53 protein-coding genes (1 of these 53 running past the window's edge) are annotated in these 57,671 nt (G+C 64.4%); 11 read left to right on the top strand and 42 right to left on the bottom strand.

From position 1 onward, the window contains the following. The 3 genes from GR167_RS19465 to GR167_RS19475 all read right to left on the bottom strand — a co-directional run. Window positions 1-454 (bottom strand): hypothetical protein (locus GR167_RS19465; protein ID WP_160975411.1); only part of this gene is annotated, 454 nt, incomplete at its 3' end. 20 nt (window positions 455-474) lie between these two features. Further along, complete coding sequence (locus GR167_RS19470; protein WP_160975412.1) at window positions 475-2,415, bottom strand: hypothetical protein; 1,941 nt, start codon at window positions 2,413-2,415, stop codon at window positions 475-477. A 115-nt stretch (window positions 2,416-2,530) separates the two neighbouring features. Beyond that, entirely contained in the window at window positions 2,531-3,973 is a 1,443-nt protein-coding gene (locus GR167_RS19475) for a hypothetical protein (RefSeq protein WP_212770049.1), read from the bottom strand. 915 nt (window positions 3,974-4,888) lie between these two features. Here GR167_RS19475 and GR167_RS19480 point away from each other — a divergent pair. Then, window positions 4,889-5,365 carry a helix-turn-helix domain-containing protein gene (locus tag GR167_RS19480; RefSeq protein WP_160975413.1) on the top strand — a complete coding sequence of 159 codons (477 nt, stop codon included), beginning with the start codon at window positions 4,889-4,891 and terminating at the stop codon, window positions 5,363-5,365. Beyond that, complete coding sequence (locus GR167_RS19485) at window positions 5,362-5,862, top strand: hypothetical protein (protein WP_160975414.1); 501 nt, start codon at window positions 5,362-5,364, stop codon at window positions 5,860-5,862. Before GR167_RS19480 ends, GR167_RS19485 begins: the two co-directional genes overlap by 4 nt. 31 nt (window positions 5,863-5,893) lie before the next feature. Here GR167_RS19485 and GR167_RS19490 read toward each other — a convergent pair whose 3' ends face one another. Beyond that, a complete protein-coding gene (locus GR167_RS19490; protein ID WP_160975415.1) occupies window positions 5,894-7,558 on the bottom strand; it encodes an NAD+ synthase in 1,665 nt (554 codons plus the stop codon). Window positions 7,559-7,709: 151 nt separating this feature from the next. Here GR167_RS19490 and GR167_RS19495 point away from each other — a divergent pair, with 151 nt between their 5' ends. Next, on the top strand, window positions 7,710-9,179 hold the full coding sequence (locus GR167_RS19495) for an MORN repeat-containing protein (RefSeq protein WP_160975416.1): 1,470 nt from the start codon (window positions 7,710-7,712) through the stop codon (window positions 9,177-9,179). A gap of 231 nt (window positions 9,180-9,410) precedes the next feature. Here GR167_RS19495 and GR167_RS19500 read toward each other — a convergent pair whose 3' ends face one another. Next, on the bottom strand, window positions 9,411-10,406 hold the full coding sequence (locus tag GR167_RS19500) for an AraC family transcriptional regulator (RefSeq protein ID WP_160975417.1): 996 nt from the start codon (window positions 10,404-10,406) through the stop codon (window positions 9,411-9,413). A 175-nt stretch (window positions 10,407-10,581) separates the two neighbouring features. Here GR167_RS19500 and GR167_RS19505 point away from each other — a divergent pair, with 175 nt between their 5' ends. Next, window positions 10,582-11,040, top strand: coding sequence for a (2Fe-2S)-binding protein (locus GR167_RS19505; RefSeq protein ID WP_160975418.1), 459 nt, complete (start codon window positions 10,582-10,584; stop codon window positions 11,038-11,040). Window position 11,041: 1 nt separating this feature from the next. Next, window positions 11,042-13,276, top strand: a complete 2,235-nt coding sequence (locus tag GR167_RS19510) for a xanthine dehydrogenase family protein molybdopterin-binding subunit (protein WP_160975419.1) — start codon at window positions 11,042-11,044, stop codon at window positions 13,274-13,276. Window positions 13,277-13,297: 21 nt separating this feature from the next. Here GR167_RS19510 and GR167_RS19515 read toward each other — a convergent pair whose 3' ends face one another. The 7 genes from GR167_RS19515 to GR167_RS19545 form a co-directional block, all read right to left on the bottom strand. After that, window positions 13,298-14,116, bottom strand: a complete 819-nt coding sequence (locus GR167_RS19515; protein ID WP_160975420.1) for a siderophore-interacting protein — start codon at window positions 14,114-14,116, stop codon at window positions 13,298-13,300. 161 nt (window positions 14,117-14,277) lie between these two features. After that, the gene (locus tag GR167_RS19520; RefSeq protein WP_160975421.1) at window positions 14,278-16,728 is read right to left on the bottom strand and encodes a GcvT family protein; all 2,451 of its coding nucleotides are present in this window, start codon (window positions 16,726-16,728) and stop codon (window positions 14,278-14,280) included. Between the two features lie 95 nt (window positions 16,729-16,823). Further along, the gene (locus tag GR167_RS19525; protein WP_235916086.1) at window positions 16,824-17,621 is read right to left on the bottom strand and encodes an SDR family NAD(P)-dependent oxidoreductase; all 798 of its coding nucleotides are present in this window, start codon (window positions 17,619-17,621) and stop codon (window positions 16,824-16,826) included. Then, window positions 17,618-18,436, bottom strand: coding sequence for an ABC transporter permease (locus GR167_RS19530; RefSeq protein ID WP_160975422.1), 819 nt, complete (start codon window positions 18,434-18,436; stop codon window positions 17,618-17,620). The genes GR167_RS19525 and GR167_RS19530 overlap by 4 nt, the downstream gene beginning before the upstream one ends. Before the next feature lie 11 nt (window positions 18,437-18,447). Then, a complete protein-coding gene (locus GR167_RS19535) occupies window positions 18,448-19,299 on the bottom strand; it encodes an ABC transporter permease (RefSeq protein ID WP_160975423.1) in 852 nt (283 codons plus the stop codon). Window positions 19,300-19,320: 21 nt separating this feature from the next. Further along, the gene (locus tag GR167_RS19540; RefSeq protein ID WP_160975424.1) at window positions 19,321-20,481 is read right to left on the bottom strand and encodes an ABC transporter substrate-binding protein; all 1,161 of its coding nucleotides are present in this window, start codon (window positions 20,479-20,481) and stop codon (window positions 19,321-19,323) included. Between the two features lie 33 nt (window positions 20,482-20,514). Beyond that, window positions 20,515-21,642, bottom strand: coding sequence for an ABC transporter ATP-binding protein (locus GR167_RS19545; protein WP_160975425.1), 1,128 nt, complete (start codon window positions 21,640-21,642; stop codon window positions 20,515-20,517). Between the two features lie 131 nt (window positions 21,643-21,773). Here GR167_RS19545 and GR167_RS19550 point away from each other — a divergent pair, with 131 nt between their 5' ends. Next, entirely contained in the window at window positions 21,774-22,565 is a 792-nt protein-coding gene (locus tag GR167_RS19550; RefSeq protein WP_160975426.1) for a helix-turn-helix transcriptional regulator, read from the top strand. 45 nt (window positions 22,566-22,610) lie between these two features. Here the strand turns inward: GR167_RS19550 and GR167_RS19555 are convergent, their stop codons facing one another. The 10 genes from GR167_RS19555 to GR167_RS19600 form a co-directional block, all read right to left on the bottom strand. Further along, complete coding sequence (locus tag GR167_RS19555) at window positions 22,611-25,832, bottom strand: efflux RND transporter permease subunit (protein ID WP_160975427.1); 3,222 nt, start codon at window positions 25,830-25,832, stop codon at window positions 22,611-22,613. Then, window positions 25,825-26,793: an efflux RND transporter periplasmic adaptor subunit gene (locus GR167_RS19560; RefSeq protein ID WP_160975428.1), complete on the bottom strand. Its 969-nt coding sequence runs from the start codon at window positions 26,791-26,793 to the stop codon at window positions 25,825-25,827. The genes GR167_RS19555 and GR167_RS19560 overlap by 8 nt, the downstream gene beginning before the upstream one ends. Before the next feature lie 435 nt (window positions 26,794-27,228). Then, the gene (locus GR167_RS19565; RefSeq protein ID WP_370741348.1) at window positions 27,229-28,536 is read right to left on the bottom strand and encodes a TonB-dependent siderophore receptor; all 1,308 of its coding nucleotides are present in this window, start codon (window positions 28,534-28,536) and stop codon (window positions 27,229-27,231) included. A 163-nt stretch (window positions 28,537-28,699) separates the two neighbouring features. Beyond that, the gene (locus GR167_RS19570; RefSeq protein ID WP_160975430.1) at window positions 28,700-29,620 is read right to left on the bottom strand and encodes an energy transducer TonB family protein; all 921 of its coding nucleotides are present in this window, start codon (window positions 29,618-29,620) and stop codon (window positions 28,700-28,702) included. Further along, on the bottom strand, window positions 29,617-30,054 hold the full coding sequence (locus tag GR167_RS19575) for an ExbD/TolR family protein (protein ID WP_160975431.1): 438 nt from the start codon (window positions 30,052-30,054) through the stop codon (window positions 29,617-29,619). The genes GR167_RS19570 and GR167_RS19575 overlap by 4 nt, the downstream gene beginning before the upstream one ends. 4 nt (window positions 30,055-30,058) lie before the next feature. Further along, window positions 30,059-30,433, bottom strand: coding sequence for an ExbD/TolR family protein (locus tag GR167_RS19580; RefSeq protein ID WP_160975432.1), 375 nt, complete (start codon window positions 30,431-30,433; stop codon window positions 30,059-30,061). Between the two features lie 4 nt (window positions 30,434-30,437). Next, window positions 30,438-31,151 (bottom strand): MotA/TolQ/ExbB proton channel family protein, encoded by a 714-nt coding sequence (locus tag GR167_RS19585; RefSeq protein ID WP_160975433.1) that lies wholly within the window; start codon window positions 31,149-31,151, stop codon window positions 30,438-30,440. A 263-nt stretch (window positions 31,152-31,414) separates the two neighbouring features. Continuing rightward, the gene (locus GR167_RS19590; protein WP_160975434.1) at window positions 31,415-31,903 is read right to left on the bottom strand and encodes a flavin reductase family protein; all 489 of its coding nucleotides are present in this window, start codon (window positions 31,901-31,903) and stop codon (window positions 31,415-31,417) included. Window position 31,904: 1 nt separating this feature from the next. Then, window positions 31,905-33,134 (bottom strand): styrene monooxygenase/indole monooxygenase family protein, encoded by a 1,230-nt coding sequence (locus GR167_RS19595; protein ID WP_160975435.1) that lies wholly within the window; start codon window positions 33,132-33,134, stop codon window positions 31,905-31,907. A 55-nt stretch (window positions 33,135-33,189) separates the two neighbouring features. Then, a complete protein-coding gene (locus tag GR167_RS19600) occupies window positions 33,190-33,966 on the bottom strand; it encodes an SDR family oxidoreductase (protein WP_160975436.1) in 777 nt (258 codons plus the stop codon). 143 nt (window positions 33,967-34,109) lie between these two features. Between GR167_RS19600 and GR167_RS19605 the strand changes: the two genes are divergently transcribed. Continuing rightward, a complete protein-coding gene (locus GR167_RS19605) occupies window positions 34,110-35,111 on the top strand; it encodes an AraC family transcriptional regulator (RefSeq protein WP_160975437.1) in 1,002 nt (333 codons plus the stop codon). A 230-nt stretch (window positions 35,112-35,341) separates the two neighbouring features. Here the strand turns inward: GR167_RS19605 and GR167_RS19610 are convergent, their stop codons facing one another. Beyond that, on the bottom strand, window positions 35,342-35,875 hold the full coding sequence (locus tag GR167_RS19610; protein WP_370741347.1) for a winged helix DNA-binding protein: 534 nt from the start codon (window positions 35,873-35,875) through the stop codon (window positions 35,342-35,344). 134 nt (window positions 35,876-36,009) lie between these two features. Between GR167_RS19610 and GR167_RS19615 the strand changes: the two genes are divergently transcribed. After that, entirely contained in the window at window positions 36,010-37,098 is a 1,089-nt protein-coding gene (locus GR167_RS19615) for an LLM class flavin-dependent oxidoreductase (protein ID WP_160975438.1), read from the top strand. A gap of 7 nt (window positions 37,099-37,105) precedes the next feature. Then, window positions 37,106-37,615, top strand: a complete 510-nt coding sequence (locus tag GR167_RS19620) for a flavin reductase family protein (RefSeq protein ID WP_160975439.1) — start codon at window positions 37,106-37,108, stop codon at window positions 37,613-37,615. A 433-nt stretch (window positions 37,616-38,048) separates the two neighbouring features. Here GR167_RS19620 and GR167_RS19625 read toward each other — a convergent pair whose 3' ends face one another. The 19 genes from GR167_RS19625 to GR167_RS19715 all read right to left on the bottom strand — a co-directional run bounded on the left by GR167_RS19625 (window position 38,049) and on the right by GR167_RS19715 (window position 55,596). Further along, window positions 38,049-39,347, bottom strand: a complete 1,299-nt coding sequence (locus GR167_RS19625) for an AfsR/SARP family transcriptional regulator (protein ID WP_212770051.1) — start codon at window positions 39,345-39,347, stop codon at window positions 38,049-38,051. 287 nt (window positions 39,348-39,634) lie between these two features. Then, on the bottom strand, window positions 39,635-40,291 hold the full coding sequence (locus GR167_RS19630) for an OmpW/AlkL family protein (RefSeq protein ID WP_160975441.1): 657 nt from the start codon (window positions 40,289-40,291) through the stop codon (window positions 39,635-39,637). Window positions 40,292-40,323: 32 nt separating this feature from the next. Beyond that, window positions 40,324-40,743 (bottom strand): 2Fe-2S iron-sulfur cluster binding domain-containing protein, encoded by a 420-nt coding sequence (locus tag GR167_RS19635; protein ID WP_160975442.1) that lies wholly within the window; start codon window positions 40,741-40,743, stop codon window positions 40,324-40,326. A gap of 5 nt (window positions 40,744-40,748) precedes the next feature. After that, a complete protein-coding gene (locus GR167_RS19640; RefSeq protein ID WP_212770052.1) occupies window positions 40,749-41,300 on the bottom strand; it encodes a luciferase domain-containing protein in 552 nt (183 codons plus the stop codon). Continuing rightward, window positions 41,284-42,273: a 2Fe-2S iron-sulfur cluster-binding protein gene (locus tag GR167_RS19645; protein ID WP_160975443.1), complete on the bottom strand. Its 990-nt coding sequence runs from the start codon at window positions 42,271-42,273 to the stop codon at window positions 41,284-41,286. The genes GR167_RS19640 and GR167_RS19645 overlap by 17 nt, the downstream gene beginning before the upstream one ends. Window positions 42,274-42,329: 56 nt before the next feature. After that, complete coding sequence (locus GR167_RS19650; protein WP_160975444.1) at window positions 42,330-43,352, bottom strand: ferritin family protein; 1,023 nt, start codon at window positions 43,350-43,352, stop codon at window positions 42,330-42,332. Between the two features lie 33 nt (window positions 43,353-43,385). Further along, window positions 43,386-43,682, bottom strand: coding sequence for an MmoB/DmpM family protein (locus GR167_RS19655; protein WP_160975445.1), 297 nt, complete (start codon window positions 43,680-43,682; stop codon window positions 43,386-43,388). Window positions 43,683-43,692: 10 nt separating this feature from the next. Further along, entirely contained in the window at window positions 43,693-44,064 is a 372-nt protein-coding gene (locus GR167_RS19660) for a monooxygenase system ferredoxin subunit (protein WP_160975446.1), read from the bottom strand. Further along, on the bottom strand, window positions 44,054-44,302 hold the full coding sequence (locus GR167_RS19665) for a toluene-4-monooxygenase system B family protein (RefSeq protein WP_160975447.1): 249 nt from the start codon (window positions 44,300-44,302) through the stop codon (window positions 44,054-44,056). Before GR167_RS19665 ends, GR167_RS19660 begins: the two co-directional genes overlap by 11 nt. Before the next feature lie 93 nt (window positions 44,303-44,395). After that, the gene (locus GR167_RS19670; protein ID WP_160975448.1) at window positions 44,396-45,880 is read right to left on the bottom strand and encodes an aromatic/alkene/methane monooxygenase hydroxylase/oxygenase subunit alpha; all 1,485 of its coding nucleotides are present in this window, start codon (window positions 45,878-45,880) and stop codon (window positions 44,396-44,398) included. Between the two features lie 503 nt (window positions 45,881-46,383). Further along, on the bottom strand, window positions 46,384-47,613 hold the full coding sequence (locus GR167_RS19675; RefSeq protein WP_160975449.1) for an NAD(P)/FAD-dependent oxidoreductase: 1,230 nt from the start codon (window positions 47,611-47,613) through the stop codon (window positions 46,384-46,386). 1 nt (window position 47,614) lies between these two features. Beyond that, the gene (locus GR167_RS19680; RefSeq protein WP_160975450.1) at window positions 47,615-47,929 is read right to left on the bottom strand and encodes a 2Fe-2S iron-sulfur cluster-binding protein; all 315 of its coding nucleotides are present in this window, start codon (window positions 47,927-47,929) and stop codon (window positions 47,615-47,617) included. Window positions 47,930-47,937: 8 nt separating this feature from the next. Further along, a complete protein-coding gene (locus GR167_RS19685; RefSeq protein WP_160975451.1) occupies window positions 47,938-48,699 on the bottom strand; it encodes an SDR family NAD(P)-dependent oxidoreductase in 762 nt (253 codons plus the stop codon). Continuing rightward, window positions 48,692-49,315, bottom strand: coding sequence for an HD domain-containing protein (locus tag GR167_RS19690; protein WP_160975452.1), 624 nt, complete (start codon window positions 49,313-49,315; stop codon window positions 48,692-48,694). Before GR167_RS19690 ends, GR167_RS19685 begins: the two co-directional genes overlap by 8 nt. After that, window positions 49,312-50,751, bottom strand: a complete 1,440-nt coding sequence (locus tag GR167_RS19695; RefSeq protein WP_160975453.1) for an aldehyde dehydrogenase family protein — start codon at window positions 50,749-50,751, stop codon at window positions 49,312-49,314. The genes GR167_RS19690 and GR167_RS19695 overlap by 4 nt, the downstream gene beginning before the upstream one ends. 10 nt (window positions 50,752-50,761) lie before the next feature. After that, a complete protein-coding gene (locus tag GR167_RS19700) occupies window positions 50,762-51,367 on the bottom strand; it encodes an HD domain-containing protein (RefSeq protein WP_160975454.1) in 606 nt (201 codons plus the stop codon). A gap of 66 nt (window positions 51,368-51,433) precedes the next feature. Further along, entirely contained in the window at window positions 51,434-53,245 is a 1,812-nt protein-coding gene (locus GR167_RS19705; RefSeq protein ID WP_160975455.1) for a PEP-utilizing enzyme, read from the bottom strand. 51 nt (window positions 53,246-53,296) lie between these two features. After that, window positions 53,297-54,361, bottom strand: coding sequence for a PEP/pyruvate-binding domain-containing protein (locus tag GR167_RS19710; RefSeq protein ID WP_160975456.1), 1,065 nt, complete (start codon window positions 54,359-54,361; stop codon window positions 53,297-53,299). Next, window positions 54,358-55,596 (bottom strand): cytochrome P450, encoded by a 1,239-nt coding sequence (locus tag GR167_RS19715; RefSeq protein WP_160975457.1) that lies wholly within the window; start codon window positions 55,594-55,596, stop codon window positions 54,358-54,360. The genes GR167_RS19710 and GR167_RS19715 overlap by 4 nt, the downstream gene beginning before the upstream one ends. Window positions 55,597-55,897: 301 nt before the next feature. Between GR167_RS19715 and GR167_RS19720 the strand changes: the two genes are divergently transcribed. Together GR167_RS19720 and GR167_RS19725 are read left to right on the top strand one after the other, a co-directional pair. Next, window positions 55,898-57,048 (top strand): IS3 family transposase gene (locus GR167_RS19720; RefSeq protein WP_160975458.1). Its coding sequence is split into 2 segments (ribosomal slippage): window positions 55,898-56,144 and window positions 56,144-57,048, totalling 1,152 coding nucleotides; the frame shifts between segments, so codons are not numbered across the junction. A gap of 209 nt (window positions 57,049-57,257) precedes the next feature. Further along, a protein-coding gene (locus GR167_RS19725; RefSeq protein WP_160975459.1) for a hypothetical protein crosses the window boundary here: on the top strand, window positions 57,258-57,671 show its start. The gene runs 1,140 nt beyond the window's last position; only the first 414 of its 1,554 coding nucleotides appear in the window; it begins with the start codon at window positions 57,258-57,260; its stop codon lies beyond the right edge, outside the window.

Consider the following 57,671-nt stretch of genomic DNA (forward strand, 5'->3'; position numbering starts at 1 on the left):
CCCCGCCGCCGCCATGACCGCCGCCGCCCCGGCTGGGCGGCACCGCCGCGCCGTCCCGCCCCGGCGTGGCGCGGGTGTTGATCCGGCCTTCCAGCGTCGGCCCGCCCAATCCCTTGATCGCCGGATCGACGCGGGCCTCTTCGCGGTCTTGTTCCGGCGCCTTCGCCTCAGGGGTGGCGACATTGCCTTCGCCGTCCTGATCCACCTCCACCGGGTCCTTCAGCATGAAGGGTGTGCCGGGGATTTTGCCGTCTTCGGCTTCGCGGGCGGCATGGAACGCCTTGAGGATATTGAGCATCCTTTCCTGCCGGTCCGGATCGGGGGCCTGCGCGCCCCGGTCGATCCCCTGCCGCGGCGCCAAGGACGCCGCTGCGCGGGCCTTGAAATGCCGGAATTCGACGGCGCGGTCTTCTTGCCCGGGGCCGAGCGGATCGCTGTCCGTGGTGTCCTTCATTTTCGGTCTCTCCTCCAGTCTCAAGCCAGCATCGTCTGCATCACGTCCAGGTGCGGCGGCCCGTCGTCGGCGGCCAGGGCCGCGGTCGGGTCGTTCAGCGTATCGCCCCCTTGGGTTTCCAGCATCCCGTCGGCCAGGAAGGCGACCGCCTCGCTGGCGAGGGTCGCGTCCGGGTTGGCCGCCAGCATCACGTTGGCGGGCGGTGCGTCGTCGGAAATCAGGTTGGCCTGATACAGGACGGCATCGGAAAACACCGCCCCGTCGGTCATCACATGCGACGGCAGGTTCAGATCGGCCAGCACCGCGACATTCACCGCGGCGTTGTCGCCCGAGCTCACGGCCTGCCCGGCCTCGGCGTCTTCGCCTGCGGGCAGTTCGATCAGATCGCTGTCGGACAGGACATTCACCTGGGTGACTTCGCGGATATTCAGCAGATCGCCGGTGATGTGCAGCACGCTGAACACCTCCTGCGGCGCGAAAAGGCCGCTCAGCAGGACCGAGGACACATCCGGGATATTGCCCTCGATCCCGTCGAACAGATCGCGGAATTCATCGGTCAGGGCGCTGATATGGTCGGAGGCGCTATGGGTGATCGACGCGCTGTTGACCAGCGCGTTGCCGGAGCCCGAAAGCACGGAGTCGCCCGCCTGATCCTGCCACGGGGTCAGAACCTCGTCCTGATCGAGCAGGATATTGATCTGCGACACCGCGTTGGTCGATATGAAATCGCCGTCGACCACGATCAGGTCATAGGCCTGGCCATAGCTGGTCCAGACAGCGCTGTTGATGGCCTGGTTTTCGCCGAGCGAGATATAGCTTTGACTGCCGGACACGGTGACCGAAACCGCGTCTTCGTCGCCGATCCTGTTGAACTGGTGCACCCAGTCGTAATTGATCAGGTCGCCCTCGATCGTCGCCATCGTCACCATGTCGGGCAGGAAGCTCGGGCCGGTCATGGCCGGGGCCTCGCCCACCGTCGGCTGGCCGGAAAACTGCGCCGCGTTGGTCAGCTCGTTGTCGGCTTCGGGCTGTGCCGCCTCGTCGCGCAGGACGTTGATTTGCGAAATCGCGTCGAAGCTGACCACGTCGCCGCCCACCGCGATGACCGGCGCGTCGACGCCGCCGCCGACGCTCACCACTTCGTTCAGGGCAAGGTTGCCGCCGGTGGCGAGCGAAACATGACCCTGCCCCGTGCCGTCGCCTTGAACCTGTTGCAACGGTTCGGGCAGGGCTTCCTGCCAGAGCGGCATGTCCGTCGCCGCCCCCCCGTTCACCGTCCCCCCCGCGACGCCCGCGCCGGTGGCCAGGTGGACTTCGGCCTCCGGCACCGCCGCGCTGGCGCTCGCCGCCCGCGCGACCACCGCGTCGAACACGGCGGCGGCCTTTGCGGCCGCCATGCCGTCCTCGGGGTCGTTGACGAACCCGGCGGGCATCGGCCCCAGCACCTGAAGCTGCGCCGCCTGCCCCTGCAGATCGGCCAGCACCACGCCCTGCGCCTGCACGAAGGCCTGCGCGGTCTCGGCCGGCAGGTCGAGGGTGTCGCGATCGGTCAGCGTGTTGTCCTGTTGGGTAACCCGCATATTCGACCCGGGGGGCGGCGCCTGGACCAGCTGCGGCATGTCGTTGCCGGGGATTTGATAGGGCGCGGCAGAGGGCTGCGCGAGCAGAAGATGCCCGGGACCTGCGACATGGGCATAGCCGGGCCCGTCATAGCCCGCCGGGCCGGTGACGGCGGGACCGACGCCGGGACCCGCGCCCGGATAGGGATCGCCGGCCTGGGGATCGTAGCCCTCGGGCCCGTAGATCACGTCGCGCGAGACGGAGGCATCGTTCAGAGGATCGAGAGATTGTTTCTTATGAAAATACTTGAAGCTGGAATATTCGGTTCGCGACGCCGCAGTTTCACTGGCGAGATGAAAAAGCCCGATGAAATAAGCAATGGATTCTGTGGTCTTGTCCATGAACATGGCCGGCACCACCTGCAAAGATTAGTTTAGGCCCGCGCGGGGAAGCTCCCGCGCGAACCGGTTTTTCAGGGGCTTGTCAGACACAGCTGGCTTGCCCGGACGGGCAGGATCAGCCGTCTTCACCCGTCAGGGTGTAGGTCGAGTCCAGATCGTTACCCACGGTGGTCATGTCGACCGTGTTGCCCAGGACGTTGGCGCCCATGGTGATCGACTGGTTGAACGCGGTGGTGTCCAGAACCGCGTCGGCCGAGGCGTAGGATTCACCCATCACATAGCCGTCGTCGCCGTTGTTCGACCCCCAGACGCCGCCGCTGCCGCCGGCGGCACCGTCGCCACCATAGGCATCGCCCGCGTCACCGCCGTTCACCGACGAGGTCGCCGCGCCCGCCATGGTGGTGCCGCCATAGGCCGCCCCCGCGCCGCCGCCTGCGCCACCTTGCGAGCTGGCCAGACCGCCGGCCCCGGAAGTCGCGCCGCTTGCCGCACCTGCGGCGATCCCGATGCCACCGGCCTGGGCCGAAGACCCGGCCGCCGCGATCGCGGCCGCGGCATCGCCGCCTTCCAGGAAGTCGAGCAGGCCCAGATCGATGCCGCCCTCGGCCGCCAGCGCACCCGCGGCCGCGCCGCTTGCGGCTGCGCCGAGACCGACACCCACGTTCACGCTGGTCGCGTCAGCCGCACCGCTGGCGCCGCCGACCGCGCCGGAACCGCCGCCGGCACCGCCGTCGCCGCCTTCGACATCATCGGATTGCGACCAGCCGCCGAAGGCCGCGCCCAGGGCGTCGCCGCCGGTCGAGTAGGCATCGTCGCCGTCGCCGCCGGAGCCGCCTTCGGAGTTGATGCCCTCATCGGCGTCGGCCGACCCGCCATAGGCGCTGCCGTTCTGGGTGAAACCCGCGCCGTCATTGGAGACGTCCGGATCGGACAGCGTGTCGTTGTCGTTGAGATGGTTGCTCATGACGTTGACGGTGCCGCTATCGTTCCCCGGTCCGTTCAGCGCGTGGTTCAGGATGCCTTCCAGGTTCAGGTCGTCGCCGATGTCATAGTGGATATCGCCGCCATTGGACATCACCACGTCATCGATCGATGCGCCCCCCGACAGGTCGATATCGGCGAAGTCGTCATCGGTGGGCATGTAACCTTCCATGTCCAGACCGATATCAACATTCACGTCGACATCGGTATCGGTCGTGTGGTTGCTGCTGGCCGACGTATTGCTGATGTTGGTGTCGCTGCTGTTGGTCGTGGTGTTGTTATTGTTGTTGTTGGTGTTCGTGTCGGTATCGGTGTTTTCGTCATAGTTCCAGTTGCCGTTGGCGTTGCCGTTACCGTTCAGGCTGGCATTGCCGTTCAGGTTCAGGTTGCCGTTGCCATTGCCGTTCAGGTTCAGGCTTTCCTGGCTCTGGCCTTGTCCCTGGCCCTGGCCTTGCCCCTGACCCTGGCCTTGACCCTGGTCCTGGCTCTGCTCCTGTTCCTGGTCGCCGTTTTCATTGTAGGTGACCGGACTGTTGTTGAAGAAGCCGATCGCGGTTTGGTTGTTCTTGATAGACATCTCTTTGAGTCCTTCTCGTCTGCCCGTCGAGACCGCGACTCATCTCTCATGCGGCCAACCTTCGGGCGGTTGCATCAAGCCGGGCGTCCTGTCCCGACCGTTTTCCCGCACCGACGCGGCGCTTGGGCCATGCCGTTTCGGGGCGCCTGATTGGGCGCAGGTCAAGACTGGCTTCGGGAAGGGGGCAAAGGTAGCTGGCCATAGTATTACAAAACGGCGAATCCCCGAAGGCGTTGATTTCGAATAAAAAACCGGAATACACGGCATGATTCCCTGCAACCGGACGCAATTCGGGAGGCGATTCGATCTACTTTTGATGGAGATTCACAGCCAGACGCCGGCACAGAGCAAAAGGCGAAATGAAAATTTCAAATCAATTTACAGGTGAGTTCAAATTAATAACAAATCCTTACCACCTGAATTCTGCAAGAGCCCCCCCGGCTGCAATGCTATGGCGAATGGGCAAAATGATTAATAAAAAGTAATATTAAATGATGTGGATAATTAGTGTATAGTTTCGTCAGGACAGCCAGATCGATCTTGTTGAAATTGGACAAGCTCCAACCCTCTCAGGACCGCAAGCCATCCTTCAAGAACGGCAAAGAGGGCATCGTCGCTTCAGAAACAAAAATCGAAGAAAACATTCAAAAACATTCATTCATTTTTTAATTCATTTTGATTGTCCGACAGGTCGTTCTGTACCGACACCGGTTACGGAGTGAAAAAATGACGACGCATTACATCGCAATTTATGGCGAAGGCGTAACGCTGACCCAGAGATGTGAAAACATTATAAAAGAAGAGTTTCCGGCTGCCAGCCTGATCCGGCTGAAAAGCATTGGAGACTCTGCAAATGGGAGGATAAAACAACCGATTAGCCTGGCCCTTGTCGAGCAGGAATTGCTTGAAAAAGACATGGCGAAAGATATCGAAACTCTCAAACAGATCGGCGCGAAACGGTTCGCCCTGGCCTATCACAGTAAGGAATTCGCGACCCAATTCTACGACCACATCCGGTCGGACGAAAACCTGGCGGATTTCGGCTTCCTGCCGATGAACCTGCAGCTCGACTGCTGGTTGTCCATGCTGAGGCTGCTGCTGCTGGATCAGGTCTGCGTGCCGCAGGCGCTGCTGGACAGGTCGCAGCCCGCTGACAGCGCAGTGAAAGGTGTCCGGCCCGAAGAGTTCGACAACCTGACCCGGCGCGAACATGAAATCCTGCACCTGGTCGCGCAGGGCAAGCAGAACAAGCTGATCGCCGCCGACCTTTCGGTGTCGGAACACACGGTGAAGCTGCATATGCACCATATCATGCGCAAGCTCGGCGTCAGGAACCGGACCCAGGCCGCCCGGATCTACATCAACGACGCCCGGGAAATGGCAAGGGCATGACCCCCACGGCGATCGACCAGAACTTTTCGCAACTGCTGATGCTGGTCGGTCGCCTCAACTACACCTGGACCAATACCGAAAGCCTGCTGATCCACCTGATCGCGGGGCTTGCGCGGACGGATACCGAAACCGGGCTGATCATCTTCCTGACACTCAACACGACGCGCGCGCGGGTCGAACTGGTCGAACGGCTGGCCAAGAGGGACCACACCGACCCCGAACTGCAGCGCCGCATCCTTGAGGCGATGCGGGCGATGATGCGGCAGTCATCGCTGCGCAACCGCTACAATCACTGCATCTATTCCTTCGACAAGGACCAGGGCACCGCACGCACGATCCTGATGCGGATTTCCGACCGCAAGGACCGGCTCAAGATCGGCCAGACCGCCGAGATCGACGACCAGGCGATCGGGGAAATCGAACAGGCGATCGAGGCGATGCAGGGCGTCAACACCACGATCTGGAAGATCGTGCAGGATTACGGTTTCCCGACCTGACAGGGGTCGGGCAGGCGCCCACCCGGTCCGGTCACGCGCCGCTTTGATCGCGCCAGCGGTTGACGATCGGGTAGCGCCGGTCGAGCCAGAACGCCCGCGGGCTGAGCCTTGTGCCCGGCGCCGACTGGAAACGCTTGTATTCGCTGATATAGAGCAGGTGTTCGATCCGCTTGACCGTGTCGCGGTCGAAACCTGCGCGCACACAATCCTCGACCGAGGCTTCGGCATCGACCAGCAGCATCAGGATCGCGTCCAGCACCTCGTAGGGCGGCAGGCTGTCCTCGTCCTTCTGGTCGGGGCGCAGTTCGGCACTGGGGGGCTTTTCGATGATCGAAACCGGGATCACCTCGCCCGCAGGGCCCTGCATCCAGTCGCGATGGTTGTCGTTGCGCCAGCGGCAGCAGTCGAAAACGCGGGTCTTGTACATGTCCTTGATCGGGTTGTAGCCGCCGTTCATGTCGCCATAGATCGTGGCATAGCCGACCGCGACCTCGGATTTGTTGCCGGTGGTCAGAAGCATTTCGCCGAACTTGTTGGACAAGGCCATCAGCAGCAGCCCGCGCAGGCGCGACTGGATGTTTTCCTCGGTGATGTCCTCGCCCCGGCCCTCGAACAGCGGCGCCAGCGTGTTGGTCACCGCGTCGCGGCTTTCCGTGATCGGCACGTAGTCGTAGCGGCAGCCCAGGTTTTCCGCCAAATCCTTGGCGTCGTCGAGCGAGCCTTGCGAGGTGTATTCCGACGGCAGCATCACGCAGCGCACGTTTTCCGCACCCAGCGCGTCGACCGCGATGGTCGCCACGATGGCACTGTCGATGCCGCCCGACAGGCCCAGCAGCACCTTACCGAAGCCGGTCTTGCCGCAATAGTCGCGCAGGGCGATCACCATGGCGCGGTAATCCTGTTCCATGTCGCCCGGGATATGCGCCTTGGGTCCCTGCTCGATCCGCCAGCTATCGTCGCCGCGCAGCAGGTCGATATGGGCGATGTCTTCGTCGAACAGCGGCATCTGCAGCGCCAGATCCCCGCCCGGGTTCAAAGCGAAAGTGCCGCCGTCGAAGACCTGATCGTCCTGCCCGCCGGCGAGGTTGAGGTAAACCAGCGGCAGGTCGGTTTCGACCACGCGGGCCACCATCAGATTCTGCCGCACTTCCAGCTTGTTGCGGAAATAGGGCGATCCGTTCGGGATCAGCAGGATTTCCGCCCCGGTTTCGGCCAGAGTTTCGGCCACGTCTTCGTACCAGGCGTCTTCGCAGATCGGGCTGCCGATACGCAGGCCGTTCACCACATAAGGGCCGCTGATCGAGCCGCTGTCGAAGATGCGAACCTCGTCGAACACGGTCTCATTGGGCAGGTGATGCTTCAGCACCCTATGCGCCACCTTGCCGCCCTGCAGGATGAAATAGGCGTTATAAAGCTTGCCGTCTTCCACATAGGGCCCGCCGATACCGATCGCGGGGCCGTCGGCGCAGTCCTGCGCCAGCCGGTCCACCTCGTCCATCGCGGCGCGGTGGAAGGCGGGTTTCATCGCCAGGTCCTGGGTGTTGTAGCCGGTGATGAACATTTCCGGGAAAGCCACCATGTCGGCGCCCGCCGCCTTGCCGGTTGCCCAGGCGTCGCGTGCCTTGGCCGCGTTTCCGGCCAGATCGCCCATCGTCGGGTTCAACTGCGCCAGCGTGATGCGAAATCTGTCTGCCAATGTCCCGTTCCCTTGCGGCCTTTCCTCCGATTTACCAGATCGGTGAGCGAGGGAAAGCCGATTTGCGCCGAAACCCGTTGCCCCCTCCGGGGCTGTCCTCTAGTTTCTCAACTGTTTCAACGAGAAACGGGCAGCGCGTCGGGAACGGAACATGACCAAGAAGCGGATCGTATTTGCAACCATCCTGAGCGGCGCGGCACTGCTGGCCGCCCCGGCCTTCGCGCAGCAGGCCGATCAGGTGCTGACCAAGCAATATGACGATGGCGGCGTCTATGAGGGCACCTTCCGCAACGGGCTGCAGCATGGCACCGGCACGTACCGGTTGCCCAACGGATACGAATATACCGGCGCCTGGGTCGATGGCGAAATCAAGGGCAAGGGCGTGGCGCGTTTCCCCAACGGGTCGGTCTATGAGGGCGATTTCGAAAAGGGCAAGCCGCAGGGCTTCGGCAAGATCGTGTTTGCCGATGGCGGCACCTATGAGGGCGAATGGCTGGCCGGCAAGATCACTGGACAGGGCATCGCCGTCTATGCCAACGGCGTGCGCTACGAGGGCGGGTTCCGCAACGCGATGCATCACGGCCGCGGCACGATGCAATCGCCCGGCGGCTATGTCTATGAGGGAGACTGGGTCAACGGCGTCAAGGAGGGCCTTGGCCGGATCACCTATCCCGACGGGGCGGTCTATGACGGCCAGGTCCGGCGCGGCACCCGCGAGGGCCAGGGCACGCTGACCATGCCCGACGGGTTGGTCTACACGGGCCTGTGGAAGGACGGCCAGATCAACGGCAAGGGCAAGCTGACCCAGCCCAATGGCGACGTTTACGAGGGCATGCTGTCCGGCGGCCGCCGCGAGGGCGAGGGCAAGGTCACCTATGCCAATGGCGACACATACGTTGGCGCCTTTGCGGCCGACAAGCGGCATGGGCTGGGCGTGTTCACCGGCGCCGATGGATACCGCTATGAGGGCAACTGGACCGCCGGTCAGATCGAAGGCGAAGGCACCGTGACCTATCCCGACGGGTCGATCTATACCGGCCAGTTCCGTGACGGGCTGGCCGACGGGGCGGGCAAGATCATCTATCCCGACGGCGCCACCTATGAGGGCGACTGGAAGGCCGGGGTGATCGACGGTCAGGGCAACGCCACCTATCCCAACGGGATGAGCTATGAGGGCGGTTTCGCCAACGCGCGCAACGAGGGTTTCGGCATCATGATGCGCGCCGACGGCTATCGCTACGAGGGCAACTGGAAGGACGGCCAGCGCCACGGCGAAGGCGCCGCGACCTATCCCGACGGCACCGTCTACAAGGGCCAGTTCGCTGGCGGCAAGCGCGACGGCAGGGGCACGCTGACCATGACCGGCGGTTTCCGTTACGAGGGCGAATGGAAGGACGGCGAAATCTCGGGCCGTGGCATCGCCACCTATTCCAACGGCGACGTCTACGAGGGCACCTTCCTGAACGGCAAGCGCCAGGGCGCGGGCACGATGCGCTATGCCTCGGGGCAGGAAGCCAGCGGCAATTGGCAGAACGGCGCGTTGCAGGCGGAAGGGACGGCAGCGGAGCCTGAAACGACGCCGGAAGCCACGCCGGAGCCTGAGACGCAGGCGACGGAATAAGATCGAGGTCGGAGACGCCGGGCAGCGCCCAACCGCAGGTGGGCGCTCAACCCTGTGCGATTGGCACCTTATCCCTCCGGCTACATCGAACATTTATATCGCGCGCAAACCTCACCAAAGCGCCCGCCCGGGGGGCGGTCGGGCGCTGCCCGGCGGCGCGGAGCGCCGCTGTTCGGGCGGGGTTTCACACTTGCTGGTCTGTCCTCCGATACCTGGCACCCGCGCGGGCGGTCAGCCCGCGCGCGCCCGGGCCTGCATCGGCGTCATCCCGGTCCAGCCCTGGAAGGCACGATAGAAGGAATTCGGATCGCGATAGGCCAGCAGGTAGGAAATTTCCTCGACGCTCATGTCGCCCTGCGACAGGTAGCGCAGCGACAGTTCCGACCGGGTCGCGTCAAGCAGCGCCTGGAAGGTCTCGCCCTCGGCCTTCAGGTAACGCTGCAGGCTGCGCTTACTCAGGTTCAGCCGGGCGCTGACCGCCTCGACCGAGGCTTCGCCGCCAGGCAGCAGATCGACCAGCGTCGCGCGCACCCGATCAGCGATCGAGGCGGGCGCGTCGCGTTCGGCCAGTTGCCGGCGCAGGTCGACCTCCAGCATCGCCCAGAAATCGTCGTTGCGCGAAATCAGCGGCCGTTCGGCATCCGCCGCACGCAGCACCATCCGCGCCACGCCGCCCGGCTGCGGCGCCACGCCGAAGAAATCGGCGAACCCGTCCTGCGGCCCGCCGTGATCGGGCATCTGGATGGCCAGCGGCACGATCTGTTCGGCGGTGAAACGTCGCGCGCATTCCAGGAAATAGACCAGTTCGAACGCCGCCACCCCCGGCGGCATCGGCGCATCCGGATCGGACGATCCGATACCCAGCGTCACCGTATCGCCCGCCCGCCGCACATCCAGCCGCACCGGTGCGACCAGCGGCTTGAACAGCGCCAGCCGGGTCAGGCCGATCTCGATCGTCGGGCTGCAGGAAAACGCCAGGATCGCGGGCACGAAAGTGGCTTCGGCGAATTGCCGCCCCAGGCTCAGCGCCAGATCGTCCTGCCCGACCTCGTCAAAGGCGGCCTGCCACAGCGCATAGAATTCCCGCGCCGTCACGCCCTTGCCTTCGTGATCGAAGAAATCGGGCGCCAACCCGATGCGCTGCAGCACGCGGGCCTCGTCGATCTTCATCATGGCGCTGAACTGGCGCGCGATCTTGGCGACGGGATAGCGTTTTCTTTGGCTCATCTGCATAAAACCTTCCTCAATACCGGGGCAGGATAGGCAATGGTGCCCGCCGCGATCCAGTTCGCGCCCGCGCCGTGGCGCCTTGGGTTATAACTTTGGCACGATCTGCGAGTTTTACAATCCGCCCGGCGCGCTATCTTGACCCTAAAGGCAGCAACACGCGGGAGGAACGCGGATGAGACTGGTGGTGAACGGAACCTCGCACGAGGTCGATGTCGAGGCAGACATGCCTCTGCTCTGGGTGCTGCGCGACGAAATCGGGCTGACCGGCACCAAATACGGCTGCGGCGTCGCCGCCTGCGGTGCCTGCACGGTGCATGTGGGCGGGGTCGCGGTGCGGTCCTGCCAGATGGCCGTCGGCGATGTGGATGGAGAGATCACCACCATCGAAGGCTTGGGCAATCCGCAAGCGCTGCACGCGGTGCAGGCGGCCTGGGCCGAACACCAGGTGGCGCAATGCGGCTACTGCCAGTCGGGCCAGATCATGCAGGCGGCCGATCTGCTGTCGAACATCCCCGATCCCTCTGATGCCGATATCGACGAGGCGATGTCGGGCAACCTGTGCCGCTGCGGCACCTATCCGCGCATCCGCGCCGCGGTGAAGACCGCCGCCGCCAAGCTGCAGGAGGCGTGACATGAGCCGTGCCGGAAAAATCGCCCGCCGTAGCTTCCTGATCGGGTCGGCCGCCATCCTTGGCGGCGTGGCCTTCGGCGTCTACCGGGTCAAGACGCCCTATGCCAACCCGCTTGAGGACGGGCTGGCCGACGGATCGGCCACCTTCAATCCCTGGGTGCTGATCGATGCCGAAAAGGTCACGCTGATCACGCCCCATGCCGACAAGGGTCAGGGCGTCGCCTCGGCCCAGGCGGCGCTGATCGCGGAGGAGCTGGATATCGACTTCGGCCAGTTCGAGATCGATTTCGGCGCACCGGACAAGGCCTATTGGAACACCGCGATGGGCAGCGAAGGCGCCCCCTTCATGTCCAGCGACGAAAGCTTCATGGCCGAGGCCACGCGCGGCGTGATGGGTGGCGCGATCAAGCTGCTGGGAATGCAGATGACCGGCGGGTCCAGCGCCATGCCCGACAGTTTCGTCAAACTGCGCGAAGCGGGGGCGATGGCGCGCGAGACGCTGAAACTAGCGGCCTCGCAGAAAACCGGCGTGCCGGTGGCGCAGCTGAAGACGGCGGGCGGCGCGGTGCAGCTGCCCGACGGGACGGAGCTGAAATATACCGAATTGGCCGGGATCGCCGCCGGGCTGGACCCGGTGCGCGATGTCGCCTTGCGCGATCCGTCCGAATGGCGGCTGATCGGTCACCCGATGCAGCGGCTGGACATGCTGGCGAAGGTGACTGGCACCCAGAGCTACGGCATCGATTTGCAGATCGACGGCATGGTCCATGCCACGGTGCGGATGAACCCGCGACAGGGCGGCGCGCTCAATGGCTATGACGACAGTGGTGCCAAGGCCATGCCCGGGGTCAAGGCAGTGCTGCCGATCACCGGCGGCGTCGCGGTGGTGGCCGACAACACCTGGCGCGCCTTCCAGGCGGCCGATGCGATTGAAATCGACTGGGGCCCCGCCCCCTACCCCGCCGAACAGGACGATCACTGGGCGGAAGTCGCGGCGTCCTTTACCAAGGATCGGCTCGACAAGACTTGGCGGGACGAAGGCGATGCGGCGGCGGCCACGCAAAACGGGATCGAGGCCGAATACCGCTCGCCCTACGTGGCGCATCAACCGCTGGAGCCGCTGAACGCCATCGTCCGGGTGACCGACGAGGCGGTCGATGTCTGGTCCGGCCAGCAGGTGCCGCGCATGTTGCAGCAGATCGTGGCCAAGGTGACCGGCCACAAGCCGGGTCAGGTGCGGTTCCACAACCAGTTCATCGGCGGCAGTTTCGGCCACCGGCTGGAATTCGAATACCTCAAGCAAACTGCCGAAATCGCCAAGCAGATGCCCGGCACGCCGGTGAAGCTGACCTACAAGCGCGAAGAAGACTTCGCCCACGATTTCCCCCGCCACATTGCCATGGCGCGCGGCAAGGGCGCGGTGGCCGACGGCAAGGTGGTGGCGATGGATCTGGAAATCGCCGCGCCCTCGGTGATGTCGTCGCAGATGGGCCGGGCCGGGGTGCCGGTGCCGGGGCCCGACATGCAGATCGTCGCGGGGGCGTGGAACAATGCCTATGCGCTGCCGAACCTGCGGGTGCGGGGCTACCGGGTGCCGGAACTGGCGCCGGTGTCGTCCTGGCGGTCGGTCGGCGCGGCGGGGGCCGGGTTCTTCTTCGATTCATTCCTCGACGAGCTGATCCATCAGGCCGGGGCCGACCCGATGGAGGAACGCATCCGGCTGATGGGGCACGAGTTGTCGCGCAAGGTGCTGGAAACGGTGGCCGAGATGTCATCCTGGGGCGGCGAACTGGCCCCCGGGAAGGGCCGCGGCGTGGCCTTCGTGGAAAGCTTCGGCGTGCCGACGGCGGAGGTGGTCGAGGTCACCGCGACCGAAGACGGCATCCGCATCGACAAGGTGTGGGTCGCCGCCGAGGTGGGCCAGGTGATCGACCCGGTGAATTTCGAAAACCTGGTGCAGGGCGGCGTCATCTTCGGGCTGGGGCACGCGATGAACAGCCGGATCACTTATGCCGACGGGATGGCGGAACAGGCCAATTACTGGGATGCCGAGGGGATGCGGAATTACCAGTGCCCCGAAATCGTGGTGAAGGCGCTGGAAAACGGGCCCAAGATACGCGGCATCGGCGAACCGCCCGTGCCGCCCGCCGCCCCGGCGCTGGCCAACGCGATCTTCGCGGCGACCGGCAAGCGGCTGCGCGAAATGCCGTTCAACCAGTTTGTCGATTTCGTGTGATCCGGTAGGGGGCAGCGCCCCCTACCCCCAATATCCCGAGGCACGGCAGCGGCTGCGGTCTTCGCCCAGGCTGGTCCTGAAATACTCCCGTATGTCGCGCGCCTCGGATTTCGAGGCGGCGAACCACAGGTAACTGTCGTCGCGCTCGGGCAGCGCCACCGCCCGCACCGCCGCGCTCAGATCGTCGCCCCGGTCGCGGTAGAGCCAGCGCAGCCGGATGCCGGTGCGGTTGACCACCTCGCCTTCGCGCCCCGGCGCCCCGGCCAGGATCAGCGCCTCGCCCTCGGTCTCGGGCGGCAGGGTTTCCAGCATCCGCAGGATCGCCGGTTGCGCGGTTTCATCGCCTGCCAGCAGCATCCACCCGCCCGGGGGAATCCCGCCGCCGACGGGGCCGATCAGGCCGATCCGTTCCCCCACCGGATTGGACAGCGCCCAGTCCGACGTCGGCCCGCCCGCATGGCGGTAGATATCCACGGTGATCCGGTTGCGGTCGGCATCCACCTGGCGGCCGGTATAGACGCGGTGGACCAGCTGGGCGTCATTGTCCGGCCAGAGCGGTTTTCCGCCCTCGCCCCGACGCGGCCAGACCGCCGGGCGGTCGGCGTGGCGCTGGCGCAGCAGGCGGAAATGCAGCGCGCCCTCGGCGAAGCGGGCCAGGTCGTCGCCCTGCAATTCCAGCCGCAGGAAATCCTCGGACAGGATATGCATCGCGGTGACGCGGGCGAAGCTGAGATTGGCGGCCAGATCGCCCGATTGCATGGATTTGCGCAGACCCTTGGCGACGCCCTGCCTGAGGTTCGGGATTTGCGAAAACGGCCTGTCATTCACGAGATGGTTCAACAGATATCCCCCGGTTGGCAAAAGGAAATTCATCTGCTGGATATGCCGACCCTATCGGACGGGCGGCATCGTCTGGCGGCCCGCATCCGGGCGCTTACGTCATAGCAAGCGCCCGGACCGGATGACAATATGCGATTGCCGTCGCCGTCAGCGACCTGTCGTCACGCCTTGGGGCGTTCGGACTTGGGATCGTAAAGCGGGGCGAGGCTTGCCTCGGCCTCGACGATCCGGCCCGCGATGTCGATCTGGTAGGTGGAGCCGAGCAGGTCTTCGGCCTTTTCGCCCGGGGTGCGGCAGGGCACGTAGCCCATGCCGATCGCGCCGCCAAGCGCGTGGCCGTAATTGCCCGAGGTGACGAAGCTGACGATCTTGCCGTCGCGCAGGATCGGTTCGTTATGGAACAGCAGCGGCTCGGGATCTTTCAGCCGGAACTGCAGCAACCGGCGGTTCAGCCCCTCTTCGCGCTTGCGCAGCACCGCGTCGCGGCCGATGAATTCGCCCTTGCCGGTCTTCACCGCGAAACCCAGCCCGGCTTCCAGCACGTGGTCTTCGTCGGTGATGTCATGGCCGAAATGGCGGTATGCCTTTTCGATCCGGCAACTGTCCATCGCGTGCAACCCGCAAAGCTTCAGCCCCAGCGGTTCGCCCGCTTCCATCAGGCTTTCCCAGACATGGGCGGCCTGATCGGAACTGGCATAGATTTCCCAGCCCAGTTCGCCGACATAGGTCACGCGGTGGGCGCGGGCGATCCCCATGCCGATCTCGATCTCGCGCGCCATGCCGAAGGGGTGGGCGTCGTTGGAAAAATCGTTGGGCGACACCTGCGCCAGCACCTCGCGCGCTTTCGGGCCCATCAGCGGCAGCACCACTTCCGACGCGGTCACGTCGAGGATGGTCACCGATGCGTCGCCGACATGGCGGCGCAGCCAGGCCAGATCGCGCTGCAGGGTGGCACCGGGCACCACGAGGAAGAAGGAATCTTCGCCCAGCCGGGTCACGGTCAGATCGCATTCGATGCCGCCGCGCGCGTTCAGCATCTGGGTATAGACGATGCGGCCCGGATCGACATCCATCTGGTTGGCGCAGACATTCTGCAGGAAGGCCAGCGCGTCGCGCCCGTCCACCCGGATCTTGCCGAAGGAGGTCATGTCGAGCATGCCCACCCCTTCCCGCAGCGCCATATGTTCGGCGCGCTGGTTGTCGAACCAGTTCTGCCGCTTCCAGCTGTAGCGGTAGTCGCGTTCCTGGCCGTCATTGGCGAACCAGTTGGCGCGTTCCCACCCGGCGGTTTCGCCGAACACCGCGCCCTTGGCCTTCAGCTGTTCATGCAGCGGCGAGCGGCGCACGCCGCGCGCGGTTTCCGGCTGCCGGTAGGGGAAGTGATCGGCATAAAGCAGGCCCAGCGTTTCGCTGACCCGTTCGCGCAGGTAGCGCCGGTTTTTCTGGAACGGCTGGGCGCGGCGGATATCGACCTCCCAGACGTCAAACGGCGGCTCGCCGTCGTTCATCCATTGCGCCACGGCCATGCCCGCCCCACCCGAGGACACGATGCCGATGGAATTGTACCCGGCGGCGACCCAGTAGCCTTTCAGCTCGGGCGCTTCGCCGAGGTAATATCGGTCGTCGGGGGTGAAGCTTTCGGGGCCGTTGAAGAAGGTGTGGATGCCCGCCTCGGCCAGCATCGGCATCCGGTTGACGCCCATTTCGAGGATCGGTTCGAAATGGTCGAAATCTTCCGGCAGCTGGTCGAAGCAGAAATCTTCGCTGATGCCATTCATGCCCCAGGGCTTGGCACGGGGCTCGAACGCGCCCAGCAGGATCTTGCCCGCATCTTCCTTGTAATAGGCGCATTCATCCGGCACCCGCAGCACCGGCATCTGGGTCAGATCGGGGATGTTTTCGGTCACGATGTAGAAATGTTCGCAGGCATGCAGCGGCAGGGTCACGCCGTTCTGCGCCGCCAGGTCGCGGCCCCACATGCCGCCGCAATTGACCACCATGTCGGCGGCGATATGGCCCTGCGCTTCACCGCTTTGCCAGTTGACGCCGGTCACCCGGCCATTCGCCTCGGTCACGCCAGTGACCTTGACCTGTTCGACGATCTTGGCGCCGCGCGCCCGCGCGCCCTTGGCCAGCGCCAGCGCGATATTGGCCGGGTCCGCCTGGCCGTCCTTGGGCAGATGCACGCCCGCGACCACGCCGTCGGTGTTCAGATGCGGGTAAAGCGCCTTCACCTCGTCGGGGGAAAGTTCGTTCACCTCGACGTCGAAGGCGCGGGCCATGGCGGCCTGGCGCAGGATTTCTTCCTTGCGTTCCTCAGTCAACGCGACGGTGATCGACCCGCATTGGCGGAACCCGGTGGCCAGCCCGGTCTCGGCCTCCAGCCTCGTGTAGAGATCGGCGGAATATTTCGCCAGCCGGGTCATGTTCTGGCTCGCGCGCAATTGCCCGACCAGGCCTGCGGCGTGCCAAGTGGTGCCCGAGGTCAGCTGCTTGCGTTCCAGCAGAACGATATCGGTCCAGCCCAGTTCGGCCAGATGGTAGGCCACGGAACAGCCGGAAATGCCGCCGCCGATGATGACGACGCGGGCTTTGGAGGGAAGGTCAACCATTGGGATCACCCGTATTCCGGCGCAAGGCCGGGTCTGTTGGAGGTTTCAGGACGCGGCGCGCCGGGGCAAGGATCACCCGCCCGGGGCAGAGCTGTCTAGATGCATTCCCCGCCATCGACGACCAGCGCGTGACCGGTCACGAAGGTCGACATGTCCGAGGCCAGGAACACGATGGCGTCGGCGATTTCGCCGGTGGTGCCCCAGCGGCCCATCGGGATGGTGTCGGCGATATAGCTTTCCAGCGCCTTGCGGCCGCCCATCTGCACTTCGAACCCGGCGTTGAACGGGGTATCGACGAAGCCCGGGCACAGCGTGTTGAAACGGATATTGTCGCGGGCGTAATCGGCCGCCATCTGCCGGGTCATCGCCACGGCGGCGTGTTTGGTGGTGGCATAGGCGATCATTTCGCGGTCGTATTGCACGCCGGAATTCGAGGCGGTGATGATGATGCTGCCGCCGCCCTGCTGCTTCATCGGGCCGATGGCGGCGCGGGCGGCGATGAAATGGGCCCGCACGTTCAGATCCCAGCTGGCATCCATGTCCTCGACCAGCACCTGGTCCAGCTTGCCCTCGATCTGGATCCCGGCATGGGAATGCAGGATGTCGAGCCGCCCATGGCGTTCCGCCGTTTGCAGGATCGCCTTTTCCAGCAGTGCGGAATCGGTCACGTCGATGGCCAGCGCCTTGGCCGAATTGCCCGCTTCGGTGATGGCGTCGGCAGTGGCGACGGCCAGCGCGCCGTCGCGGTCGGTCACCACCACATGGGCGCCGCATTGCGCCATGGCGATGGCCCCGGCGCGGCCGATCCCGGACCCGGCGCCGGTGACGAAGGCGACGCGGCCTTCCAGCGAAACCATCTCGGCGGGGGTTTTCACTCTTTCAACAACGGTCATGACTTTCTCTTTTCTCCACGCCGCAGCAGGATCTGCGCGGTAATCAACATGATCAGCGACGCCGCCAGCACCATGGTGCCGATGGCGTTGATTTCGGGCGTCACGCCGCGCCGGATCGACGAGAACACGTAGATCGGCAGCGTGGTTTCGGACCCGGCGACGAAAAAGGCGATGATGAAATCATCGAAACTGAAGGTGAAGCTGAGCAGGAACCCGGCCAGAACGCCCGGCAGGATCATCGGCAGCGTCACCTGCCGGAAGGTGCCCATCGGCGTGGCGTAGAGGTCCGAGGACGCTTCGGTCAGCGACCGGTCCATGCCCGCCAGACGCGCCCGCACGATGATGACGACCAGCGCCATGGTGAACATGGTATGCGCCGCGATCAGCGATCCCATCCCCATATGCAGCTGCGGCGGTTTCGCGCCTTCGGGCCAGATTGCCGCGATGGCCGGGTTGACCAGGTCGAACAGCGTCACCAGCCCGATCAGCGTGGCGATGCCGATGACGATGCCCGGGATCATCACCGCGATATAGATCAGCCCGTCGAACAGGGTGCGCACCGGCCCCTTGATGCCCTGCAGCGCCACCGCCGCCATGGTGCCGAACAGGCTGGCGCAGAGCGCCGAAAAGAACGCCACGGTCAGGCTGGTCTGCAGCGCGTCCATCACGAATGGATTGTTCAGCGCCTTGCCGTACCACTGGGTCGAAAAGCCCTGGAACTGGCTGGCATGGCGGCCGGCGTTGAAGCTGAACACCGCGATCACGCCGATCGGGATATAGAGGAACAGGTAGACGAATATCGAATAGAGCCGCATCTTTCAGTCCCTCACATCAATGACACGTCTTCGCGCTGCGCGCCGAGCTTGCTGATCAGCCGCATGTAGAGCGTCACGCTGATCAGCATGATGATCACCAGCGTCGCCGCCACCGCAGACCCGAAGGCCCAGTTGCGCGATTGCAGGAAGAGATCGACCAGGGCGTTACCGACGAAGAACACCTTGCCGCCGCCCAGCAGAGCGGGGATCAGGTATTCGCCCATCAGCAGGATGAAGACCAGCAGGCTGCCGGTGGCGATGCCGGGCAGCGACAGCGGCAGCGTCACCTGCAGGAAGGTGCGGATGCGCGTCGCGCCGAGATCCGAAGACGCCTCCAACAGCCGCTTGTCGAGCCGATCAAGGCTGACGAAGATCGGGAACACCATCAGCGGCAGGTAGCCGTAGACGATGCCGACCAACACCGCGAAGGGGGTGTTGATCAGGCGCACGCCCTCGATCCCGATCAGTTCCAGAAGCGCGGGGATGCCGCGGCCGCCCAGCAGGAAGATCCAGGCATAGGAACGGATCAGGATCGAAGTCCAGAATGGCACGATGACCAGCACCAGAAGCATGGTTTTCCACTTCGGGCTGGCCAGCACGGCCAGATAATAAGCCAGCGGATAAGCGATCACGAGCGCCGCAAAGGTGCCGATCGGCGCCAGCATCAGGGTATTCTTGAACGCCGCCCACCGCGCGGGAAGGTTGGCGTATTGTTCCAAGGTGAACGCGGGGACATATCCACCGGAAGCCCCGCGTTCGCCGAAGCTGAAAACGAGAACGACCGTCAGCGGCACGATCAGCATGACCAGAAACCAGGTTCCGGCAGGTGCCAGTAGCAGAAGATTGCGGGTGCGTTGCGTCATGTCGTTCTCGTCGTGTTCAGATCAGGCCGATTTGAAGCGGGCCATCAGTTCGGCCCGGTTCGGGTCGGTCAGGGTGGCCGCTGCGCCGAATTCCAGCGCGCTCAGCAATTCCTGCGCCGGGTAGAGGATCGGGTCGTTCAGCAGCTCCGCGGGCAGCAGCGCGTTGGTATGCGCGTCCGCCGACGGATACCCGTGGGCCAGCACTTCCTTGGCGTTGACCTGCGGGTCGAGCAGGAAGTTGATCAGCGCATAGGCGGCATCCATATGCGGCGCGCCTTTCGGGATCGCGTAGTAATCGCTCCACAGCTCGCCGCCTTCCTTGCCGAGAACGAACTCGATTTCCGGCATGTCGGTGTTCATCTGCTTGCCGTCGCCGGTCCAGCACATGGTCAGCCAGGCGTCGCCGTTGCGCATCGCGGGCTGGTAGTCGGACGAGATCGCGAACAGGTGCGGCTTGACTTCCAGCAGCAGCTTTTCGGCATCGGCCAGTTCCGCCGGATCGACCGAGTTGAAGGAATAGCCGAAATATTTCAGCGCGTTGCCGATGGTGGTCAGCTGGTAGTCATGCACCATGGTGCGGCCCGAGAAGCTTTCCTTCGTGATGTCGAAGAACTGCTTCCAGCTGTCCAGCTTCACGCCGTCGGTGTGCTTGCTGTTATAAGCGAGACCGGTGGTGCCCCAGTTCTTCGGCACCGCGTAGAGCGTGCCGTCGACCGAACCGGCCTCTGCGAAGCGCGGGTCATAGGCGGTGGCGTCGTAATTGGGCAGCCGCGAGGTGTCGAGAGGTTCGATCAGGTCCTCGGCCACATAGGTGCTGATGGTGTAGTTGGTGGGAACATAGACGTCCCAGCCGCTGCCGCCAGCCTGCAGCTTGGCCAGCATTTCTTCGTTCGAACCGAAGACGTTGACCTGCACATGGGCGCCGGTGGCTTCGGTGAAGGCATCGAAGTTGGCCGGGTCGTGGTAGTTCGGCCAGGTGGCCAGGATCACCCGGTCGCCGATATCGCCGGCGGCGAAGGCCGGAAGCGGGCGCAGGCCGGGCACGGCGGCGCCCATCACGGCACTGGCCATGCCGAGACCGGTCACGCCAAGAAAGTGACGGCGGCTGACCGACCCCTTCTTGTAGCGGTAAAGTTCTTCCATGAACTTTTTCTTGCTGATTGGTGTGTCGTCGCGTTGCATTTGGATACTCCCTGTGAAGAGTTTTCGTAGGCTTTAGTTATTTTCCAGAACGAGCGCCGCGCCTGCATCCCAGGATGCCTGCAGCACATCGCCCGTATTGAACGGCCCTTCGTTCAATTCCGCGAGCCTGGGCGCCAGCACCAGGAAATCTCCAAGGCTGTCATGGCGCACCAGGTATTCCGTATGTTCGCCCAGGAAGATCCGGTTCAGCACCGTCACCGGCAGGCTGCCATCGCTGGCCTTGGTGCTGAGGCTGATCTGTTCGGGGCGGACGCTGACCGTGACGTCCTGGCCGGGGTGCAGATCGTGCACCGCCTCGCCGGTTACGTCTTGGCCGTTGCCCAGGGTGACGTTCGCGACCGATCCGGACACGTTCGCCACCTTGCCGTCAAAGAAGTTGGTCGACCCCACGAAGCCCGCCACATAGCGGTTGCGCGGCCGGTCGTAGAGGTCCTGCGGCGATCCGATCTGTTCGATCTTGCCCGCCCGCATGATGCAGACCCGGTCGCTCATCGACAGGGCTTCTTCCTGATCGTGGGTGACCAGGATGAAGGTGATTCCAAGACTGCGCTGGATGTTCTGCAGTTCGATCTGCATGTCCTTGCGCAGCTTGCGGTCCAGCGCCGCCAGCGGTTCGTCAAGCAGCAGAAGCTTGGGTTCGTTCACCACCGCGCGGGCCAGGGCGACGCGCTGCTGCTGGCCGCCCGACATTTCCCAGATACGGCGATCCTCGAACCCCTTCAGCTGCACCAGATCCAGCGCCTTGGCGACCTTGTCGGCGATTTCGGCCTTGGACGGGCGCGGGCGGCGTTGCTTCAGCCCGTAGCCGATATTCTGCGCCACGGTCAGGTGCGGGAACAGCGCATAGTGCTGGAACACCATGTTCACCGGCCGCAGATGCGCGTCCAGCTTGTTCACCACGTCGCCGTCGAGCAGCACCTCACCATCGGTCGGCGCCTCGAACCCCGCCAGCATCCGCAGCGCTGTGGTCTTGCCGCAGCCCGAGGGGCCGAGGAAGGACAGGAACTCGCCCTCCTCGATCGCCAGGTTCAGATCGTCCGCCGCCAGAACGTCGCCGAATCGCTTCGACACGGCGCGCAGTTCGGCGATGATTTTCTTGCCGCCGCCTTCGCGGCCCGGGGTATATTCACCCTTGTTCATTTTCTTGATTGTTTCCCTGTTGGGTGGCATATCATCTGTTTTGAAAAAATCGTAAGAAAATCCCGATTCATTGTATATACCACGAATTAGGTAGTCCAAATTTGATAAGCGGGATATTGGGAGGATAAACTGTGACAAATTGGGCCGAGGCGACAGGCGAGCTGATCGCGGCGATCGACACCGACGATTTTGCGTCGAAACTTTCCAATGCTTTTAAAAGGATAGCGCCGTTCGACTATACGGTCGTCTTCGGCTATCTCGGCTCCGCCCGGCCGCTGGACCTGTATGACGACTTCCCGAGCGGCAAGCGCAGGGTCTTCGTCGAGGACTACCAGGAAGGCCCCTATCTTCTCGATCCGTTCTACCTGGCCAGCACGACTCCGGTAGAATCGGGCCTGTACCGGCTGCGCGACCTGGCGCCGGACCGGTTCTATCAGGGCGAATATTTCCGCAACTATTACGTCCAGACCGGGCTGGCCGAGGAAATCGGGTTCTTCATCAACCTGCCCGGCGGCGTGGTCGTGGTGGTGTCGCTGATGCGGGCGGAAAAGGCGTTCACGGCCAAGGAAATCCGCGAATTGCGGGCCTATTGGCCGGTGGTGGAGGCCGCCTGCTGCAAGCATTGGCGCGATCTGGCGACGCAATTCGGCGCCGAGGCTGGCACGACGACGGAAAACGGGTTGTACAAGAGCCTAGAACTGGCGTTCCAGACCTTCGGCAAGGGCGTGCTGACCCCGCGCGAACGCGAAGTGGTCGAATTCACCCTGAAGGGCCATTCCGCCGAAGCCGTCGGCCGCATCCTTGAAATCGCCCCCGGCACGGTGCGGATTCACCGGCGCAACATCTATTCCAAGCTGCAGATCCGGTCGCAGGGCGAATTGTTTTCAGAATTCATCGACACGCTGCTGCAAAGCCCGGCCTGATCCGCGCCGGGCAGCGGGGAATGCCCCCTGCCCGACGCGCTATCGTCAGGTCTTGGCGATGCGATAGATCGCCGGGATCACCAGCACGGTGAAGGCGGTGGAAGACGCCAGCCCGAACAGCAGCGAAATCGCCAGCCCCTGGAAGATCGGGTCGAACAGGATCACCGCCGCCCCGATCATCGCCGCGATGGCGGTCAGCAGGATCGGCTTGAACCGGGTCGCCCCCGCCTCGATCAGGATATCCACGGTGACCTTTTGGTCGGGATCGGCATGGCGGATGAAATCCACCAGCAGGATCGAGTTGCGCACGATGATCCCGGCCAGCGCGATGAAGCCGATCATCGAGGTGGCCGAAAACGGCGCCCCGAACAGCCAGTGGCCCAGCATGATGCCGAGGAAGGTCAGCGGCACCGGCGTCAGGATCACCAGCGGCAGACGGAAGCTGCCGAACTGCGCCACGACGAGGATGTAGATCCCCAGCAGCGCCACGCCGAAGGCCGCGCCCATGTCGCGGAAGGTCACCCAGGTGACTTCCCATTCGCCGTCCCACAGCAGCACCGGCTGATCGGTGGTTTCCGGCTGGCCGTTCATCCGGATCACCGGCTTGTAGCCTTCGGGCCAGTCGATCGCGTCCAGCCGGTTGGCGACTTCCAGCATGCCGTAAAGCGGCGCCTCGAAATCGCCGGCCAGTTCGCCGGTGACCATGATGACGTCATAGCCGTTATGCCGGAACACCGGGAAGGACGCGCGTTCCTCGACGATATCCACCACGTCGCCCAGTTCGACCACGCCGCGTCCGCCCGGCAGGGCGTTGGCGGGCACCGGGGTCGACAGCGCCTCGGCATCCATCACCCGGTCGGATTTGGCCCGCGACATGACGATGGGGATCGGCCGGCGGCCGTCGCCGCGATGCGAATAGCCCACCGTGGTTTCCCCGTTCAGCATGCGCAGCGTATCGAGAGCATCGCTTTCCTGCACCAGGTAGAAATCCATGTCGGTCGGCCGCAGTTCGGCCCGCAACCGGCGCGACCGTTCGCCATAGCTGTCGTCGACATCCACCACGAAGGGGATATCCTCGAACGCCTTGCGCACCTGCGCGGCCACCTCGCGCCGGACCTCGGCGTCGGGACCATAGATTTCCGCCAGCAGGGTGGAAATCACCGGCGGACCGGGCGGCGGTTCGACCACCTTGACCACCGTGCCCTCGGGCACCTCGACCTGATCGGCCAGCCGTTGGCGCAGTTCCAGCGCGATTTCATGGCTCACCCGGTCACGGTCGCCCTTGGGCAGCAGGTTGAGCTGCACATCGCCCTGTTCCGGCAGCCCGCGCAGATAGTAATGCCGCACCAGACCGTTGAAGTTGAACGGCGCCGCCGTCCCGGCATGAAGCTGGGCCGAGATCACCTCGGGCAGGTCCATCGCGACACGCGCCGCCTGCTGCAGCACCGCATCGGTCGCCTCGACGCTGGCGCCTTCGGGCAGGTCGACGACGATGGCCAGTTCCGACTTGTTGTCGAAGGGCAGCAACTTCACCGTCACGTCCTTGGTGTAGAGCGCGGTGAGCGACCCGAAGGACAGCGCAATCACCACCAGCAAGAACAGGCCCGAGCGCCCCTTGCTGGAAATCACCGGCCTTGCGATGGAGGCATAGAACCGCCCCAGACGCCCGCCGGGGAACCCGCCCTCTTCATGATGCAGCGGCGCGCGGCCCGCGATCTTCAGCATCAGCCAAGGCGTGATCATCACCGCCACGAAGAACGAGAAGATCATCGCGGCCGAAGCATTGGCCGGGATCGGCGACATGTAGGGCCCCATCAGCCCCGACACGAACAGCATCGGCAGCAGCGCCACAACCACGGTCAGCGTGGCGACGATGGTGGGGTTGCCCACCTCGGCCACGGCGGCCACGGCGGCTTCCATCCGGCTTTGGCCCTCGCGCTTCATGCCCCAGTGGCGGGCGATGTTTTCGATCACCACGATGGCGTCATCGACAAGGATACCGATGGAGAAGATCAGCGCGAACAGCGACACCCGGTTCAGCGTGTAGCCCATGATATAGGCCGCAAACAGCGTCAGCAGGATGGTGACCGGGATCACGATCGCCACCACGATGGCTTCACGCCAACCGATCGCCAGCAGCACCAGGATCACGATGGACACGGTGGCCAGCGCCAGGTGAAACAGCAGTTCGTTGGCCTTTTCATCCGCCGTTTCGCCGTAATCGCGGGTGATTTCCATTGCCACGCTGTCGGGGATCAGCTCGCCCTGCATTTCCTCCACCCGGTGCAGGATTTCCTCGGCCACGGTCACCGCGTTGGCGCCGGCCCGCTTGGCCACCGCCAGCGTCACCGCCGGTTCGCGGGTGATGGTGCCGTCCTCGGCCCGTTCCAGGGTGGTGACGTATTGTTCCTCCATCCCGGTGACGAAGGAAATATCGGCCACGTCGCGGACATAGACGGTGCGCCCGTCTCGCGCGGTCAGTTCCAGGTTGCCGATTTCGGACGGGGTTTTCAGCGTCTTGCCGATCACCAGCGGGATCTGGTCGCCGCCGTCGCGCAACCGGCCCGCCGGGGCGGCGGAATTGGCGCCCTGCACCTTGCCCGCCAGCTGCTGCAGGGTGATGCCGTGCAGCGCCAGCTTTTCGGGATCGGGCGCGACGCGCAGCACCTCGTCGGTGGCGCCGGTCAGGTAGGTCAGGCCGACGTTTTCGATCTGCGCCAGCTTCACCTCGACCTCGCGGGCGATCCGCGTGAGCTGCGCCGCATCCACCGCGCCCGCGCCGGGGGCGGCGGAAAAGGTCAGCGACACGATGGGCACGTCATTGATGCCGCGCCCGACCACCAGCGGCTGCGGGATGCCGACCGGGATACGATCCATATTGGCAAGGATCTTGTCGCGCACCCGCAGGATCGCGGTATCGGCGGACACGCCGACCACGAAACGCGCGGTCACCATGACCTGATCGTCCCGGGTGTCGGAATAGACATGTTCGACCTGGTCGATGCCCTTGACGATGGTTTCCAGAGGTTCGGTCACCAGCTTGACCGCATCCTCGGCGCGCAGCCCGTCGGCCTGCACGTGGATGTCGACCAAGGGCACCGAGATTTGCGGTTCCTCCTCGCGCGGCAGGCTGATCAGGGCGATCATCCCCACCGCCAGCGAGGCCAGCAGCAGAAGCGGCGTGAGAGGCGAAAGGATGAAGGAGCGCGTCAGGCGCCCGGCAATCCCCAAGGCGCCCGAAGGGGCCTGACCCGACGGTTCACTCATGAGCGTCCACCACTACCTTGTCGCCGGCGGAAAGGCCGGTCAGAATTTCACGCCAGTCGGCACCGTCACGGGTGATCAGCTCGCCGGGCACCACCGCCCGCGACAGCACCCCCTGCGCGGTTTCGACCCGCACCAGGTCGATGCCGCCGACCCGTTCCAGCGCCGCGTCGGGCACCAGCAGCGCCTCGCGCTCGGCCACCGGCAGGCGCACCGGCACCCGCCGACCGACAAACCGGGTATCCAGGCCCTCGACCTCGACATCGGCCTCGACCCGGCCTCCCTGCACCAGCGGGTAGAGCTTGACCAGCTCCCCTTGGCGTCGTTCGCCGTCCTGGCCGATCTCGATCGTGTCGCCTTCGGCCAGCGCCCCGGCGAAACGTTCCGGCACCGCAAGGCGCAGGAACGCGCCGCCGCCGCCGATTTCCGCCAGCGCTTCGCCCGCGTTGACCACCGATCCGCGCGCCACCGGCACGCTCAGCACCACGCCGGTATCGGGCGCCAGCACCGCGCCTTCGGTGATCTGCTGTTCGATCACCAGCCGTTCCGAGGACAGGCTGGAAATCTGACCGTCCAGCACCTGCACCTGGGTGCGCAGCTGATCCATTCTCTGCGAGGTGATCACGCCGCGTTCCAGCAGTTGTTCGCCGCGATCCAGATCGGACTGCGCGGTGGCAAGCTGCGCCCGCGCCGCGTCGAGCTGGGCGTCGATCGAGTCGATCCGGAAGGCCAGCTTGTCATCCTCGATCACCGCGACCCGCGTGCCCGCTTCGACCCGATCGCCTTCGGTCACCAGCAATTCGCTGATGGTGCCGCCGATGCGCGCCCGCGCCGGCACCCGGTCGCGGGTTTCGATCTGTCCGTAGACGGGTTTCCATTCGGTCACGGTCTGCGGCACCACCTCGATCGTTTCGGCGGTAACCGGCGCCGCAAACAGACAGAACAGAACGAAAAATCGTTTCATCAGACTTCCCCTGATAGCCGGTGTGAATTTCGCTGCACGCTAGTGCGCGCCCCGACATATTTCTTTGACATAACGCAAACTTAGGTCGCACCAAATCCGGTCCATATTAACCCCGGATGGCGCTGGCGCCGACGGGTTTCAAGGCCAAAACCGATGCAAACGGATCAGTCCGCTCTCCGCCACCGTCTGCAAGACCGGTGTGGAAAGCAAGGGTTGAAAGCGTCTGATCGGGGAAACGAAGGGCGGGCGGCGGCGGGGATATCGCGCCCGGATCTGCTGTCGCGGGACGCCGTTCGCGGCGGATGAAATGGATTTTTACGAATAAGAAACAGAAGCTTATCCAGGAACAGCAACTGGACTCCGCCCTTCGGATCGCCGCGATGGCGGGTCGACCGGGCCGCGAACGGCCCGGCCGGTCGGGGATACGCCCCGAAATCAGAAGCTGCGGTTCAGTGTCACCGTGATGGTGCGGCCTTCGCCCTTGGAACAGCCGTAGCTGTCATAGCAGTTCCCGTAATAATCCCGATCGAAGAGATTGGTCACGTTGAGATCCAGCGTGAAGTCGGACACCTCATAGCTCACCGCCAGATCGGCCAGGGTATAGGACGGCGTGACGCGCCCGTTGCTTTGGGTGGCGTAGAAGGACGACACGTAACGCAGCCCGCCGCCGATGGTCAGCCCCTCGGCAATCGCCGCGGCGTCGTAATCGAGCCAGATCGCGGCCTGGTGGTTCGGCGACATCGAATTTTCGTTGCCGACGATCGAGGCGTCGGTGGACTTGGTGACTTCGCTGTCCAGATAGCTGTAGCTGAACACGCCCTGCAACACGCTGTTGATCGCCCCGCGCGCTTCAAGCTCCAGCCCGCGAGACCGCACTTCGCCCGCCTGGGTGAAGCTCGACCAGGTCGGGTCGTTCAGGTCGTATTCCTTCACGTTGGTCTTGCGCAGGTCGAAGATCGCGGCGCTCAGCATCAGGGCGCTGTTGGGCTGATAGCGCAGGCCCGCTTCCCATTGCTTGCTTTCCGACGGTTTCAGCGGATCGCCGGCAAGGGTGGTGCCGACATTCTGGATGAAGCCTTCGGTATAGCTGGCATAGGGGGTCAACCCGTTGGCGAAGTCATGCGTCAGCCCGATCATGCCGGTGGTGGCATCGTTTTCCTGCCACTGGGTGCCGCCGCCGGACAGGTCTTCAACCTCGATTTCGAACCAGCTGTGGCGCAACCCGCCGGTCAACGTGGTGCCGTTGGCGAATTTCACATGGTCCTGAACGTACAGCCCCTTTTCGGTATAGGTCGAGCGGGTCATCGACGACAGCGCCGGGTCGGCGACCGCGAAATCGAGGCTCGGGTCGGCATAGGGCACCGTGTAGATCGTGTAGTCGAGATACTGCGTCACGTCTGAGCGGCTGCGCTGGTAATCGGCCCCGATAATGAGGCTGTTATCGGCGCTGCCGATCACGCTTTTCCATTCCAGGGTATTGTCGATCCCCAGCGTTTTCGCATCTTCGTCGTTGCGGAAGGCATAATAGTTCAGCCCGGTCGCATCGGCCCAGCCGAAATCGAGCTGCGCGTAATCCGTCGTCTGATGGGCATAGCGCAGGCGCTGATTGAAGGTCAGGTCGGGCGTGAATTCATGGGTGAGTTCCCAGCCGACCGATTGCTGTTCGGTGTCGAAATGGTTGTAGGCCGATTGCCGATAGGCAAAGGACCCCGGCAACCCTGCCCGACAGCCACAGGCGGGTATTCCTGGACCACCGGCTGAACGCGCGGCGGCAGAACCAAATCGCGCGCGACATGGACCTGTCCCCGGCGCGCATCCATGCGATCATCCGGCGCACGCAGGAAAAGCTGTCGGAAAAGATGCGCGCCTTTGACTGAGGCGCGGAGCGACCTGCCGCCCCGTCCGGTCAGCGGAATTCGATCGGAAGCCGGAAATTGAAGGTTTTATCCGGCAATCCCTTGGGGGCGGGCCGGAATTTCCGGGCGCGTTTCACCGCCTCGATCGCGGCGGCATCGAGCGCGGAATTGCCGGAACTGCGGATCAGCGACACGCCGCGCAGCGATCCGTCCGCGGCCACCGCAACCGCGACCGTCACTCTGCCCGAACCTGCCCCCCGGGGCGGGCGTTTGGCGCGGTCGATACGGGTGCGGATGGTCGCGCCCCATTGCGCCATCAGCGTCTGGCGCTGCGATTTCGACAGGGTCGCGGCTTGCGCGTTGCGACGCTCGCCCGCCTGTTTTCCGCCGCCCGACCCGGCGGCCTTCTGCTGCACCGACGGAACCGATTGCACGGTTTGCGGCTGCGGTTGCGGCGGGGCCTTTTGCGGCTCGGGTGTCTTGACGGGTTCTGGTTTGGGCTGTGGCTTGGGTTCGGGTTCAGGTTGCGGTTCCGGCACGGGTTCCGGTTCTGGTTGGGGCTCCGGCTTCGGTTCCAATTTCGGCTCCGGTTCGGGTTCCGGCTCGGGCGGCGGCGGCGGGGCGTCGTCGAGCTGCGGCAACTGCGGCAGGTCGGGCGCATTGGCCGCCGGTTGCGGCAACTGCGGCATTTCGGGGCTGGATTGGGTGGCGGCCTCCGCCACCGGCGGCGCCATATCGGCAGCCTCTGGCGCGGCCAGTTCCGGCGGCGGCGCTTCGCTCAGCTCGGGCGGGGTTTCCCACTGTGCGACCATATCGGCATAGGAATCGGGCGCCGCCGCGATGGCGACCAGATCCTCACCGCCATCCCCGGCGGACTGGGCCGAACCGTCCTGTGGGCGCAGGGCGAAGACCGCGAGGTGCAGCGCGACGGCCAGGGTGCCGAACAGGACGATATTGACGACGGCTTTCATTGCTCGGCTTCGATGCTCTCGCGGGTGGCCAGTTGGATTCGTGTCATGTCCCGGGCCGCCAATTGCCGCAACAGCGCCGGCAGCCGCGTCGCGTCAAGCTGCCCGTCGGCGCGGATGATCACCACGGGGCGGCTTTCGGGATCGTCGCACAGGCCCCCGGCGCAGCTTTCCCGCACCGCCTGTTCCAGCGCCTCCAGCGCAGCGTCTTCGCCAAGCGCGTCGCGAAACCCGACCTCGCCCTCGGCGCTGACATACAAGGTGAACGTGCCCTCCGCCGGGGAGACGGAGGAGGAGGCGGGCGGCGCCACCTCGAACGGTTCGGGCGGCGCGATCTGCGCGGTCATCAGGAAAAAGATCAGCAGCAGAAAGACCACGTTGATCATCGGGATCACGTTTTCTTCGCGTTTCCTGCGGCGCTGGCCCGAGATGTCCATCGCCCTACTCCACCAGCACCAGGTTGCTCAGCCCCGCATCGCCAAGCGTGCCCATCACCTCGACCAGCCGCTGCAGCGGCGTGCCTTCGCCCGCGCGCAGGATCACCGTGTCGGTTTTAGCTTCCATCAGCGGCGCGAGTTCGCCCGCCAGGGCCTCTTCGCTAACAGAGATGCCGTTGAGCGTGACCCCTTCCGCCGTGACCTGCACCAGCCGGGGCGGCCCCTGATAGGCGCCGCCCGATCCGGCGGCGGCCAGAGGCAGCTGCATGTCCATGCCGAAGCGCGAGGCCAGCATGAAGAAGACCAGCAGCAGGAACACCACGTCGATCATCGGGGTCAGTGACGGCCTGCGGCGTGGCCGCGGCTCGGACAGGTCCATTGCCTTACTCCGCCGAAAAGCGCCGCGGCGCTGCCGCCTCGGCAGTCGCCAGATGCACCGGTTCGGGGGCGTTGCTGCGCTGGAACACGCGGGTGCCGGCATCTTCCATTTCCAGCCGCAGCCGGTCGATTATGCTTTCGAACCAGGTCAGCGCGATCGAGGCGGGGATCGCCACGGCCATGCCCGCGGCGGTGGTCAGCAGTGCTTCCCAGATGCCGCCCGCCAGCATCGCCGGGTCTGCCCGCGCGCCGGATTCCTGCAGCGCCTGGAAGGCCGAGATCATGCCCAGAACCGTACCCAGCAGCCCCAGCAGCGGCGCGATGGTGGCGATCAGTTCCAGCGGCCGCAGCCCGCCGCCCGCCCGCGCCAGCAGCAGTTTCGCCACCCGCACGGCTTCTTCCTTGCCTGCCTCCCGGTCCAGGTGCGAATGCTGCTCGGCCTCCATCGCCGCGATCACCAGCTTGGCGCGCACGGTGCGCCGCCCCGACAGCAGCGCCTTGGCCTCGCCGTCCTGATGCGCCCGCCACAATTCGAGCGCGCGGTTCACATGCCGCCCGCCGGACCACGCACCGAGCCAGATCAGATCCCAGGTCTTCCACAGGATCAGCGCCACGGTGATGACGGACAGCGCCGCAATGACCCAGATCGACGGGCCGCCCGCGGCAAGGAAATCGGCAGCGGTGGCGACGATGGCCGACAGGTCCGGGAAGCTGTTCATGCGATGGGAATCCTTCGGGAAAGTGTCTTGTTGGCTTGGCTGTTTTGCGCCCGGATAGCAAATGCGGCGAAAACGATCAATTTTTTAAGGCTCTCATTTGCCGCGGCAGGGATGGCCCTGTCTATCACCTCGCCCGCTTCATGCCGATGGTTTCCTTGGCCCAAGCACCCGGCCAATGGTCGCAGTCTCGTCGGACCGGACATTGCCCCCAGACATGCGAAAGGCCCCCGCAACCGGGGGCCTTTCGTTTTTCAATGCGGGTTTCAGGCGACTTCGGCCAGCCGGTGGAACCCCGACCGGGCGTAGATCAGCGCCTCGCCGTCGGCGAAGGCCACGTCTTCCATCCGGCCGATGAACACCATGTGGCTGCCCGCTTCGGTCGCTGTGATCACCTCGCAGGAAATGCTGGCAAGCGCATCGCTCAGCCGAGGCTGCCCGTTCGGGCAAGCGCCCCAGTCCCCGACGGTGAACTTTTCCTCGCCGCTCTGTCCCTTTGCGCCTGCAAACGCCATGGCGACATCGGCATGATCCTGCCCCAGCAGCTGGACCGAAAACCGCCCCGAGCGGGCGATTTCCTTGCAGGTGCCGGTCTTGCGGTTGACGCAGACCAGCAGGCTCGGCGGCGTATCGGACACCGAACAGACGGCGGTGGCGGTGATGCCCCGGCGCAGATCGCCCTGACCGGTGGTGATCAGGGTGACCGCGCCGGGAAACAGGCCCATCGTCTGGCGAAAGGTCTGAAGGTCGATCATCTCAGGCGGCCTGCAGGCTGGTGAGATAATCTTCGGCCGCCGAGGGATCGGCGAACCACGGGAAGAAATCGCGCGGATCGTCGAAGCCGTTGGCGATGCGGCTTGCCAGCCCCGGCAGCACCTGCGCCGATCCCATGATGTTCAACACGAAGGGCGGCGGCGGTAGCAGCATCATGTTGGTCCATTGCACCACCCATTGCGCGTAGTCCCAGAACCGTTCGAACGTCGTGGTCATCCAGGCCTCGTCGAACGCCGCATCGCCCCGCGCCACGATCGCATCGAGATAGACCGCCGCCGCCTTGGCGGCATTGTTGGCGCCCTGCCCGGTGATTGGGTCGTTCAGGCACACCGCATCGCCCAGCCCCATCACCTTGGCGCCCGAGGGCAGCGTGCCCACCGGTTTGCGCACGGTCGGGGGGAAACGCCCGGCAAGGATTCCGTTGTCATCGGTCAGTTCGATAGTGCGGCAGCGGTCGGCTTCCCACGGCACGAAGGTGTCGAGGATCTCTTTCGACTTGGCCAGGTGCTCGGCGGGGGTTTTCACGTCGCGCCAGCAATCCATCGGGCCGTTCGGCACGCCTTCGAACACCATGATTTCGCAGGGGCCGGATTTGGTCAGCGCCGGGAAGACGAAATATTCGCCGACGCCGGGGATCAGGTTGAAATTCACCGCCGAATGGTTTTCGCGCGGGGTCATGCCGTGCACATAGGTCAGCGCCAGCGCCCGCTGCGGCGCATCGAAGGGCGAGCGGGCGGCGTCGCGTTCGAACAGCTTGCCGATATCGCCCTTGCCCGAGGCCACGATCACCAGGTCGGCGGTGCGGGCCTCGGTTTCCAGCATCGGGATATCGGCCAGCGCGATATCGAGCCTGCCGCCGAGCCGTTCGAATTCCGCCAACCAGCGCGGCATCTTCACCCGCTGGTCGACCGACTGCGCCTTGGCGTCGAGCTTTGCCGCCCAGTCCACAGCCTTGCCCGGCCCCTCGGGGTTCGGGACGGAAAAGGAAATCCCTTCGACCGGCGGGCAGTCTTCTTCCCAGTAATTGAGGCCAAGCGCGCGTTCGTGATCGAGCGCCGCGTCGAACTGGCATTGCGACGACAACACCCGCCCCTCGGCGATCTGATCGGGCGTGCGGTCCTGGATGACCTTGACGTCATAGCCCTTCTGCAGAAGCCCGATGCCCAGTTGCAGCCCGGACTGGCCGCCGCCCACGATGGTAATGCGTTTCATTTTTTCTCTCCTGTTGGTGTCTTGCTGGCGGATTTCCCGCCTGATTTTTCTGGTGTCAGTCCATCAGCCGCGGGATCGCCGGGGTCATCCCCTCGGGGCCCATCGCGGTGTAGCCGCCATCGACCCGGATATCGGTGCCGGTGACGAAGCTGGCATTGTCGGAGCACAGGAACATGATCGCCTCGGCGACCTCCTCGGGGTCGCCCACGCGCGGCAGCAGGTGGAAATCGGCGCCCACCTTGTCGGTCTTTTCCCGGTCGCCATTGGTCAGGCTGTCCATGATGTTGGACCAGGTCCAGCCCGGCGACACCGCATTGACCCGGATGCCGTCGGGGGCCAGATCCATCGCCTGGTTGCGGGTCAGCTGCAGGATCGCGGCCTTCGACACCGGGTAGAGCCAGCGGCCGGTCTGCGCCACCCGTGCCGAGATCGATCCGAAATTGACGATCGCGCCCTTGTTCTTCTTCAGCTCCTCGCGCGCCGCCTGCATCAGCATCGCCGATCCGACAAGGTTCACATCCAAAGCTTCCAGCCATTCCGCCCGGGTGCTTTCCGCGCCGTTGTCGAGATAGGTCGCCGCGACGTTCACCAGGAAATCGATCCGCCCGTAAGTATCCTTGGCTTCCTTGACGATCCGCGCGATGTCATCGTCCGAGCGCAGGTCGGCATGGATGAAATGCACCCCGTCACCTTCAAGCTTCGCCCCGTTCTCCGCATCGATATCGGCAACGATCACCTTGGTTCCGCGGGCGCGAAACGCCTCGACTACGGCGACGCCGATTTTGGTGGCTCCGCCGGGAACAATCGCCACTTTGTCTGTCAATCCACGCATTCTGCGCTCCCTGTTTGTCATTTTTCTGTAATGAAAGCTTGCCGAGCGAGGGGGAGAACGGGCTATCCTATTTCCGCAGCCCCTATCCGGTTTGCGCAAATAATTGCTTTAGGCGTGAAGCATGGTGGGAAAGGAGAGCGGAAATGGAGATGTTTCAGACCGCGCAAGGCGGAGACAGCCTGCCCCTGGCGGGGCATCCCCTTTTCCACAGCGCCGACCTGGACGAGGCGCGCGATGCGGTGGCCCAGGTCTATTGCGATCATCATCTGGACGTGATGGGCAAACACGGCTTCGCCGCGCGGCACAACCGGTTGCCGGGCAGCGCGCTATCGATCAACGTCATGACCTATAGTGCAAAAACCATGATCGCCCCGGGCGCGCTGGAACGGTTCTACCTGTTCCAGCTGCCCATTCGCGGCCATGCCTCGATCAGCAATGGCGATGCCCGCTACGTCATCGGCGGTGGGTCCAGCGGCGTTCTCAACCCCGATGCCGACACCTGCATGATCTGGAGCGAAGACTGCGTGCAGGTCATGCTGCAGATCGAGAAACGCGCGCTGATGGAAACCGCCCGTGCGGAGCTTGGATTGCCCTCCGGCACGCCGTTGCGATTCTCCGGGGCGAACGATATGCGCGGCGCCGAGGGGCGATCCTTCCTCGGATTGCTGCACTACGTGATGGCCGAGGCCGAACGCGGCGGCGTCGTTCTGGGCGGCGACACGTTGCTGGGCAAACAACTGGAACGCACCCTGATGGTGGGGCTATTGCAAACCCAGGCGCACGGGCTGCCCGCCGCATGCGGCGAACGCGGCCCGATGCCGCGCAGCGTGCGGCGAGCCGAAGGCTTCATGCGGGAAAACCTGCGCAGCCCGATCATGATCGAAGACATCGCCCGTGCCGCCGGAACCAGTACCCGCGCGCTGCAATCCGCGTTCCGCGACCGTCATGGCCGGTCGCCGATGGCCTTCCTGCGCGAAATGCGGTTGGAACGGGCCTGGGAAGAACTGTCAAACCCGTCACGACACACCAGCGTCACCGAGGTGGCCACCGATCTGGGGTTCTTTCACCTGGGCCGGTTTGCCGAACAGTATCGCAAGAAATTCGGCTGCACCCCGGTCGAAACCCTGCGCGCCGCGCTCGACTGAGGCGGTACGGACGGGATCGCGTAAGGATGCCCGAGCAGGCGGAAACATCGCCTCGGCGAATGGACGTCTTCCAGCCGCCCGGCAGCCGCAAGGATGATTCGTCTATCCGCTGTCTCATCCGTTTTCGCGCCACACTCGGCGAAAGGGTTGCGCCCGGTTCCCGCCAGGATTGCGGCCCCGGCACATTCGGATGCCCCCCGAACCGATGAAATGCCCCCAGCCTATGCCCCTCAGCGCCGATGAGTTGCCGCCACCCGGGCGGCCTCCTCGTAAATCCCGGACAGGATATTGAGCGTGCGCGAAACCTCCTGCATCCGCTCCACGAAATCCGGGATGTCGTCGATCTTCTCGACCAGCAGCCGGCGCCGGATCGAGGCATAGAAATCGGTGATCTCGCGCCCCTTCTCGGTGGCCTCGTAGGTCACGCCCGTCCGGCTGGTCCCCTGCTTCGAAATCAACCCTTCCGACAGCATTTTCCTGAGCGAATACTGGATGTTGGGAATGTCGTCTCGGTTCGTCAGCCGGGCCAGCTCCTTGATCGACTTGGCCCGGTCGTTCATCCGGATGATGTGCAGCAGCGCGTTTTCAGGCCCGCTCATCGTCAGCCCGGACGCGGCGATCAGGCATTCCACCTGCCAGCGCCCGAAGCTTTCGAACGTGCGCATCAGGGAAAATTCCATCTCCGTGGTCGCGATCTCGGGATCGTCGGAGGACAGGTGCCACTTGAAATCCATCTCGCCGCTTTTTGCCGGACCGTCGCTCACCTTCCGCCTCCTTTTTGACCACTTCGGTGCGGGTCCGATGATCGCGTTCAATCTTTCTTGACACAAGCAAGAAAGTTTCTTTAGGTTTTAAATAAAAATTCAATCTAAAACTCTATCCAATGGGAGATAATCACGTGACACAGAACAAGATGCTCAAGAAAGAAGGGTTCAAGCTCGGGACCTTCTCGTCCAACTGCTCCTCCGGCATGACGGTCAGCAAGCTGCCCGAACGCTGGGTAAACAGCTGGGACAACAACCTCAAGCTCGGCAAGATGCTGGACGAGGCCGGCATCGACTTCATGCTGCCCATCGCGCGCTGGATCGGCTATGGCGGCGAAACCGATTTCCATGGCGGGGTGCTTGAAACCATCACCTGGGCCACGGCGCTTCTGGCCAATACCAAGGACATTTCGGTCTTCGCGACCATCCACACCGCCGCCAACCACCCGGCCGTGATCGCCAAGCAGATCGCGACCATGGACCAGATCGGCCAGGGCCGCGCCGGGCTCAACATCGTGGCGGGCTGGAACAAGCCGGAATACGAAGCCCTGGGGCTGACCCTGCCCGAAGACCACGAAACCCGCTACGGCTATGCCCAGGAATGGTTCGACATCGTCCAGAAGCTCTGGGACAGCAAGGAGCATTTCGATTGGGACGGCAAGTACTTCAATCTTAAAGGGATCAAGGGCGACCCCTGGCCGGTCAACGGCGAGGTGCCGATCCTGAACGCCGCCGGGTCCGGGCTGGGCCGCGAATTCGCCACCCAGAACGCCAACTACCTGTTCACCCCGGCGATCGACCTGTCGCGCTCCGTCGACGAAATCAAGGAACTGCGCGAACAGGCCGCGGGCAAGGGCCGCGATGTCGGCGTGCTGACCTTCAGCCACGTGATCTGCCGCCCGACCGAGGAAGAGGCGCAAGCCTATCACGATCACATCATGAGCCAGATCGACTGGGACGCGGTGGACAACCTGGTGAACCTGCAATTCGCCCATGCGCAATCCTTCCCGCATGACCTGCTGGCGCAGATCCGCAACCTGATGGCGCTTGGCCATGGTGGCTTCCCGCTGGTTGGCACACCGCGGCAGGTGGCCGACGGCATCATCAAGCTGCACGAAACCGGCTTTGCCGGCACCACCCTGTCCTTCGTCGATTACGTCGAGGAATTCCCCTATTTCCGCGACGAGGTTCTGCCGCTGCTGGCAGAGGCCGGGATTCGCTGAGATGGGCATGGCCGATCCTACCGAGGCCTTCACCCGCGCAATGCGCCAGCAGATCGGCCATTGCACGGTGATCACCGCCGGCCAGGGGGCGGAACGCTCGGGGCTGGTGGTGACCTCGGGCGTGTCGCTCAGCGCGGAACCGCCGCAGGTACTGTTCTGCCTGAACCGCGACTCCTCGACCTGGCCGCTGATCGACAAGCACCGCTGTTTCGGCTGGTCGTCTCTCGGGGCGGCGCATCAGGACACGGCGGAACGCTTCGCGGGCTTCGGCGGCATCGCCGGGGCGGACCGCTACCAGGGGGCCGAGTGGTTCACCGCCGAAACCGGCGCACCCCTGCTGGTCGGGGCCGCCGTGGCGCTGGATTGCGAAGTGGTCGAAATGATCGACCGCGCCAGCCACTCGATCGTCATCGGGCGGGTCTGCCAGGTTATTGAGACGGCTCAGGCCGGGGCGCTGACCTACTGGAACCGGCGGTTCCAAGCGCTGCCGCAGCAGGGAAGCTTGGCCCACCCCTGAGCGGTCGCGTCGCCGCAGCAGAACACGACCCAATGGGGCGTCCTATCCGGGGCGCCCTTTTTCAACATGAGGGCGTGAAGCACCCACGTGATCAGCACCACCTGAGTGGTCCGGATGATCCCGGACGCCGACGCGTCTGGCAGCCGTCATATTGAGCTTACGGGAGAACTGGCGGCACCCTGGCATTGGGGAGGCCAAAACGACAAAGCCCCCGCTGTTTGCGAGGGCCGGGTCGGAAACGTTGGTTGCGGGGCAGGATTTGGACACTGTTTGATCCCTGCAGGACGCAGACAAGATTAGGGGGCTTGATGCGGGATATTAAGCCCCTCCGTTGCCGGACATCCCCCCCTTTGAGAATTGGCATGATCGCGCTCGTCTGCCTGCGCAAGTGGGGTTCCACTTTCGGCCTGAGCAGCAGGAAGGCAGCGCCCCCCTACGAGGTCAGTGACTTGAAGAGCTTGGCGAGATCCTCGTTGCGCGGGCGGTCATCGAACCGGGAAAGCGACTTTGTATAGAGCGCGTATTGCCGCTCGATGGCTTCGCGGCGGCCTTGCGCGGCGAAGGTCCGCATCGCTTCCTCATGGGCGAATTCCGCCAGCGGGTCGATCTTGAGCGCCTCCTGGCAATGGCTCAGCGCCGCCGAATAATCCGCCCGTCCGCGGCAGATACGCGCGGCGTCGCGCTGCACCTTCAGATACATGTCGCGCAGCCAATAACGGCGGGTCCAGCACCAGTCGCGTTCCTGATCGTCGACATATTCCGACGGGATGTCTTCAAACAGATCGCCGGTATAAAGCCGGTCGGCCGCACGCAGGCAGACCAGCGCCTCGTCAAGGTCGCCCGCCTTGATATGGCTCTGAGACTGCCGGCAAAGCTGCTCGAAGGCCGAGATGTCGAGCCAGCTGCGCTCGGGCGGCACCAGGACATAGCTGGACCCGTCGCGCAAAATATATCCGCCGGCCTTGCCGTGGCGCGCGCCCTCCAGCGCCTGCCGCAGCGACCGCACGGTGTGATAAAGACGGTTGCGCGCCGCCTCGGCGCTTTCGGCATCGGGCCAGAGCAGATCGCCCAGATCGTCCGCCCGCGCGCCCTTGCCGCCCTGCTGCAACAGATAGGCAAACAGGGTCTTGGTCTTCATCGTGGCACCGCCGGGGACCGCCCATTCGACCTGGCTGCCATCGGCCCGGTAAACGCGCAGCCGCCCGAAGCAGCGGATTTTCCAGCGCTCGCGGGTGTTTTCGCCGGGGATTGTCGGTTCCTCGGCGCGCCGGTTCAGCAGCCACATCGGATCGGCCCCTTCGGCGGCGTGGCGATCGGCATTGGGGTTTTCGCGCACCAGGCTCGGGGCGATGCCGCCGAGCCAGAAATTCACCTGCTCGCGCAGCGTGCCCTTGTCGTTCAGCTGTGGCGGCAACCAGTGCGGGTTCGCCATGACGCCTTCGGGCGCCAGCACCGCCGGGTGGCCGCGCAGGGCCGCCAGCAGGTGTTCGTCGATCAGAAGGCTGCGATTATAAAGCGATACGATGTGGCAGCCGCGCATCGCGGCCAGATCCTGCGCCACCGCCATCCAGCCCTCGAAATTGGCCGTGGCCGAGGCCGTCTGCAGCCCCCAGCCCATATCGACGGTCAGGACCGTTCCCTTCGACGTCGCCGCCAGCCTTTCGGCAAGGTCCTTCTCGACCTGAGAAAACGAGATCGGCACCCTCTCGAACCCCAGTTCCTCTGCCGACATCTGCTCTGGCTGCAAACCGTCGATCCTGGCCTTCCGGCCGCTGCGCGTCTGCGCGACCGGCCCCACGTGCAGAATGCCCGTTGCCCCCAGATGCGCCTTCGCCAGACGCACGGAATTGCGTAACAGCTCGCTCTGCTTCGCGCCGAAAAAGGCGACGCTCTGAAAGGGTGAGGTGGGTATTTTTTCTCCTGCCATACAGCATCAAATCAATCAAAGAGGGGCCGCACAAGAAGGATTTCAGGTTTGTGGCCGAATTCGGCCCAGCCGTGAAGGCCGGGCCAATGCGATCAGAAACGACGGGTCCAGCCCGCGTGCAGGATCAGCGGGTTGAGGTCGATCTTCGCCTCGACCGGCGCGCCGCCAAGCGCGACCGCGTTGCCAGTGGCCGTTGTGTTGACGAAAACCTTGTTGGCCGAGAAGAAGAAACCGTCCCGGTCGTCCACCATATAGTCGAACCCGACCCGCAGCACCCCGCCGAAGGCATTGTCGGCCTTCAGGTCGGTAATCCCGCTATCCTCGGTATCGAAGACCATCGTGTAATTGATGCCCGCGCCGACGAAGGGCTGGAATTTTCCTTTTGTCGGGATGTGGTAATTGGCCGCCACGATCAGCGGGCCATAGGTCACCTTGCCCACGGTCACGCCGCTCAGCGGGCCGGTGCCCCGGATCGTCGTGGTCGGGGGAAGACCGCCAATCGCGATGACCGAAAACGTTTCGGAAAACCGGTATCCAAGCCCGACCCCGAGGGTGACATTATCCGACAACGTGGCACTTGCCCCCGCGATCGTGCTGCCGCCCGCCGCGATGCTGGCGCCCTCGTCAAAGCCGACATGCGCCAGCCCCGCCTGAAGATACCAGCCATTTGGCCTGGCCCCGTCGGCTGTGGCAGGGGCGGCCATGGCCAGCCCTGCCGACACAAGGGTCATTGCAACCCGTTTCTGCATTTGTCTTTCCTCCCTTTGTTATAGATTTTGCCTCAGGCCACAGGCTTGGCCGGCTTTGCCCGGCCGCGCCGGAAACCGGCCCGCGCGCCCGGTGGATAGGCGCGGGCAAGCTGGTTCAGGCCGATCCGGTGCTGGGTCATTTCGCGGCGGGTTTCGTGGATGTCCTGCGTCAGGACCAGATCGGAAAGCGGCCGGGCCGAGCACAGCAGCACGAACCCCGCCTGCGCATCCTCGGGGTAATTGGTAAGAGCGGCGGAGCAATCCACCTCGCCCTCGACCAGTTTCGCGGCGCAGGCCAGGCACCAGCCCTGTTCGCAGATCAGCGGGCTTTCGATACCGGCATCCTGCATCGCGTAAAGCAGGAATTCATCCGCAGGCGCGTCAAAGCTAAAGCTGCCGTCGGGCCGGTGCAGGGTCACCCGGAAGCTGCGGCGGGCGGGATCTGTCGCCATGACGTTCACCAGCGGGTGTCAGGCAGGATCAGATCGCCGATCCGCCCCATCGCATAGGAATGTGCGGCGGCGGCGATACGGATGGCCACGGCCAGTTCCCTGCGGTCGCGCGGGGCGTAGACGACAAGGCTCTGCGGCGGCACCGCCCCGGCCATGTAGCGGGCGAAGGGATGCACCGTGGCCCAGCCATGGTTCACCACCTTCTGGGCCCATTCCGGCCGCAGGCTCAGATGCATCGCGCCGCCGGGTTGCAGCACCAGCCAGCACGTGCCGTTGACAAAGGCCTCGGGCTGGCCGCGGGCCAGGTCGTCGATCAGGGCGAAACCGGTGCCGGGCGCGTCGAAGGGCGGCTGACAGGCCGAGACGCCTTCGAATTCCAGGATCGCCTGCACAAGCGCATCGCGCAGCGCCTTTCGGGATGTGTCCCCGGTCTGCAGGCAGGGCCATTTCGGCTCGAACCGGGGGCGGTCACCCTGCCGCTGCGCCAGACGTTTCAGCCCCGGCGGCATCGGCACCCCGGCCCCCGCGCCCGCCGGGCGCTTAACCGAAACTGTCATAATGCACCCGGGTGATCGACACCCCGGCCTCCTTGAGCTGGGCCTTGACGGCGTTGACCATCACCGGCGGCCCGGCGACGTAGAATTCGGTTGCGCCGGGATCGTAATCGGTCGCGGCGATCGCATCGGTGGCGCGGCCGGTCGCCAGCGCCGGATCGCCCCGGTTGTCCTCGACATGCGGCCGGTAACGCGCATTGGGCACCCCCGCCACCGCCTCGGCCAGCTCATCGCCCGCGGCAAGGTCTTCGGGGCGGCGGGCGCAATAGATCACGTCCACCGGGGCCTCGAAATCGACCCCGTCCTGCGCGGCCTGGCGCAGAAGCGCGAGGATCGGCGAGATGCCGGTGCCGCCGGCGACGAAAACCTTGCGCCCGGGGCGCGGATTGAGCGTGCAGGTGCCGAAGGGCGATTCCAGCGCCAGCGTGTCGCCCGGCGCCAGATCGGCAAGCGCGTTCGACCCCGCCCCGCACGGGTAGCGTTTGGAGATGAATTGCAGGGTCCGGTCCCCCGACAGGTTGCACATCGAATAGGCCCGCCGCAGCCCCGGCCCGAGATGCAGGATCGCGTATTGCCCGGGCAGGAAATCGGCCTCCGCCTCGGTGCGGAAGGTGAAGCGTCGGGTTTCCGGCGCCAGCTCCTCCACCGCGATCAGCTCGGCCAGATGGGCCCGGTCGGGCACCGGCAGCGGCGGCGGTGCTGCGGGCGACAGCTGAAGCTCGACGTCGCTCAGCGCCATCGACTGGCAGGCGACGATCCGCCCTCTCCGGGCGTCGCGCGGATTGACCGCGGGGGCGTCGGGGAACAGCAGCTCGGTCTCGCCCGAAACGAGCGTCACCTTGCAACTGCCGCAGCTGCCCCAACCGCATTCATGCGGCAAGGCGACACCGGCGCGGCGGGCGGCTTCGAGCAGCGTTTCCCCGGCACGGGCGGCAAAGCGCGGCCCGTCCGGCACGATGGTGACGGTGAAACTCATCGGATCTGTCCAGTTATTTCGGGGGCCGGCGGGGGGAGATCCGCCGGCCCGGCCTCTCACAGCCCGCAGCCGGCGACCAGCGCGCGCTGCGCCTCGAGCGTGCGGCCGACGATGGCCTCGGCGCTGTCGGCGCCGGGGGCGCGGGCGAAGCCTTCGGCGATGCCGCGCGCGGCCTTTTCGCCCAGCGGCAGCCAGCGCGCCGTAAGATCGCGCAGAAGCGCATCGTTGCCTTCGCCGCGATCCACCGCGTAGCGCACGAAGCCTTCGGTGTTTTCCACCGCATAGACCTCGTCATAGGTTCGGAAGTCGTCGTGCAGCATCGCCAGCAAACCGTCGCCATTGGCATCGGCGATGCGGGCGAATTCGGTGTTGAACAGGTGATCGAAAATCGGCCGCAGCACCAGCTGGCGCGACGCGAAGGCTTCGCCGAAATCATAGGCGCAAAGCTGTTTTTCGACCAGTTCGCGCAGCCCCTGCCAGGTTTCCCCGCCGGTCCAGGTGGCGCGGGTGCGGTCGCTGTCGGCCAGTTCCGGCCGGCCGGTATCCATCGCCATCACCTGGGCCAGATAGGCCTGGCGCTGCACCCGGCGCATTTCGTTGGCCATCTGGAAATAGAACGTGTTGGTCACGAAGGCCGAGGGCGCCATCTGGCCGATATAGACCGAGCTCATCTGCGCGCCATGGCCGGGGAAACGCACCGGCAGGTAATAGTCGCCGATGAAGTCGAGCCAGGCCGGGGCAAGCCCCGCGTAATGGTTCCGGCTTTCGAATTCGTCGATCAGGTTGTCGCAATAGACCTCGCGGTCCTTCTGGTCCTCGACATAGCGGCGATAGGTATAGGCGCGCGTGTCGCGGTAGCCTTCCCAGTCCTCCACCGCCGCGACCAGCGCGGATTGCTCGCGGTTGGTCTTGTAGAAAACGTTGATGGCCCAGTCTTCCGACAATTCGAACGGCGCCGGTTCGTTGCGGAAGTGGTTGTGGAACTTGTAGGTCACGGCTTCGTATTCCGAAGGTACCCGGCGCTCGGTCCACAGGCTCCACGGCTGCTTGCGCTTGCGCGATTTCGTAGTGGCGATCATGTTGTTATTCCTCCCTTGCCCGTACCGGGCGTCTTAGTGCAGGGCCCATTCCCAGCGGTCGTCCATCGTGTTGAGCCGGCCCGAGAAGGACACCAGGCTCGGTTCGAGTTCCGACAGCCGGAACGGCCGGCCGAGCATTTCGACCATGCTGTCCTCGGTGAGCACCATCGCGTGTTCGGTCTGCACCCGGACATAGCCCGAGCGGTCATCGATGATGATCTCGCGGCCCGGGTTGTCCTGTTCGGCCGCACCGATCACCGCGTCGATGATATCGTCGTCCATGCCGCGGATGACCGGCCCGACGAGTTTCTTGCTTTGCTGTTCCGCCATGGGTTCCTCCTCAGGCATCTTCGGCTTCGTGGCGCAGGCGACGCAGGCGGCCATCGGTGGGCACACCGACCAGCACATCGTCGCCGTCGAGTTTGACGTCGTATTGGAACAGCCGGCAGCCGCTCGGGTTGATGCCCTGGCCGGTTTCCATGCTGAATTCCCATTCATGAGCCGGACAGGTGATGGTGCCGGTATCGAAATCGACATCCCCGTCGGCCAGCAGAATTTCCTGATGCGGGCACATGCCCTGGAACGCACGCAGTTCGCCGCCCACCCGGTGCAGGATGATCACCACCTCGCCCTCGATCTCGACGTCGATGAAATCGCCCTCCCACAGGTCGTCGAGCGTGGTTGCCTTCACCCAGTTCAGTTCACTCGACATAGCCGGCCTCGATATAATCCATCACGCCGATGCCGCTGTCGGCGAAGGCCATGTCGGCGGGCAGTTGTTCGTCGTTGAACCAGACCGCCATCGGCGCCTGGCGTTCGGGCACCCGCAGCCCCACCGCGTGATGGGCCACCTTGGCGGCCACCGCCGCCATGTCGTCACCATCATCGACGGGCACGAGCTGGGTCAGGAAATCGCCCCGGAAGGCCGCCATCAAAGGGATCATTGCCATGTTGTCCTCCAAATCGTCTGTTGTCCGGCAGGCGCCCCGCAGCGCGCGGCGGCGCGAGCGCCTGCCAAAGCTGTTCTTGCGTCTTGCGACGGTTTACTCGGCCGCCTGGCGCATCTGGTGCGCCCAGGCGTAGTTGTCGGCATCGTTGCCCGCGACCTCGGGGGTGATGCCCATATATTGCAGCGCGCCTTCCAGGTTCGGCGGCTGGATATGCCCGGCGAGGAAGCGGTCCACCACCGACAGGTGGGTGTCGTAACGCTCGGGCTGGCTTTCCCAGACCCATTGGCAGACCTCGCTACAGAAGGTCAGCTTGCGGCCGTTATGCATAGTGGTGAACGGCTTCTTGCCCACCGCGGTGCCGGTCACCGGCAGCTGGCAGCAGTTGCACACCATCGGCAGGGTTTCGGGATAGGTCTTGTCGATCCGCCCGGCGCGGACGTTTTCGGTGATCACGTCCCAGTATTTGCCGAAACGGTCGTTCCAGCCGGGATACTTCGCTTCCAGCCAGTCGCGTTCGTCGGGCGAAACGCCGGCATCGGGGTTCCACCACACGGTGGGCCGCCAGAACCAGACGCCAAGATGCTGGGCGTGGTGATACCAGTCGAGCTCGGGCAGGAAATGTTCCTCCCAGTACCAGGGCAGGTCCATACCGAGGTCCTTGAACTGGTCGACGAACTGGCGGACGATCCATTCGGTCATGAATTCCTTGAAGCTCATGGTCCGGTGTTCGAGCGGCGTGTAATAATCCATCGAGAAGCCGGTCAGCAGGCCGAAGATGCGCCAGGACCGCCAGAACATCTGATCGACCAGTTTCTGCGCTTCCTTTTCGCGGCCGTTTTCGACCAGGATCTTCAGCGTCGGTTCACCCTGCTGCGAATGGCGCGCCTCGTCGGTCTGGATCGACGAAATCAGCGCCCCGAATTCGATATCGCCCACATGCAACGCGTCGGCCGACATGCCCAGGAACTGCAGGTTGGTGAAACCGGTTTCAAAGGTGAAGGTCAGCTGGATCGCCGTCGACACCGCGTCGTTGGCGGTGAACATGTCGTCGAACAGGCTGCGCGCCGCGATTGCCGCCCATTCATTGGTGTGCACGGTCTTGTGCGCCCAATCCATCTGCGGGTCCTTGTCGGTCAGGCAGTAGGGGAAATAGATCTGGGCCTGACCGTGGCGGCATTCGTCCAGCGTGCCGAAGCTCGCCATGTTGCGCCAGGCGGCGGCGCGGCCAAAGCGCGCCATCCGCGCCTCGCCGATCGAGGCCAGGTATTCGGGCACCGGGATCGCGCCGTAATGCGCCTTCACCGCCGATTTCCAGCCCTCGTCGAGCTTGTCGTACATGTTCGAGCGCGCGATGGTCGAGCGTATCGAATAGATGCCCGCGTCCTTGCCCGCCTGGTTATGGACATATTCCCGATAGGTCAGCTTGTAGGGTTCGTCCCAGCCCCACCACTTTTCGTTCTCGATGCCGAAGCTCTTGGAAAGCGCATCGGGAAAGGCCTCCTCCTCGGGCACATAGGTGAAGGACCAGTTCATGTCCCTCGCGGTGTCATAGTAATCGTGGCGTTGCAGCTTCGGCATGAACAAATCCTCCCAGTTCGCGCCCGGATCGGCCCCTGCTGCGACGTTGATCCGACAGCAGGGAAAAATTGCTATTGGGAGGCGGATTCCACTTGATAAACCGGCCGCGTTTACGCACAAAGCGGCCAGCAGAAGCCCGACCTTGCGCCCCTCCTCCCTTTGGACGCCCTGTCAGATTTCCTCGCGTTTTTCATCGCTTCGAGAATCAGGTTAGTGAGTGCGTCTTTGGTTTTCCTTTGGCCCAAAGAAAACGATTTACTTGTTTTATTTCAAATCACTACGTGCGCCACACAACCCAAACCGCCGCAGACAACACGTCAATTCAAACCGTATTGGATGGCCCGTGGAGAGCGTTCAGATTTCCCGGTGCCTGTCATCCAGGCACCGTTTCGATCCCTCCCCAAACGCAGTTCGGCCGCGCGGCCCCGAGGGGTGCGCGGCCGTGGGAAAACATCCGGGACCATAGGCTGAAAATCCGTGCCGGACGGGGCTGATAGGCCAGATCAGGCGGTCGCGGTCAGATCCTGCCAGGCGGCCTTGATCCGGGCGGCATCGCCGGTGGCCAGCACGTCGCGCGGCGGCGTCACGCCGTCGGTCAGCAACCGACGGGCAAGCATGTGTTCGCCAGCGCTGTTCAGCGTCTCCACCGCCACCAGACGGCCCGCCGCGAGGTGGTAAACCGACTTGAGCCTGCCGTCGGCCCCGTGGGTCGTGATGGCCTCGTCGGCGGCACCGATCAGCCCCGCGATCTGCAGCTTCATTGGCCCGATATCGGACCAGAACCACGGCACCGCGCCATAGGCGGTCGGCTTACCGGCCAGGGTCGCGGCCAGCGCGCGGGCCTGGTCGGTGGCGTTCTGCACCGATTCAAGCCGCATGTGCCGACCGTTGCCCGGCGCGGGGAAACTGGCGCAATCGCCAAGCGCAAAGATATGCGGGTCTGAGGTGGCGAGATGGGCATCGACCACGACGCCGTTTTCCACGGTGAGGTCTGCAGCGCGGGCAAGCCCGTCGACCGGCACCGCGCCGATACCGACGATGACCAGATCGGCCGCCAGAACCTCGGTACCAAGCCGCACCGCCGCCACCCTGCCCTCGCCCTCGATCGCCTCGACCGAAACGCCGGTCAGCACCCGCACGCCCAGCGCTTCGAGCTCATGGGCCACCGCCTGCGCCACCTCGGCGCTGGCGGCGCGGCCAAGCAGCCGCGGGGCGAGTTCGGCCACCGTCACGGCGATGCCGCGCCCGGCCAGCATCGCCGCCGCTTCCAGCCCGATGAAACCGCCGCCGATCACCACCACGCGCGCCACCCCAGGCAGGGCGCCGCGCAGGGCGCGGGCGTCGCTGGCGGTGCGCAGGGTATGAACCCCGGGCAGGTCGTGTCCTGGCAAGGTCAGCCGCCGCGCCTCGGTCCCGGTGGCAAGCACCAGCGCCGCATAGGGCAGCGTGGCGCCATCGGCCAAAGTCACCGTCTTTGCCGCCCGGTCGATGCCAGTCGCGGTCTGGCCGAGATGCAGCCGGATATCCTTGTCGGCAAAGAACACCGGCGCGCGCAGCGGTTGCAGCGGTGCATCTTCGGCCTTCATGAAGGATTTCGACAGCGGCGGCTTGTGATAGGGATGGTCCGGATCGGCCGAGATGAGGTCGATCGTGCCCGCATAGCCCTCGTCCCGCAGGCCGGCCGCAAGCTGCGTGCCGCCATGCCCCGCGCCGATGATCACCACCCCGGCCATATCAGTGCCCCACCACCTGGAACACGGCGCCGTCCAGCGCCGGGGTCACCTCGACCTGGCAGGTCAGGCGGCTGTTGTCCTGCATCGCGTCAGAGGTGAATTCCAGCGTGTCGCGTTCGGTGTCTTCCATTTCGGGCAGGTCCTGCGGCGCGTCGATCACAAGGCAATGGCAGGTGGCGCAGATGCAGGAGCCGCCGCATTCGGCAGAGATGCCGTCGATACCGGCGCCGGTCGCGGCGAGCATCACGCTCTGGCCGTCGGCGGCCTCGATCTCGCGCCGGGTGCCGTTGGGTTCGATGAAGGTGATTTTGGTCATGGCTATCCTCAGATGAATTGGCGGCCGCCGTCGATGATGAGCGTCTGGCCGGTGACGAAACCGGCAAGGTCGGAGGCGAGGTAAAGCGCGCCGCCCACCATGTCGGCGGGTTCGGACGCGCGTTTCAGCGCCCCGCGGCTGACGCCGTAGCTGGCGGCATCCTCCATCAGCCCGAGGCTCGCCTCGGTCAGGGTGAAGCCGGGGGCGATCACGTTGACGCGGATCTTGTCGTCGCCCAGTTCGCGTGCCATCGAACGGGTCATGGCGATCACCGCGCCCTTGGAGGCGACGTAGTGCATCCATTGCGGCGAGCCGGAAAACACGGTGGCCGAGGCGACGTTGACGATCGCCCCGCCGCCCGCCTGACGCATCAGCGGGGTCAGCGCGCGCGACATCTGCCAGACGCCCTTGACGTTCACCGCCATCACCTTGTCGAACACCGCCTCGTCGATATCCTCGAAGGACCGCCGTTCCAGCCCGGCATAGATCGCGGCGTTGTTGACGAGGATGTCGATCCCGCCGAATGCCCCTGCCGCCGCTTCGGCCAGCGCCGTGCAGGACGCGGCCGAGGTCACATCGACGGTAACCGGTTCCGCCACCCCACCCGCGTCGCGGATCATCTGCGCGGTTTCGGCGATGCCGTCGGGGTTGATGTCGGCGACGATCACCCGGGCGCCCGCCTCGGCGAAGCCCAGTGCGAAGCCGCGCCCAAGGCCGCCCGCCGCGCCGGTCACCACCACGCGTTTTCCCTGAAGTCCAAGATCAGTCATCTGACGCCTTTCCCATGTATTTCGCGATTTGCGCCTCGGCCCGGACGGCGGCGCACATGCCTTCGGCAAAGGCCCGCCCGGCCGGGGTCAGCAGATAGGGGTTCGACACTTTTTCGAGCGTCTCGACATGTTCGAGCAGATTGGTGTCGTACCAGCCGCAAATCGTCCGCATCCCATGCGGCGAAGCGCGCCAGCCCTTGTCGGCATCCTTCACCACCGCGTCGTTGATCGAACGCGCCTCTTTTGTGGTGTCGTGGCCGTCGATGATCGCCAGAACCGCCTCGATATCGACGCCCGCGGGGCGGTGACGTTCGAGGATTTCGCGCGCGATGGCGACGCCATGCACCTCGTGATCGCGCACCAGGTCCTTGCGGGTCGGGTTGCGGCCGATGGCCAGCAGCAAAAGGTCGGGGTCGATGCGTTTCCAACCCACGTCATGCAGCAGGATCGCGGGCAGGACCACGCTTTCCTCGGCTTCCGGCGTCTGCTCCAGCAGCATCCGCGCCAGCCCATAGGCGACGATCGTGTGTCCGTCGTTGTTGCGCACGTCGAGATACGGCCGCGCGTCCTGCCAAAGCGGCAGGTCGCGGGGCAGAATGACGTCTTCGCCGGTCATTCCGGCACCTCGTAGCTGAGATACATGGTCTTGTATTCAAGGTAGCTTTCGACGCCGTAGCGGCCCTTTTCGCGGCCCAGCCCGCTTTCCTTCATGCCGCCGAAGGGCACGTAATGGGACGAGCGGTGAATGTCGTTGAGCCAGACCGATCCCGCCTCCAGCCCCTCGGCCAGCGTCAGGCCACGGGCCAGATCGCCGGAGAACACGAAGCCCGCCAGCCCGTAGCGCGAGGCATTGGCCAGCGCCAGCGCCTCGGCCGCACTGTCGACCGGGGCGATGCCCAGCACCGGGCCGAAGGTTTCCTCGGTCATCACAGCCATATCCTGGGTGGCGTCGGCGATGATGGTCGGCGGGAAGTAGAAACCGCCGTCATAGCCCGGGCCGGTCACCCGCGCCCCGCCCAGCAGGATGCGCGCGCCCCTGGCGCGGGCGTCGTCGGATTGCAGCGCGGAATTGGCGAAGATCTTCTCGTTCACCAGCGGGCCCAGGTCGCCGCTGCCGCCCTCGGGCTGCAGCGTCAGCTTGCCGGCCTTTTCGGTGAGCCGGACGAGGAAATCTTCGTAAACCGGGCGTTCGACGAAGACCCGGTTCACGCGGTAACAGAACTGCCCGGTATTGGCGAAACCGTGGCGGGCGATGGCGGTGGTCGCCTTGTCCAGATCGGCATCGGCGCAGACGATGGCAGCCGATTGCCCGCCCAGTTCCAGCGTCAGCCGCTTCAGCGTGCCGGTCGCCGCGGCGGCGATGGCCTTGCCCGCCGCGGTGCCGCCGGTGAAAGCCACCTTGCGCGGCACGGGATGTTCGATCAGCGCCGCGCCGATGCCGCGCCCGTCGCCGGTCACCACGTTGAACACGCCCGCAGGCAGGCCCGCCGCATGGAAAATCTCGGCCAGCATCAGGGTGGACAGCGGGGTATCCTCGGCCGGTTTGGCGACCACGGTGCAGCCGGCGATCAGCGCCGCGCCGAGTTTGAACATCAGAAGCGTGATCGGATAGTTGAACGGGGTGATCGCCACCACCACGCCCACCGGGTCGCGGGTGACGATGGTCTTTTCCCCCGCCCCCTGCCCCAGCGACATCGTGGCCTGCAGCCGCAGCCCCTCTTCGGCATAGACATCCAGCAGGTCGGCGGAGCGGCTGATTTCGCCGATACAGGCGGCCAGCGGCCGTCCGAGTTCGGCGTTCAGCACCTTGCCCACGGCGTCGGCATTGTCGCGCATCGCCTGGGCGAGCTTCTTTTGCAGCGCCACGCGTTCGGCCATCGGCAGGCGCTTCCAGCTTTCCATCGCCCGCGCGGCGCTTGCCACCGCCACGTCGGCGTCGGCGGCATCGCCCAGCGGCACGGTATCGACCACGGCGCCGGTCACCGGCGAAAATATCTCCATCCGCGCGCCGGATTGCCCCGCGCGCCAGCTGCCATCGATGAACATTTCCATTGGGTCTTCCTCAGATCACGTGCAGCATCAGCGCCGCCCGGGTCCCGGCCAGGGTTTCCGCCGCCATCCGGCGCCCGGCCTCGGTCTCAAGCTGGTCTTTCTGCGTCTCCAGCCGGTCGGCATAGCCGTGCGGCGTGGTCTTGAACCACTCGCAGGCAATCGCCACCCCGGTCACCTCGAAGCGCCAGAGCTTGTCGGCATCGCGCACGATCCGGTCGTTCAGGTGGCGCGGATCGGGGCGGGTGTCGTGGCCGTCGACGATTTCGTTCACCGCGGCGATCACCTCTTCGTTCCAGCCGGTGGCGCGCATCGCCTCGGTGCCCAGGCGGACGCTTTCGGCCTCATGCAGGTAGCGCACGTCGGATTGCAGCATATTGGGGCCGGAAAATCCCTTTTCGATGATGTCGTCGTGGTCGATCGAATACCAGCCGATGTCATGCAGCAGGATGGCGAGCGAACAGATATCGCGGTCGGCCTCGGGGTATTCGTCAAGCAGACGCTGCGCCCAGGCAAAGGAAAGCGGGATATGCACGTCGTTCTTGCGCGCCCGCATATAGGGTTCGCAGGCCCGCCAAACCGGGTCGAAGCGGGCAAGATCGGCATGTTTGTCGAGCATCGGGGGTCTCCGGCTGTTTTGGTCGGGGACCACGCCGGAACGCGGCCCCCGGGGGAGTGTTTGGGTTTAGTCGAGAACGGTCACCTTGCCGGTGTTGCCGTCGACGCGGATCATCTGCCCGGTCTGGATCTTCGACGATCCGTTGCCGGTGCCGGTCACCGCAGGAAGACCGTATTCGCGGCAGACGATGGCGGCGTGGCTCATCATCCCGCCGATATCGGTGACGGTCGCCTTGATCTTGCCGAACACCGGCGCCCAGCTCGGAGCGGTGACCGGCGCGACGAGGATTTCGCCGACCTGGATCTCGCTCAGCTGGTCGGGGCTGCGGATCACCCGTGCGATGCCTTCCACCGCGCCGGGGCTGGCCGCCATGCCGGACAGCGCGCCTTCGACCTCATCGGCGCCGATCCAGTTCTGGATCGATTCCGAGGTGATGCCCCAAAGCATGATGGTGAAGGGTTCGGTGATGACCGCGGGCGGGTTGTTCAGCGCCGGTTGCGGCGGCTGGGTGGCCAGCGCGTCGATGATGCCGCGGCGGCGTTCGATCTCCTGCGGCCAGTAGCTTGGCCCGATCCAGTCGCCGCCGGTCGCCCAGGCGTTGCCATAATCGAACAGCGCGTCGCGCACTTCCTGCCGGCTGAGGTAGAACATGCCGTCGTCGGTCGGCCAGAAGCCTTCTTCCTTCAGCATGGTGGAAAGCTCGCGCATCTTGCGCCAGAACACGCTCATCGACCAATGCTCGATGTAGAAATTATGGTTCTCCACATAGGGGAAGACCACCCGGGCGAGGCCCAGCTTGCCCTGGAACGCCTCACGCGACGCTTCGTCCATCATCGCCTCGTATTCCGAGGTGATGCGGTCGCGCTCGGCGATCAGCTCGGCGGTGGGTCGTTCGATGGTCTCGCCCGCCTCGGCGCGCAGGATGTAATCGCGCAGATAGCCCATCGGGATATCGAGGTGATCGATCCAGTATTTGTCGGTCGAATAGAAACCGTTACCCGAGGTGAAGTTGAACCACGGGTCCTTCGCGCCTTCCCAGGCGTCGATCCAGGCCGGACCGTGCGGCAGCTTCGCCACCGCCGCCAGCGCCTCGTCGACGCTGCCGGATTTCAGCGCGTCGCCCACGCCCAGTTCGATCGCCAGGCGGGCGAGCTTCTTCAGCTCGTCATCGGGGCGGAACAGGTCGCTGTCGACGCCTTGCACCATCTTGGCGATGGCCTGATCGGGGATGGTCGGGAATTCGCCCTTCATGAAGCCGAAGAAATCGAGATAGGCCGCATAACCGAGGTTCAGGAACTCGAAGTGATACTGCCAGGTCTTGTAGAGCAGCTGGATCGCCGCGTCGTAATTGCCCATGATGTCGAGATGCGGATCGACGCCGCGGCCTTCGGTGATCCAGTCGATCGGCACCACCTCGGGCAGCTTTTCGAAGCTCAGCGCCTCCATCTCGGCGATGTTGGCCTTCACCTTCTTGTGCCAGTTGTCGAGCAGGCTGTCCCAGTTCTGGAAGTAATGCCCGGCCCGTTCGAGGAATTGCGGAATGCGGCCCTCGATCAGCTCCGGCGCCACCGCGATGGGCGACATGTAGCAATAGCCGTTATGGATGCGGTAATCGACACCGTTGGCCGGCGGCACCAGGTAATGGCGGGTGTTGTACTGCCCCAGGCAGCGCACCGCATATTCCACCGTCACCGCGTCGAACGGTTTGAACGGGTTCGGCCAGTGCTGGCTGTCGCAGAACCAGAATTTGGCATCTTCCTTTTCCCGCAGATTGGGCTGGAAGGTCAGGTAATAAGGGTAAAGGTCTTCCCAGCCCTCGGCGCCAGCGGGCGCCTTGAGGTCATAAGCACTGGGAAACAGCGGCGTTTGCGCGTCCATGTCGGTTTTCCTCCCTGAAGACCGTGTTTCGCTTTTTATTATCTTGAAGGGTCAGCGCGACCCGATCGGGTTGTTCAGCGCGCCGACGATCCCCATCATGCCGAGAGCATAGCTCGCCTTCGGCTTCTCCTTGGGTTTCTGCGACCAGACCGTTTCCGGCCGGGCCTGCAGGGCCAGCAGGTTTTCTCCCTCGGGCAGATCGGCGTCGATCGCCCATTCCACGTCCTGCGGGCATCCGTTCTGGCGTTCGAGTTCCTTGGCCAGGCGGGCAACGGCGAGGATTTCGGCGTCGGACAGGCATTGCGCCTGGCGCCTTGCCTCGTCGACCTCGCGCTCCACCGTGGTGGCGGCCTCGGCGTCGGGCACCAGTTCCAGGTGCTTTTCGGAAATCCGGCGGTCGATCACTTCCATCAGCACCTTTTCCACCCGGTAATTGTCGGGCGTGACGATGCCCGAAACCACCAGTTCGCCCAGCCCGTAAGAGGCGTCGATGACGATCTTGGTGCGGTCGCCGTTGAGCGGATCAAGCGTCATCGCCACCCCGGCGGCGCGGGCGTTGACCATTTTCTGCACCGCGACCGACATCAGCACCTCGATCTGACCGAGCTTGTTGTCGTGGCGGTATTTCATCGCCCGCGCGGTGAACAGCGAGGCCCAGCAATCGCGCACATGTTCGATCACGTCGTCCGACCCCATCACCCACAGATAGGTGTCCTGCTGGCCAGCGAAGCTCGCATCCGGCAGGTCCTCGGCGGTGGCCGAGGAGCGTACCGCGACCGGGGTGCCCTCGCCGATCTCGGCATAACCCGCGCGGATCGCCGCCTCCACTTCCGCGGGCAGGTGATGCGAACGGAAACGGATCTGGATCGCCTGCGCGGCGCGGTCGAGTTCCGCGACGTCGTCGAAGTCCAGCCGGGCAAGATGCGCCTCGATCTCCTCGCGCAGATGGGTCGCGTCGAGCATGGCGAGATAGGCGTCGGTGGTGACCGCGAAACCGGGCGGCACCGACACTCCGGCGCGTGTCATTTCGCCCAGCGAGGCACATTTGCCGCCGACGCGGCCGTGATCGGCCCGGCCAATTTCGCCGAAGCGCAGGGTATAGGCGGTGGTGCTCATGCCTTGGCCCCCCATTCGACGTCGACCTGCGCGGGAACGCGGAAGGAAATGTTGTGCAGATAGGTGATGTTCTGCCCTTCGCTCAGCCGCATGTCGGGGAACCGTTCGGTCAGCTGGCGCAGCATGATGCCGAATTCCAGCTTGGCAAGCTGCGAGCCGAGGCAGAAATGGATGCCATAGCCCATGGACAGGTGGTTGCGGGCGTTGTCGCGACGGATGTCGAAGCTTTCGCCCTGCGCGAACACCGCGTCGTCGCGATTGCCCGAGCCCATGATCAGCAGGATGTCGGTGCCCTCCGGCACTTTGACCCCGCCGATTTCGGTATCCACCTTGGCCTTGCGCCGCCAGGCCACGATCGACGGCGTGTAGCGCAGGATTTCCTCGGTCGCCTTGGGGATCAGCGTCGGGTCGGCGGCGATGGCATCCCAGGCGTCGCGATGGGTCAGCAGGGTGATGATGGCATTGGCCATCAGCGTGGTGGTGGTTTCGTGCCCGGCGAACAGCACCGAATACATCACGCCGGCGATTTCCTCGTCGGTGATCTCGGCGCCCTCGGCCTGCAGCCGCACCAGGTCCGACGGCAGATCGTCGCCGGGGACTTCCTTGCGCGCCGCGACCAGCCCGCGGCAATAGGCCCAGTACTCGACCATCTTGTGGGCATGCGGGATCTGTTCCTCGTCGGACAGATCGCCCCAGGTCAGCAGCGCGCGGCTGGCCGCCCAGTCCTTCACCTTCGGCACATCCGCATCCGGGATGCCCATCAGGGTGAACAACACGAAGGCCGGCACCTCATAGGCGACGTCGCGGAAAAAATCCGCCTTGCCCTTCGGTGCGATCCCGTCAAGCTGGCGCGCCACGATCTTTTCGATCTGCGGCTCGATCGACTTGAACCGGCGCGGCCCGAAGGCGCCCTGCACGATCTTGCGGATACGGGTGTGGTCGGGCGGCACCCGGGCGGACAGGCCCGAATAGGCGGTGAAGCCGCCCTCTTTCATGATGCGCTTGCCCTCGTCGCACATCGGCCGCATCGGCGCCTGGGCGTTTTCCGACGAAAAGGTCTGCCAGTCGTCGAACACCGCCTTGATGTCGGCGTGCCGGGTGACCACGCAATAGCCGGTCGGTTCATGGAAAAATACCGGGCTCTCGGCACGCAACGAGTTCCAGATCGCGTGCGGCGCGTTGAGATCGAACGGATCGAACTCCCTCACGGCATCATAGGCTTCGGCAACGCTCATACGATCTCCTCCTATCGGTGTGCGCTTGTTGGGAATCACCCTAGCAGGCACTCTTTGGTTTTTCTTTGGCTAAAGTTGAGGCCTGTCATTTTGCTTATTTACGGTTCCCCGTAGACCTTTCCCGGATGTGGTGGTGCTTCACCCGTCGATGGTTGACGCCGAACGTGTGATAGCGCATCGCTGCTGAACCGGGGCCTGGGAACGGAGGAGGATGTGAAAGAGGCCCAGGAGGCTTTGAGGGCTGAGGTGCCCCTAGATTTGTAGACGCTTTGCCCCCTAATTTTGAGGCAAGGAGGTCGACATGGGGACAAGCAACTACAGTGACGATTTCAAGCGCGATGCGGTGCATCAGATTACGGTGCGGGGCTATCCGGTTCGAGAGGTCTCGACGCGTTTGGGTGTTAGTACACATTCTCTGTACAAATGGATGAAGCTGTTCGCTGAATCGGCTTCGAAAGCGGGCAGCGTGGATCACAAAGCTGAGAACCGCCGATTGAAGCGCGAACTGGCCCGGGTGACCGAGGAACGGGACATCCTAAAAAAGGCAACGGCGTACTTCGCGCGCGAGTCCAAATGAAGTACGCCTTCATCCGGGCGCATCGCGATGAGTTCGGTGTCCGGGTCATGTGCCGGGTGCTGAAGGTGCATTTCAGCGGATTCTACGCATGGCTTAAGGAACCGTTAAGTCACCGTGCGCAGGAAGATGCGCGCCAGACCGAGCTGATCCGGCAGGCCTGGGCAGACAGCGGTAAGGTCTACGGCTATCGCAAGCTCGCTGATGATCTGCGCGACCAGGGCGAACGGATCTCCGAGAACCGGGTGGCCCGACTGGCGTCCCTGGCCGGGATCGCGGCGCAGATCGGATACAAGCGCCGTCCCGGCCGCTATGGCGGCAAACCGACCATCGTGGCCGAGAACAGGCTGGAGCAGCGGTTTCAAACCTCTACCCCGGATCAGGTCTGGGTGACCGACATCACCTATATCAGAACCCATGAGGGCTGGCTGTATTTCTGCGTCGTGATCGATCTGTTCTCGCGCCGCGTTGTCGGCTGGAACGCCCAGTCCCGCATGACGACCGACTTGGCCTTGCAAGCCCTGCTGATGGCGATCTGGCGACGAAAGCCAAACGGATCGGTCACGGTGCATTCCGATCAGGGTTCGCGATTCACCAGCCGGGAATGGCAGTCTTTTCTGGCGCTGCACAATCTGGAACCCAGCATGAGCCGACGCGGCAACTGCCATGATAACGCCGTTGCTGAGAGCTTCTTTCAACTGCTGAAACGGGAACGGATCAGGCGGCGCACATACTCGACGCGCAACGCCGCAAGACAGGACGTGTTCGAGTACATCGAAATGTTCTACAATCCGAAACGCAAGAACACGAACAACGGCATGCTGTCGCCCGTTGATTTCGAAGAAAGACAGCTCGATCTGAACAAGGCAGGTGTCTAGGAAACTAGGGGCACCTCAGTCCAAATGTCGGCTGCACGGATTGTAAAAAGCCTCTTTCCAGCTGGGGAAGCGCTCGACCGTGAATGGGCACCATGCTTTGGTCACTCACGATATGCAATTTTTGAGTGTCATTCTATTGGCGCATGCGCGCCATAATTTTTCCAAACCAGTCCTCTTTAAGTCGGATCGATTTCAAGAGGACGTTTCCAATGCACCGATTTTTCACGAGGCTTCTTGCTATTGTGGCCTTTGCTTGGGCTGCCCCCGCGATGGCCAACATATCCACGGATTCCGTTCGCGGCGCCCTTGCCAGTGAAAATTTCGCTTATCTGGAAACCGAATTCGACAAGGCATATCAGCAAGCCCTCAAACAGCAGGATTTCGAAGCCCTGCGAGATGTGTACAGGATACTCTTCCTGACCGCCAATGATGCGCGTCTGGACCGCACACAACGATGGTTGGCCGCCTATCCGGACTCCTTCTATGCGGCTACGGGGTTGGCCTGGTCGCACCTCTACCGCGCCTATCAGGTCCGAGGCGATCTGAGTTGGGGTTGGACAACCGAAGAGTTGCAAAACGGCTATCTCGAAGAATTGGCCAGATCAAAAGAAATGGCCGATTTA

Source organism: Thalassovita mangrovi, from assembly GCF_009857745.1.
Taxonomy (GTDB): Bacteria; Pseudomonadota; Alphaproteobacteria; order Rhodobacterales; family Rhodobacteraceae; genus Thalassobius; species Thalassobius mangrovi.

Coding starts and splice junctions, on each gene's coding strand:
- GR167_RS19470 (WP_160975412.1), bottom strand. CDS start 2,415: ATGGACAAGACCACAGAATCCATTGCTTATTTCATCGGGCTTTTTCAT.
- GR167_RS19475 (WP_212770049.1), bottom strand. CDS start 3,973: ATGTCTATCAAGAACAACCAAACCGCGATCGGCTTCTTCAACAACAGT.
- GR167_RS19480 (WP_160975413.1), top strand. CDS start 4,889: ATGGCGAAAGATATCGAAACTCTCAAACAGATCGGCGCGAAACGGTTC.
- GR167_RS19485 (WP_160975414.1), top strand. CDS start 5,362: ATGACCCCCACGGCGATCGACCAGAACTTTTCGCAACTGCTGATGCTG.
- GR167_RS19495 (WP_160975416.1), top strand. CDS start 7,710: ATGACCAAGAAGCGGATCGTATTTGCAACCATCCTGAGCGGCGCGGCA.
- GR167_RS19500 (WP_160975417.1), bottom strand. CDS start 10,406: ATGAGCCAAAGAAAACGCTATCCCGTCGCCAAGATCGCGCGCCAGTTC.
- GR167_RS19505 (WP_160975418.1), top strand. CDS start 10,582: ATGAGACTGGTGGTGAACGGAACCTCGCACGAGGTCGATGTCGAGGCA.
- GR167_RS19510 (WP_160975419.1), top strand. CDS start 11,042: ATGAGCCGTGCCGGAAAAATCGCCCGCCGTAGCTTCCTGATCGGGTCG.
- GR167_RS19520 (WP_160975421.1), bottom strand. CDS start 16,728: ATGGTTGACCTTCCCTCCAAAGCCCGCGTCGTCATCATCGGCGGCGGC.
- GR167_RS19525 (WP_235916086.1), bottom strand. CDS start 17,621: ATGACCGTTGTTGAAAGAGTGAAAACCCCCGCCGAGATGGTTTCGCTG.
- GR167_RS19530 (WP_160975422.1), bottom strand. CDS start 18,436: ATGCGGCTCTATTCGATATTCGTCTACCTGTTCCTCTATATCCCGATC.
- GR167_RS19535 (WP_160975423.1), bottom strand. CDS start 19,299: ATGACGCAACGCACCCGCAATCTTCTGCTACTGGCACCTGCCGGAACC.
- GR167_RS19540 (WP_160975424.1), bottom strand. CDS start 20,481: ATGCAACGCGACGACACACCAATCAGCAAGAAAAAGTTCATGGAAGAA.
- GR167_RS19545 (WP_160975425.1), bottom strand. CDS start 21,642: ATGAACAAGGGTGAATATACCCCGGGCCGCGAAGGCGGCGGCAAGAAA.
- GR167_RS19555 (WP_160975427.1), bottom strand. CDS start 25,832: ATGAGTGAACCGTCGGGTCAGGCCCCTTCGGGCGCCTTGGGGATTGCC.
- GR167_RS19560 (WP_160975428.1), bottom strand. CDS start 26,793: ATGAAACGATTTTTCGTTCTGTTCTGTCTGTTTGCGGCGCCGGTTACC.
- GR167_RS19570 (WP_160975430.1), bottom strand. CDS start 29,620: ATGAAAGCCGTCGTCAATATCGTCCTGTTCGGCACCCTGGCCGTCGCG.
- GR167_RS19575 (WP_160975431.1), bottom strand. CDS start 30,054: ATGGACATCTCGGGCCAGCGCCGCAGGAAACGCGAAGAAAACGTGATC.
- GR167_RS19580 (WP_160975432.1), bottom strand. CDS start 30,433: ATGGACCTGTCCGAGCCGCGGCCACGCCGCAGGCCGTCACTGACCCCG.
- GR167_RS19585 (WP_160975433.1), bottom strand. CDS start 31,151: ATGAACAGCTTCCCGGACCTGTCGGCCATCGTCGCCACCGCTGCCGAT.
- GR167_RS19590 (WP_160975434.1), bottom strand. CDS start 31,903: ATGATCGACCTTCAGACCTTTCGCCAGACGATGGGCCTGTTTCCCGGC.
- GR167_RS19595 (WP_160975435.1), bottom strand. CDS start 33,134: ATGAAACGCATTACCATCGTGGGCGGCGGCCAGTCCGGGCTGCAACTG.
- GR167_RS19600 (WP_160975436.1), bottom strand. CDS start 33,966: ATGCGTGGATTGACAGACAAAGTGGCGATTGTTCCCGGCGGAGCCACC.
- GR167_RS19605 (WP_160975437.1), top strand. CDS start 34,110: ATGGAGATGTTTCAGACCGCGCAAGGCGGAGACAGCCTGCCCCTGGCG.
- GR167_RS19620 (WP_160975439.1), top strand. CDS start 37,106: ATGGCCGATCCTACCGAGGCCTTCACCCGCGCAATGCGCCAGCAGATC.
- GR167_RS19625 (WP_212770051.1), bottom strand. CDS start 39,347: ATGTCGGCAGAGGAACTGGGGTTCGAGAGGGTGCCGATCTCGTTTTCT.
- GR167_RS19630 (WP_160975441.1), bottom strand. CDS start 40,291: ATGCAGAAACGGGTTGCAATGACCCTTGTGTCGGCAGGGCTGGCCATG.
- GR167_RS19635 (WP_160975442.1), bottom strand. CDS start 40,743: ATGGCGACAGATCCCGCCCGCCGCAGCTTCCGGGTGACCCTGCACCGG.
- GR167_RS19640 (WP_212770052.1), bottom strand. CDS start 41,300: ATGACAGTTTCGGTTAAGCGCCCGGCGGGCGCGGGGGCCGGGGTGCCG.
- GR167_RS19645 (WP_160975443.1), bottom strand. CDS start 42,273: ATGAGTTTCACCGTCACCATCGTGCCGGACGGGCCGCGCTTTGCCGCC.
- GR167_RS19650 (WP_160975444.1), bottom strand. CDS start 43,352: ATGATCGCCACTACGAAATCGCGCAAGCGCAAGCAGCCGTGGAGCCTG.
- GR167_RS19655 (WP_160975445.1), bottom strand. CDS start 43,682: ATGGCGGAACAGCAAAGCAAGAAACTCGTCGGGCCGGTCATCCGCGGC.
- GR167_RS19660 (WP_160975446.1), bottom strand. CDS start 44,064: ATGTCGAGTGAACTGAACTGGGTGAAGGCAACCACGCTCGACGACCTG.
- GR167_RS19665 (WP_160975447.1), bottom strand. CDS start 44,302: ATGGCAATGATCCCTTTGATGGCGGCCTTCCGGGGCGATTTCCTGACC.
- GR167_RS19670 (WP_160975448.1), bottom strand. CDS start 45,880: ATGCCGAAGCTGCAACGCCACGATTACTATGACACCGCGAGGGACATG.
- GR167_RS19675 (WP_160975449.1), bottom strand. CDS start 47,613: ATGGCCGGGGTGGTGATCATCGGCGCGGGGCATGGCGGCACGCAGCTT.
- GR167_RS19680 (WP_160975450.1), bottom strand. CDS start 47,929: ATGACCAAAATCACCTTCATCGAACCCAACGGCACCCGGCGCGAGATC.
- GR167_RS19685 (WP_160975451.1), bottom strand. CDS start 48,699: ATGACTGATCTTGGACTTCAGGGAAAACGCGTGGTGGTGACCGGCGCG.
- GR167_RS19690 (WP_160975452.1), bottom strand. CDS start 49,315: ATGACCGGCGAAGACGTCATTCTGCCCCGCGACCTGCCGCTTTGGCAG.
- GR167_RS19695 (WP_160975453.1), bottom strand. CDS start 50,751: ATGGAAATGTTCATCGATGGCAGCTGGCGCGCGGGGCAATCCGGCGCG.
- GR167_RS19700 (WP_160975454.1), bottom strand. CDS start 51,367: ATGCTCGACAAACATGCCGATCTTGCCCGCTTCGACCCGGTTTGGCGG.
- GR167_RS19705 (WP_160975455.1), bottom strand. CDS start 53,245: ATGGACGCGCAAACGCCGCTGTTTCCCAGTGCTTATGACCTCAAGGCG.
- GR167_RS19710 (WP_160975456.1), bottom strand. CDS start 54,361: ATGAGCACCACCGCCTATACCCTGCGCTTCGGCGAAATTGGCCGGGCC.
- GR167_RS19715 (WP_160975457.1), bottom strand. CDS start 55,596: ATGAGCGTTGCCGAAGCCTATGATGCCGTGAGGGAGTTCGATCCGTTC.